Raw genomic sequence first — 48219 nt, 5'->3', positions numbered from 1 at the left:
CAACATGCACACGACACGCGAGTCAGCCTGAACGACTCTGTACCCACGAACGGGCGACACCAGATCATCCAGAAACGGACTTAACGTCCTCTGAGGCCTCCCAAGGCCGCAGCCGTCTCTCCCGAAAGACTGAGGTGATTCCCGCCACCTCGCGCCGGCGTGCGGGAATGAGCGAGCTGACGGCCAGCAGGCCAGCAGGCTGACGCCGATGCTGATAGCTCCTGCGGCGATGCCGGCGCGGGGCCCCGTGCCGAGCTGGGCGGCGAGGCGCCCGTTGACCTCGGACTGGGCAGCAAGGAGCCCTCCGGCGAGCATCATCAGCGGCACGGACAGCACGCGGACCGCCCTGCCTGGCGCTGGGCGCCGCGCGGCGACGACGGTGCGAGCAGCGGTGTTCACCGCGGCTGCTGCTCGGCGATCACGGCCCAGTCGTCCGTTGCGCGGCCGTCGGCGATCGCCTGGTCGAACACGCCTGTGAGCAGTTCACCAAACGGCAGGGAGACCGCTTGACCGGCTGCTGCCTCCAGGGCGAGGTGGAGGTCCTTGCGCCCGAGTGCTGCGGTGAACCCGGCCGGCTGGTATCTCCGCTGCGCGATCATCGATCCATATCCGGAGTAGACGGGTCCGGGAAAAAGCGTCGAAGCCAGCAGTTCGACGAACTGACCCGGGTCGGCGCCAGCCGCGTCGGCGACGCTGACCGCCTCCCCGAGCGACTGGATCGCGCAGGCAATCAGGTAATTGCCCAGGACCTTGGCAGTGTTGGCCTGCTCGGGCCGCTCGCCCAGGCGCCAGGTGCGCGATCCAATCGCGTCGAAGAACGGCTGAACCCGGTCGATGAGCCCGGGCTCTCCCGCGGCGAGGATGTTCAGTGCACCGGCCTCCGCGACGCTGACCCGGCCGAACACCGGGGCGGCGACATAGCCGATCCCGTGCTCAGCGTGCGCCTCTGCGGCCCGGCGGCACAGCCCGACGCTCACCGTAGCCACGTTGACGTGGACCGCTCCAGGTCGAGCCTGGCCCAGGACCCCGGAGTCCAGGAAGGTCTCCGTGAAGGCGGTGTCGTCGGACAGGACCGAGAACACCACCGGGCACCGGAGGGCCTCCGCAACGGATGCGACGTGGAGGGCGCCGGCCTGCGCGAGTTCTTCCACAGGCCCCTCTGATCGGTTCCACACCACAGTCTCATGGCCTGCCCGCACCAGATTGCGCGCGATCGCCCGCCCCATCCCGCCCAGACCAATGACCGCAACCTCGCCCATCGCACAACCTCCACAATACGAACCGTCTAAGACGGTTCACATTGTGGCGCGAGTCGACGCCTGTGTCGAACTGGCTAAGATGGTTCAGGTAGGTCCATGGTGATACCTGCGGAAGGGGGGTGACCGTGGAGGCCCGTCGACTGTTCCGACTGGACAACGAAGTGCTGGCGTTCCGCTTCACCGCCACGATGAGCGACCGGGCCGGCGCGGCGCCCCAGGAGCGGCTCTCCAACCCCGGCCGGCTTGAGCTCTGGTTGCATGCCGCGGGGCTCGGCGTGCCTGACGTCTCGCCCGCCGAGCTCCAGGATGCGCTAACCCTGAGAGAAGCGATCTACCGTGCGGGGCTGGCCGTCGCCGCCACCCAACGCCCCGATCCGGGTGACGCGGCGATCCTGAACGGGGCCGCGGCCGCAGGACAGCCAAGGCCCGGCCTTGAGAACGGGCTCGCAGTCTGGCACTTCGGCAAGGAAGCGCCGGTAGCGGACGCACTCGGAGTGCTTGCCGCCGACGCCATCCAAATACTCGGAGGCCCCGACCGCAGCCGGATCAAAGCCTGCGAAGGCCCCGGCTGCGCCGGCCTCTTCCTCGACACCAGTCGCGGCACAAACCGCCGCTGGTGCTCAATGAACACCTGCGGCAACAGGGTCAAGAAAGCCCGGCTCGCCGACAAATAGCGACTGCAGGGAACCGGCCCCCGTAGGTCTCCGATACCGGCTCGCGCTCATGTCAGAGGCGGGTCGCCAGCAGCGGACGCAGCCAGCACCCTGTCAACAACCTCATGACCCGCAACAACTAGGTCTTCCTGTGGGTGCAGGAACACTGGCAGCTCGCTCGCTGGACACCGACCCGGACACCGGCCTGGCCACCCCGTTACCCCCGCACGCTAGCACCGGTGCGCACTGCCTAGTGCCGCATCAGGCAACGTTCGCCCTCTCGACGGGCGTGACTCCGTCTCGTGTGGAGCAGTAAGTCATGCGCGATGATGCGCCGCGGCCCAGGATCGCTATGTGAACAGGCGGACGTCGCCGTCGCCTGATTCCCGCCCAGACGTGGCAGCCCCATGCCGCGTCCCCGCGATCTGGAAGGACCCAAATGCCGATCGTCCTCATCTCCCCCGAGTTCACACAGGAGCAGTACGAGGAGACCAACCGCAAGTTGACGGGGGGCAAGAATCGGATGGAATCTCCAGCCGACTGGCCCGTAGAAGGTTTGCTCGCACACATCGCGGGACAGGGCGAGAGCACCTTCCGCGTCGTCGACGTCTGGGAGTCCGAGGAGGCCCTCAACCGCTTCGCCGAGATCCTCATTCCGATCCTCCGTGAGGCCGGTGTCGAGGGCGACCCGGAGGTGTATCCGGCACTCACATATGTGTCCGCCTAGGTGATCAGCCGCCTCGGGGCAGTGCTGTGCCCGTCCCAGCGGCGCGGATGCCGCCGACGGGGAGCCTTTTCACGCGATCGAACAGCGTCAGGTCAGCCAGTGCCGCAACAGGAAAGAGCGCGGCGGCGGAGTACTGCCTGGTCATCTGGGAGCCGCAGTCCCGGGAGCCTGTCATGAACCACCGGGTGCTGCGCTGGCTCAGGCCACGTTCGCGCGGGTGACGACCGCGCGGAGGCGTTCGTCGGCAGCGTGCTTGTTCCGCCAGATGATGTAGCGGCGGATCATGCTGCCCTGAGCCTTGTGACTGGGGTGGTCGGTGCCGTCGAGGGCGAAGTAGCGCAGGGCGGTGAACTGGGCCTCGATCCGGTTGAGCCAGGAGCTGTTGGTCGGGGTGTAGGCGATCTCCACGTTGTTCGCCGCCGCCCACGCCCCGACCCGCTGACACTGCTTCGTCGTCAGGTGCGGCGAGTTGTCACAGACGATCGCGATGCGAACACCGGCCGGGTGCAGCGAGCGCAGGTAGCGGCAGAACTCCAGGAACTTGGAGCGGTTCTTGGTCTTCTTGACGTGCCCGTAGAGCTGGTCCTTGGCGAGGTCGTAGGCGGCGAACAGGTGCCGGACCCCGTGCGGGCGGGTGTAGGTCGCCCGCCCGCACGGGGTCTGGGCCCGCGATCGGGGTCCTTGTGCCGTCCGCCGCGCTCCGCCCACTGCTTCCCGGGGTGGGGCTGGAGGTTGAGCGGCCCGAACTCGTCCATGCAGTAGACGACTTCGGGCTCGCCCTCCTCGGGTATCACCTCGCCGTCGGCGATGGCGTAGAGGTGCTCGACCCTCGCCTTCTTCGTGGCGTAGTCGGGGTCGCGCGAGGTCTTCCAGGTCTTCCCGCGTTGAAACGAGACGCCCTCCTCTCGGAGCAGGACCCGAAGGCCCTCGTGGCTGATGTCGTCGACCACCCCCTCGGCGACCAGGAAGTCGGCCAGCTTGGCCAGGCTCCAGGTCGAGAACGGCAGCCGTGCTCGGCCGGCCTGGACTTGGCGATCTTCTTGATCTCCCGGCGCTCGGGCAGCGTGAACGTCCTCGGGCGGCCGCCCCCGTACTTCGGGTAGAGCGAGTCGAAGCCGTCCGCGTTGAAATTGTGGATCACATCCCGGACCCGGTCCGCGCTGGTGAACGTCACCTCCGCGATCTTCGCCACCGGCATGCCCTGGGTGGACAGCAACACCATCTGGGCCCGCCTCCAGGTCACCACCGACCCGGTGCCCCGGCGGACGATCCGCAGCAGCCGTCGACCCTCGTCGTCATCGATCTCCCGGACCTGCACGCGTTCAGCCACGTGATCATTCTGACCCTTCGGAGCCACCCTCCGCAGCAACCGGCCGGATCGTCACAAGAGGGCGAACGTTGCCTGATGCGGCACTAGTGCTGGATTCCTCAAAGGCGGTACACAAATCGCCGTCGGCATTGGCGGGTTGGTGGGGGCGGTCTGCCCCAGATCCAGGGCTTGGCACGTGCGTTGAGCTGGGTGGTTGCGAGGCGGGTGGCCTGATCAATCTCGTCGGGGCCGGCGAAGGACTGGCCGGCGAGGGCGGCCTTGCGGAAGATGCGCCACCAGCCTTCCTGGAGGTTGAGCCAGCAGGCGCCGACGGGGATGAAGACATGTCGTATCCGGGGATGGTCCTCGAGCCAGGTGCGGGTGGACAGGCTGTTGTGGGAGGACAGGTTGTCGGTGACGACAACGATCTCGCCGGTGGGGTTGGCGTCCTCGAGTACTTGTAGGAACTGTTGGTAGAAGACGCTGTTGCGGGAGGAGGCGGTCATGGTGACCTGTTGTCCGTGGCTGACGCGCAGGCCGCCGTAGACCCAGGTCTTCTCCGGTCCGCGGCCGTAGTCCAGCTCGTTCTTGATGCGGTGTCCGTCCGGCGACCAGCCCGGCGCCGGCGGGAAGGTGCGCGGGATCACCGGCCCCAGTTCGTCGACGCAGACGACCGTCGCGTCGGCGGGCGGGCAGGTGTACAGGCCGACGACCCGCGTCCTTTTCCCTCGAAGTCCGGGTCCTTGGAGCGGATCCAGGACCTGGTGCGACGCCACCGAACTCCCTCGGCCAGCAGGATCCTGCGGACCTGCGAGCGCCCGATCTCGATGCCGGCGGCTCGTGCCTGCTCGGCCAGTGCGTCCAGGGTCCACTCCGGCGGCCCCGCCGGGTCCTCCGCTTCCAGATCGCCACCCACCTGGACCGTGAGGCGGCCCGGCGGGGGCTGCTTGACCAGGGCGATGACCCGCGAGCGCTCGGCCTCGGTGATCCGACACTTGCGGCCCTGCCCGCCCAGATCCTCCAGGCCCTCCGTGCCGTCCCGGTTGAAGCGGTGCAGCCAGCACCGCACGGTCTTCTGACTACACGCCAGCTCGGATGCGATCGCGGGCACCCTCGACCCCGCCCAGCTCAGCTCGACCATCCGAGCCCGCTGTACCAGATCCGCCGGTGCCTTCCGCGCCCTCGCCAATCGGCGAACCATAGCTTCCTCGCCCGAATCACGGCTCTGCCGCGCCCGCAGCACCACCCCGAACCACCCACCCCTGACCGACCGAACCGTCCCTCCACCAGCACATATACCCATCCAAAGAGGAATCCAGCACTAGTAGTGCTTTGTTAGGTGGCGCGGAGTGACAGGCCGCAGTCTCGAAGCTCACGCCCGCCGCAGTGTCCGTTCCGGACGGCAGCGATGAAAATTGGGGAGGCAGGCATCCGGCCGCCTGGGTACGGTCGCCGGATGGAAACCGGTGCTGCGGGTGGTGGGATGGAGTCGGTGGCGTTCGAGGCCTGGCGGGAGGACGAGCGGTGCCCTGGGCGCCAGCGGGTCGGCGCTACGTCACGCTGAATGAACTCCTGGTGCGGTTGGGGAGTTTCGGGCTGGGGCTGACCTGGCGGGTGCGGTTCTACGAGGACGAGGACTGGCTTGCCGAGATCACGAAGCTCTCCGAGGCCGGGGTGGGGATGCTGGAGCTGCTGGCCCTGCTGCCTTCGGATCTGCAGGCGATCAATGCGGACTTTGCGGGCTACGTGGGGACAGAACGGGTGCTGATACTACGAGAGTTCGACAGTTCATCGTGGCAGCTGCTGACCTCTGACCCCTGGGTGCCCGGTGAGATCCGTCGGCACTTTCCGGACACGGCTCCCCTCGCCATGGAGTTCTGGGAGGAGAACCCCTGGTGGGAGGAGCCGCTGCCCGAGGGCTGGGGTGAGCAGGTCGGGCGCCGGGTCGTCGGCTGGGCCCGGGGCACGGCTGCGTCGTTGCCGTCCGAGTCCACCTGAATGCCGGGAACGAGCGGAGGGCCCGCCTGTCCCGTGCGCGTGTTCCGCGCGTAGTGCTTGTCACGTGGTGCGCGGGGGCTGGCCGGGAGTGGTTCTCGGCGGTTCTCTGCGAGCATGACTCCGGATGAACTGGGCGTGTTACGCGATGAGTTGGAGGCGTTCGCGGGAGAGATCTTCGCCCCGCTGCAGCGCGCGGACCAGCAGGACAAGGGCGTTAGCTACCTGCGTGGTCTGCTGTTGGACGGCCGGCGCAAGTCGATGCAGCCGATGGCCGAGCGGCTTGGCATCGACCATCAGCGCCTGCAGCAGTTCATCTCCTCCTCGACCTGGCCCGTCGAGGAGGTCAGAGCGCGCCTGGCGGACCGGGCGGTGCGGGCGCTGGCACCGGACGCGTGGGTCGTGGACGACACCGGCTTCCCGAAGGACGGCACCGGCTCGCCCGGTGTCGCCCGCCAGTACTCCGGAACTCTCGGAAAGGTGGGGAACTGCCAGGTCGGGGTCAGCGTCCACGCGGTCACTGACGCCGCATCATGTCCGTTGAACTGGCGCCTGTTCCTGCCCGCTTCCTGGGATCCGGAGCATTCCGACGATCCCACCGAGGCCGCGTGCACTGCGCGTCGCAGGGCCCGGTGCCGCATCCCTGAGGGCGAGGGCCACCGGCCGAAGTGGCGGCTGGCCGTGGAGATGATCGACGAGCTCGCCACCTGGGATCTGACCCCGCCGACCGTGGTCGCGGACGCCGGCTACGGGGACAACGCGCACTTCCGTGCCGCCCTGGACGAACGACAACTGCCCTGGGTCGTTCAGGTCAAGGGCCTGGCGACCGCGCACCCACTGGAGGTGGTCACCCACCAGCCGCCCTACGGCGGACTCGGCCCCAGGCCCAAGCCCCGCTACCGCCAACACGCCCCGTCTCGCTGGCCGAGCACGTGAGGGCCGCAGGTCGGGAGGCGGCCCGGACGGTGACGTGGCGACGCGGCTCACGCGATCAGCTGACCTCTGCCTTCGTTGCCCTGCGCGTGCGCCTGGCCGGCCGCCGCCCGCGGCTGGAGCGGAGCCGTCGGAGAAAGCCGGGAGCGAGCGTCGAAGATCGCTGGGTATAGTGCAGGCGCTTTGCCCAGATGACCCCGTCGCCGAGGAGGCCGTCCCATGGAACCCGTCACGCTGATCACCGGTGGCTCGACCGGAATCGGCGCCGCCACCGCCCGCGCCCTGCTCAAGCAGGGCCACCGCGTGGCCGTCACCGGACGCGACGCGGGCAAGCTGGCCGCCTTCGCCACCACCGCGGGGGCGGGCGAGCGGCTGCTGACGATCACCGGCGACGCCAGCGAAGCGGATGACGTCGCCGCCGCCGTCCGCCACGTGCTGGACACCTGGGGCCAGCTGGACAACGTCATAGCCAACGCTGGTTTCTCCCTGCCCGGCAACCTGGAGACCCACGCCCCTGAGGACATGCGCGCCATGATCCTCACCAACGTCCTGGGCCCCGCCCTGCTGATCCAGGAGACCCTGCCCCACCTGAAGACCTCCAAGGGCCGAATCGTGATCATCGGCTCGGTCGCGGGCGTCCGCCACACCCCCGGCAACCTCTACTCCGTCACCAAGTGGGCCGCCCACGCCCTCGCCGAGAACACCCGCCTCCTGGTCGGCCAGGACGGAGTCGGCGTCACCGTTGTCGCCCCGGGCATCGTGGACACCCCCTTCTGGCATGCCCGCGGCGGCACCCCCGAGGCAGCCGCCACGATGACCGCCGAGCAGATCGCGGACACCATTGTGTTCGCCATCAACCAGCCCGCGGGCGTCGACATCAACCACATCACGGTGCGGCCAACGGGGCAGGTTGGCTGAGGTAGAGCTCCCAAGGGTCGTACGGGGAGGCCCCTTTGGCTCCGCCAAGCATGGTGTGGCGCGGGCCGGGGGCGACTTCGGATCTGGGCCGCCACCCCGCGGCGTTCCTAAGCACCGTTACCGCCGTTGCCTTGATCATCTGGCTTTGGGCTTGAGGTCATCTCACAACGCAAGGGGACGGTAGGCCAGAGCCTGATCGACCACCTCACCGAGTGGCAGTCCGAGCACAACCGCGAGCACAAGCAAGTCCGAGCCCGCGTGGAGCACGTCTTCGCCCGGATGAAGACCTGGAAGGTCCTGCGCGACTGCCGCCTCAAGGGCGACGGCGTTCACCACGCCATGCTCGGCATTGCCCGCCTGTACAACCTGCTCCAGGCTGCATAAGCCAACGTACTGGCGGTCGACCGACCGCTCCTCGAACCGCTCAAAGATCAATTACGGGACAGCCCTTAGGGCTTGCAGAGGAACAACGTGTTGCTTTCTGCTCTGCGGCTCGTTGGTCTGGTATGGGTGTATCGGAGGGGGCGAGGTCTCAACTCGCGGCCAAGTTAGGGGTGTTGCTGCCGCATCTGGACGAGAGGCAGCGGCGTCTGGCGATGGGAGCGGAGGCCCGGGCGCTGGGGCACGGTGGGATTCGGGCCGTCGCCCGGGCGGCGGGCGTCAGCGAGGTGACCGTGTCGAGAGGTGTGGCCGAGTTGGAGTCGGGCCATGATCCGCTGGGCCGGGTGCGCCGCGCCGGCGGGGGCCGCAGGCGGCTGGCCGACCTGAACCCTGCCCTGCGGCCGGCGCTGTTGGCCCTGGTGGAGCCGGATGTGCGTGGTGATCCGATGTCGCCGTTGCGGTGGACGACGAAGTCCACCCGCCGCCTGGCCGCCGAACTCACCCGGCAGGGCCACCGGGTCTCGGCCGATACGGTCGCCGACCTGCTCCGCGAGGAAGGCTTCAGCCTACAGGCGAACGCCAAGACGCTGGAAGGAAAGCAGCATCCCGACCGGGACGCGCAGTTCCGCTACCTCGGCGAGCAGGTCCGCGAGCACCGGGACGCGGGTCAGCCGGTGATCAGTGTGGACACCAAGAAGAAGGAACTCGTCGGCGAGTTCAAGAACAGCGGCCGCGAGTGGCAGCCCGCCGGTGAGCCGGTGCGGGTGAGCATCCACGACTTCGCCGATCCGGAGCTGGGCAAGGCCGTGCCGTACGGGATCTACGACCTCGCGGCGAACGCCGGCTGGGTGAACGTCGGCTGCGATCACGACACCGCCGCCTTCGCCGTGACCTCGATCCGCCGATGGTGGCACGGCCTGGGCAGGACCACCTACCCGCGGGCGACGAGGCTGCTGATCACCGCGGATGCCGGGGGCTCCAACGGCTACCGGACCCGGGCGTGGAAGATCGAGCTGGCCGCGCTTGCTGCCGAGACCGGGCTGACGATCACCGTCTGCCACCTGCCGCCGAGCACCTCCAAGTGGAACAAGATCGAGCACCGGCTGTTCTCCCACATCACCATGAACTGGCGCGGCCGCCCGTTGACCAGCCACGAAGTCATCGTGCAGACCATCGCCGCGACCACCAACCGCAGCGGACTGCGCGTCCACGCCGCACTCGACACAGGCCTCTACCCGACCGGCGTCCGGATCGGCGACGCTGACATGGCCGCCCTGCCGCTGACCCGGCACACATTCCACGGTGACTGGAACTACGTCCTGCACCCCGCCCTGGCCGATACATCCCCGACCGACGAGCACGCACCATCCGATACCCGCGCGTCGGCGGACTCCTGGGATCAGGACACTCTGTCCGATCCCGCCCTGACCGGCATGTCCCAGCAGCAACTACGCGCGGTTACAGCGGATTTGGCCGCCATGCACGAAACGCAACCCGGCGCCGGCATGGGCCGTCCACCTCGGCTTCCCTTCGACGAACAGGTCCTGGCCACCGTGCTCCACCTGTGGCTCGGCCTGCCCGCAGAACCCCTCGCCGTACTGCTCGACAGCAGCAGAAGCGCGGTGCACCGCACCTTCCACAAGATCAGGCAGCTGCTTGACCAGCTCGGGACCACCATCCCGCCTGCAGCGTCCCCGCCTTCAGCCTTGGCCGCCCTCCATGCTCGCGTCCTCGCACAGAGCAACCAGCCCAACTCGAAGATCAAACCCGCGTGTTAATCATCTGCAAGCCCTTAGCCTGCGTCCCCGACACGGCCCACGCCGACCGGTGGTCAAGGTCCGGTGACCCATCTCGGTGAGTTTGGCCCGTTCTCGGCGAACTTCGACCGCGGGTGCGGCGGCCGCAGCAACGTCCACCCCGTACTGCGGGGGCGCGGCCCAGGGCGGCGTCCCAGCCTCACGCCCCCACCCGGCCAGACGTCCCCACCAACAACGCCGCTGAACCCGCTTCTGCTGATCCAAGGCTCAGCCGGCGGGTGAGCGGCAGGCGGCGGGTCCAGGCAGATCGGCGCCGCGCGTACCCGGGCCGGGCGGTGTCGTGTGCCCTCAGCCGAAGTTCTGGATCACCACGCTGCATGCCAGGCCACACATCACGCTCACGGCGGATGCGACGAAGCGCCATGGAGCCCAGCGCATCCGGGGCGGCAGGACCCAGGCAGCGGCGATGAGCACCAACTGTGCGCCCATCAGGCCGTAGGCAGCGTCGTACTGCAGGCCCCAGTCCCGCCCACAGGCACCCCGTGGCATGCACTGGTCGACCGCGACCGCGCGCACCAGTACGACGTACCAGTAGAGGATCTGGCAGAGCGGCAGCAGAACCGTCCCGACGAGCGGAAACTTCCACGCGTCGCGGTCGTGCGGTGACGATGCGGATCCGGCCGGGATGTTGTCCATGGACCGATTCCACCGCACCAAACGGGACCACACATGAGCGCGACTACTCAGTCGGGACGGATTAGGTGCCCAGTCTTCTCTGGCCACCCAGCGCGGCGGCGGCCATGGCTCCGGCCTGGGGCGTGGCTGGAGGCGGGCCCTGCGGCCTGCCCCTTTTCCAAGCGGGCGGTGATCAGTCTTCCGAGGCCCCGGAAGAACCCAGCCGGCCCGCCTCACCCGGGTTCCGTCACCACCCGGCAATCACACAACCCCGGAAAGACCACCCACCAACCGAACACCCACAACCAAGGCCACACACAGCGGGGCGGCTTGTGGTGACCCTCGGGTTCCGTCACGGTGGGACGGTGACGGATCATCACGGGCAGACGGCCGCCGTGCGCCGGCCCCGCCTTCGCCCAGATCAACCCGGGTCGGCCCGCCTCCACCAATAGGCCGCAGGCGCCCGGGGCCGGGCAGGGCGCTGTGGTCTTCTTCATCGTCTTGGTGCCACCCTGGCCAAGGCTGGCTGTGGACAGCCGAACGGGCTGCGCGCCGAGCCGGAGGTCACCGGCTGGGCCGCGCAACGGAGGGCGGTGGGCCGCGGAGCCCGAGCGATCCGCCAGAACCGGCTCCGGCGCACACTGGGACCGGCAGGCGAGGCATGCTCTGCGCTCTGTGACCTCCCCACCTACATCGTCGGCCCGGCCGTGAGATCAGGTGCCCGGGGTGCGGGCGCGGAGCTGGTGGCGGAGGTCGTCGAGGCGGCCCGCGCCGCGGCTGCTGCGGTTCTTGATGCCGCGGCGGATCTCGTCGAGGACCGGCGTGCCGCGTTCGTCGCCGCGCAGGGCCAGGGCGATGGCGGCTTCGAGACGGGCGTCGAAATGGGGGTCGGTGAGGTGGGCGGCCAGCACGGCGCGCAGGGCGGGGGTGTCGAGCAGGACGCGGGTGCCGAGGGGGGAGTAGGTGAGGCTGTAGAGCGCGCTGGTCCGGGTGGCGGGGGCGGGGTCGTCGGCCAGGCGTAGGAGGGCGGCGAGGGCGTCAGGGTGGCCGGCCAGGAGGCTGGGGAACGCCAGGGCGACGCACTGGCGGACGCCCGGGTCGGGGTGGTCGGCGTGGGCCAGGACGGCCGGAAGCTCCTCGCGGGAGCAGTAGCGGGTAAAGGCCGCGATGACGGTGCGCAGGGCGTACGGGTCCTGCTCGGTATCCAGGCGGGGCCGGAGGAACTCGGCGGCCTCCCGTTCGAACGGCGGCGCGTCGTTGCCGTTGTCGGGATTGACGCCGAAGCCGAGGAAGTTGATCGCGTCGAGCGCGAAGCGCCGACGGTCGAGCGAGCCGGCCTCCCCGGCGCCCTCGGCCACCGCGCGGGCCCAGTCGAACCTCTCCTGGCTCTCCGGCTCGGCGATCCGGGACAGCGACGCGAACCAGTCGTCGTGCTCGGGGTCGGCATGGACCAGGGCGCGGGCCATCAGCTCGTCCGGCGTGGCGTGGACGCCGAGCGTCGCCTCCAGATGGGTGATGACCGCCCGGTGGGCCGGGGGCGGCACGGTCCCGGCGCCGACCCCGGACTCCAGGGCCGCACGTGCCACCCGCAGCGCGCGGCGGTGCGGACTGGCGGCGCGCAGCGGGTCGCGGTCCGGGGACAACAGCGCGTTCAGGACCCAATAGGCGCCGTTCTCGGCGGCCCAGGTGACCGGGTCGACACCGCCGGCCCAGGGGCGGGTCGGGTCGACGTCCCACACGACCAGGCGGTCGACGACTTCGTCGCGCCCGGCGTACGCGGCGGCGGCCAGCAGGGTGATGCCGTCGTCGCCGGTGAGTTCGTCGTTCGCCACGTCCTCCAGGAACTCGAAGACCGTGGTGTCGTCGCCGCGCTCGATGGCGGCCAGCAGGGGAGGCAGATCCACCGGCCGATTATGCCCGCCGCCCGAACGCCGGGGCGAACGGTTTCCGCCCGGGTGTGGCTCTCCAACACGACGAGCCGCCGGGCGAGGGCTCGGCGGCGAGCAGCTCGACCAGCTCGCCGCGCTCGGTCTCGACTGGCGCTGACCTCCCTGATGGCCTGGTCGTCGCGTCTCGGACGCGGCGGTGGCGACCTTGTATGGGGCGCTCGGCCTACCACCCGACCGGACGGTCGACAGTCCTGTCGGAGGCGACCAGACGCCCGGCCCAAGCGCCCGCCCGGCGGGGCGCAGGCCCCGACCCGGCCAACAGCCCGTACGCGACGTCCCCTGGACAGAGCCAGGCCAACCAGGGTGATCCTCGGACGGGCAGGGGGGATGATCGTGGAGCTCTGAGGCGGTTCCTCGGAGGGTTGTCCCCGCCTGCGGTCGGCGGTTTGATGCCCGTGTCAACTCCCGCCAGTGGGGCGGGTGATGAACGGGGGAGGTAGTACATGCCGGATGTTACTGGCGGGCTCGCGAAGATGGCTGTCACGAGCGTCGTTGTGGCGAGCGCCGCGTTCGGCCTCGCGACGCCGTCGCACGCCGCCGAGTCTGAGGCGCCGGTGTCCGCCGCCTACGGAGACCACGAACCCGCCGACACCGCCACGCCTGTGCACCCGGTGGCGAACAGGCAGAACCAAGGACACTAGCGAGAAGCAACGAAGGCTCCCCCCGGCCGTGCCGGGGCCGGGGCCGGGGCCGGGGCCGGGGCCGGGGGGAGCCTCTCGCGAAGTCCGGATAGTGCCAATCAAGCCCGTGTGCAGCGAGTTGGTCGAACACCGACGGTATGTCGCCGAACGTGAGAGGCGGCGAGGATTTCGTCAGCCGCAGGGTGCCAGGGGGTCGGGCCGGAGAAGTACAACCCTCCGTTGGAGTGTTGCTCGTAGACCCACGGACGCATCCGACGCCCGTGGCGGTCGGGGGCCCCGGTGTGACCGGCGCTGCGCCGCCGTCGGCAATCGACTGGTCGGCCGACGGCGAGGACCAGGCCCGGGCGTGTGCCCGGCCGCGGTGCCACCCGGTGCCGAAGGCCCCACCGGCCGCTTCAGCCCCGAATGTCGGCGTCTGTGGTCCGGGTCTGGGATTCGGGGAAGAGGCTGATCGGTTTGGTGGGTGGGCTGTAGGCGGCGAGGACTGCGGCGGTCACTTGGTCACCGCAGTCAGCCAGGCGCCGGCGGAGGGCCTTGGCCCGCCGCAGGTATCCGGCGTGTTCGAGGTCGAGCATCACCAGGAACATCGCGTCCGGGTCTCCGCTGTCGGCCGCTTTGTGAAGCAGTTCGCGGCGCTCGTCCGCGTCACCTTCGCCGGCGATCGCGGCGAAGGCGACAGCAGCGAGCGGCTCGCCCGCTCGCGCGGCGGCGCTGAGCACGTTCTTGGCCTCTTGGATCTGCCCCAGTTCCTTGAGCGCGAGACCGAGGTGGAGGGCTGCGCCGGTGGCGCCCATGTTCGCGGCGTGGCGCAGGTGTGGTGCGGCGTCGTGCCAGCGCTGCTCGGCCGCCAGGTGGCGTCCCAGGTAGGAGTGGGCGATGGGAAGGCCGGATGCAAGGGCTTGTCTGTAGGCGTGCTCGGCCTGGATCGGCTGGTCACTGTCGGCATGGAGGTTGCCGAGGTTGATCCAGGCGCGGACGTCTCCGTGCTCGATCAGCTGCTGGTAGGTCTGCACGGCTTCCTCGGTGCGGCGAAGGCGTTTGAGGAGGTTGGCGAGGTCCAGCTGCGCGTCGTGGTCACCGAGGTCGGTGGCCTCTCGAAGTGCCGCTTCGGCGGCGCGGGTTTTCCCGGTGTCGGCGAGGAGTCGGCCCAGGTTCGCCAGGGCGTCCCTGTCCCCTGCGGAGATGGCCTGTTTGTAGGCACGGATGGCCTGCTGGGTCTTTCCACGCTCGGCAAGCAGCACACCCAGGTTGAACCAGGCGTTGCGGGCACCGGCCCGGGCGGCGCGCCGGTAGACGCGTTCGGCTTCATCGAGGTGGCCACGCTCGGCCAGGAGTTGCGCCAGGTCGGCGAGGCTGTCTGTGTCTCCGAGCGCATGGGCTTCACGGCACGCCGTCTCGGCTTCGTCCAGGCGATGGAGCTCGCTCAGAGCCACGGCGGTGATCCGCCGCGCGAAGGCATCCGCGGGATCAGCCTGTTCGTGCAGGAACTGGAGGGCTTCCTCGCAGCGGTCATCTTGGATCAGGGTTGCGGCCTCGTGCCACAGCACTGCGGCGAGGCCGGCCTCGCGCAGACTCCGCCACAATCCGGTCGCGATCGACGGCTGTTCGCGCTGCGCGTTGGAGGCCACGGCCCAGGCTGTTTTCACGTCCGGCGCGCTGCCGAGCGCTTCGAACCACACGAATGGGTGGACGGATTCCGATGGCTGTGCCGGGACGTCACCAAGAAGGCCGGCGAAGGGGCGTCGTGCCCCGCCCGCGGTAGGCTGAAGCAGGCTCGTCATTCCGATCCGGGTGCCGTCTGCCCAGGCGAAAGCCTCCCCCAGGGGTTCGGGGCGCAGCAGGTCGCCGCCGGCGTCGGCGAGGTAGTAGCGGTGTGCCCGGGTGAGCAGGGCGGCCGGCAACGGGCCGCTCAGGCCTGCGCGGGTCAGGTCGACGGCGCCGCGGACCAGGGCGGCTCCCCGGGGGTTTCCGCCAATGCGCCATGCCGCTTGCCACGTTGCCCATAAGGCGGGACCTGCGGTGAGGAACTCGCTGACTCCTCGGCGGGTGCACTGGTCGGAGGCGAACCGGACGCGCGGATCCGGGGCGGTCCGGGCGCGCTGCATCTCGGCCGGGCTCCAGGCCCGGTTGAGGAAGACGGTCGAGGCCTGGTCCACGACCGAGGCGGAGAGCGCAGCAACGGAGTTCCCGCCCGCTCCGGGGTGGGGGGCGGGCGGTGGTGGGAGGTGCCGGAGGTGGACGGTGGCGAGGATCGGGATGCGGCAGCGCCGCAGTTCGGCGATGTCGAAGCCCTCCAGCCGGTCGTGGTGTTCGAGGCCGTCCAACCACAGCAGGCAAGGTTTGGGGCAGTGCATCACGGCCGTTATCGCCATCTGCAGGCCGTCGTTGGGAACCTGGCACACGAGGTGGTCGGGCAGGGCCTGGCGGGCGGCCTCGAGGGCGAGGCGGGACTTCCCGCACGCGGTGTCGCCGGCGACCAGCACCATGCCGCCCTGCACCCCTGCCCGTGCCAGCAGATCGGCGAGGTGCTGATCGAGGTCGCGTGGCACGTAGGCGGGCAGGGTGTCGCCGCCGTGCGTCCAGCTGGGGTGCACGCCTGCGGCCAGGGCGTCGAGTTCCGCCACGGTGGGCCACGACCGCCAGGCCGCCGCCACGGGGCGGTGTCCCCCGGCGGTACCGACTCCCAGGTGCTGGCTGTTCCCCGCCGGCAGGTGGTTCCGCTTCCAGCGCTCGAGTTCCTCCACCGGGTAGGCGTCGGCTCCTGCCCCGTCGATGACCTTGTGGTGTGGCGTGCAGAGCAGGAGCAGGTTCTCGGGGCCGTTCAGCTGCTCACGGGTCCAGGAAGGATCGTGGCGCTTGCCTCCCGGTCGCTCCGCGCGGATGTGCGCGATCTCCGCGTCAAGGACCGACTTCCCGTCCACCCACATGGTCAAGGGACGGCCACAGCCCGGCCAGTGGCACCCTGCCCCGGTCACCTCCAGAAGAACACCTCCGGTGAACCTCTGGCTCCACCTCGCCACCCGGCAACCCCCCACTCCCCCGCACGGACCGCGCCACCGACGCTACTTGGCCGCACACGGCCACGGGCCTGACCCGGCCCGTTCGACCGATCGGCCTTCGCCTGTGCCCGTGGCCGACCGACATCACACCAGGCAGTGAGCACCCGCTGACCGGTTCTGAACGCCGGCTGGCTGCGCAGTATCGCCGTTCCCGGGCCAGCAGCAGATCCTCTCCGCCGACCATGCTTCAGGCCGGCCGATTTGCCGTTCGTGACGGCTCGGCGAGGCGCACGCTCCCGCCAGGGGCCGCGCACCGAAGAATGCTCGCTGACCAGTGTGATGCGTCCGAAGTTCTGAGGTTTTAGTTAGCTCTGTTTTCTGGTTCGGGGGTAATCCTTGCGAGGTAGTCGGCGAGGGAGTTCAGGATCTCGTCGGCGGTCTTGGTCCAGGCGAAGGGCCGGGGGTTCGCGTTCCACGTCTCGATCCAGTCGCGGATGTCGTTCTCGAGGGCCTGGACGGAGGTGTGGATGCCTCGGCGGATGAGCTTGTCGGTCAGGAGTCCGAACCAGCGCTCGACCTGGTTGATCCAGGAGGGGCCGGTCGGGGTGAAGTGGGCGTGGAACGGCCCAGCGGTGAACTGCCCCGGCTGCAGGCCGGATGACATAGTGGCGTCATGAGCCGCCGCCGAACCCGTCCAGCTAGGGAGCACGCCCAGAACCGCCCGGACCCGAGTCACGGCTGTGCTGATCCGGTGAGCTGCAATCGCCCATTCTGCGTCCCGTCGTCGTCGGCCAGCATCCGCCTCACCGCGGCTGAGAGCGCACGGGTGGTCGTGCATGAGCTGCCCGGCGAGCCGATTTCCGCATCGGCGCTATTCGACCGGCTCAACGCCCAGATCAGCCGCGAGCACCTGGTGGATATCGCGGGCACTGACCCGTTCGGGGCGCATCAGCACTTTCCCCTCCTCGTGCGCATTCGGGTATCCGGGCGAGTACCGCAGCAGCTGGATTTCGACCCCGGCGAGGCACTGCGGCTGTCGCGGCACGCCAGCGGTCCAGACGTCCACCATCTCGCCCGGGCCTGGTGCTGCACGCTGCTGGTGATCACGACCAGCGACCACACCGACGATCTGAACGACATAGCCCCACAGTTGGTCGAAAGCTGCCTTGCGCTTGGTGGGGACATACCGCAGTTGGCCGAGCGGCTGCTGGCTTGGCGGGCGGTCACCGAGGAACCGAACACCGTCGGTCGACCAGGCCAGGATCACGGCTGCGCCGACCCGGTGGCCCTGCTGGCGCTGATACTGCTACGCGCGGCCAGCGATTCCGCCGACCCCCGCCTCGGCGACCTGGTCCGGACACTGGCCGACATGTTCACGGTGCCGGAGCGGCTGCCCTCCGGGCACCCGCTGCGGCCGATGAAGCCGGTCTTCTACCGACGCTGGCGGCACCTCATCGACACCAACCTCGCCCCGCTAGCCACGACCGGGTCCGACCTGGATCGGTTGATCACAGCCCTGCGCTGAGCCGACCGCAAACACTGGGTGCCGCATCAGGAAGCCTTTGCCCCGCGGTGACATAACACGCCGTTCAGGCGCTGGTCCGGACGGCGCCGGGCCACCAGGCTGTCCGGGTGGCAGAACGAGTACGTGTCCGCGAGATCGACGACGAGGGGCAGCGCCTGTTGCGGATCATCCGCAGGGGCACGGGGTCGGTGGCGACCTGGCGGCGGGCCCAGATGGTGCTGCTGTCCGTGCAGGGGATGCCCGTGGCGAAGATCGCCGAGGTGATGTTCACCAGTGCGGACCATGTCCGGGACGTGATCCACAACTTCAACGCGGACGGCTTCGAGGCTCTCTACCCGAAGTACAGGGGCGGCCGGCCGAGAACCTTCACCCTCCCCGAACGCCGGGAGATCAAGAAGATCGCCAAGTCGAAGCCGGCCGAGCACGGCCTGCCGTTCTCGACCTGGAGCCTGGCCAAGCTGGCCGACTTCCTGGTCGCCGAGGGGGTGGTTGACGACATCAGCCACGAGGGCCTGCGGGTTCTGTCTGCTCCGCGAGGAGGGCGTCTCCTTTCAACGCATAAAGACCTGGAAGACCTCCCGCGACCCCGACTACCGCTGTTCTGCTGCTGACCGCGGTATCCGATCGGTGCCGGTGGTCTGCGCGGCTGCTGTCGGCGGTGGCGCCGGAGGGACACACTGGCTTGCGGCCCCGGACGCCGCACCAGGAGTCCGGGCCTGGCCGGGCAATGCTCCGGCCAGGCCCTGGACGCACATGCGCGAGTGGCGGTCGCGGAGGTGGTGGCCGCCTGGCGTCGCGTCAGACCTGGAAGCTCGGTCCCAGGACGGTATCGGCGCCGGGAGCGGACGGGTGCTGGAACAGCTCCTTGGCACGGACCTCGACGGAGTACATCAGCGAGACTGCCTCCTTAAGGTGCTCGGGGTGCCCGTTGAAGACCCGGTCCAGGGCCCCGAGGAGATCACCGTACGTCCGGTCGCACAGCTCGGATGCGAGCCGGCCGGGAGAGTCCTGCGGAATCGCGGACGTATCGGGGTCGTCCATCACCGGGTACACGCCGTCCGGGTCGAAGGGGATCTCCTCGCCCTCGAACACCCATGCACCGTCCTTCTGGATCAGGCGTCTGCCTCTGACGACCTGCTGGAACCGGTAGTAGTGGGAGGGCTGACCCTGATACTCGGGGTTGCCGATGGTGCCTTCGCCCTGATGGATGATCTCGTAGATCGCGGAGTGGGCGGTGGCAACGTCGTACACCCTGTGGAGGTTCCCCGGCGCCTCGCCGGGCCAGTTCAGCACCTGGGGCCTGTCCTTCCCTGTGAAGATGCCGTCCCCCATCTCGCTGATCTTTCTGGCCACCTGTGTGTAGAGCCACCCGATGGTGAACTCCTCGAACTCCGCCTCCTGGAAGAAGGTCCTCAGCGGGGAGAACAGATGGGTGTCCAGATCCTGCGCCGAAATGGCCTGGCCCATCTTGACAGTGTTGTTCTGGGGCAACTCGTAGTGGTAGGACGTGACCTCACCCAGCTCGTTGAGCTCGATCCGCTCGGGGACGACTGGCTCTGGATAGGGCGTCCTCGCCTTGGTGAGAGGTCGCTCGGGCCTCTCGATCCCCATGAACACGTCGCGGATCTGCTGGATCGAACACCGGCGCAGCGAGACGACGAGGTCGGGCAGTACCCCGGCGGGCAAGTGGTTCGGGTACGTCGGCACGAATCCCGGCCGACCGATCCGGGGCTTCCCGTCCAACGCGGTCAGGATGTTGGCCACCAGGGTCATGTGCAGCATCTCCTGCATCACCACGCCCCGGATGATCTCGGCCACCTCGCGGTTACTGCCGGGCTTGAGGGAGAACAGCGCGTACAGGTACGGCGGAATGGTGGAGTGCTCAAGCTCCAGGGCGAGCTGGAGTGCGTGGCGCAGGTCATCGACGTTCCGGAGCGCCAGAAAGGGGGGCCGCTCCTGGCGCAGCCACCTCACGATCGCATCCCGCTTGCCCGGCGACAGGTCGCGGGTGACCGGCATGTGGCTCGGTGAATCCATGGGCTCGGTGAGGACGTGCTGCAGGCGGTGCTTGTACTTGACGACGTCGTGGTAGTTCGCCAGGTCGAGTACATCCCGCATCACCGGGTACAGGTTGGCGTACTGCTGGAGGATCGGCTTGACGTCGGGGATCCAGGCGATGTCGGCCGGCTCCTTGTACTCGTCCCAGACCAGTACGTTGAGCTGGTCTTCCGTGTGCATCACGGTCCCGCTGCCGCTCGAGTACTCCGGGCCGTAATCGACGCTGTAGACCTGTCCGTCGATGTAACCGCGCGGGTTGCCCGGGTCGGTCGCCGCCAGTCGGACCGTGGCCTGCCCTCGCTGATCGGTGGTTACGGGCTGGATCGGCTGGAGCCCGCCTGGCTCGCCCATCGGGATCGGCGGTGCGACCAGCGAATTGTCGTCGGAATGCCGCTTGGCGTTTTCCATGGCGGCATTGCCAAAAACGATCTTGACATTGGCGGCCGGCTCACCGAACCGGGTGGCGTGGACGGTGGTGGTCGAGCCCTCCCCCGCCTGCACCGGCGGGTAGACATGGAAGACGACGTCGTCGGCGCGGGCGAAACTGGCGTCGCTGTTCTCCTCCAGCAGCACGGTGCCGTCGAGAGTCCGCAGAGCGAGCCGACGGTCCGAGAACGCCGCCTTGTCCTGCCCGAGTTGGATGGTGGCGATGCCCGCGCGCTCGGTGAGGAACCTGCCGTCGAGGGGGCCGAGCTGAGCCAGCACATCCGGCTCGCCGCCGCCCTTCGGCAGGGCCACCACCTGAAGGAGGCCGATGCTGTCGAGGGGAGGGCCGCCGGGGGTACTGGTGGGGACGCTGTTGCCCAGATCGATGTGCAGCCGGTCCTGCCCGTCGATGCGACACGGCGCGTCCATGAGGGGTCCGCCCCCGGCTGGGCTGCGCAGTCGGCGCGCCGCGGTGAAGTGCCGGGGCTCTCCGGACGCGGTCGGCCCGATGGAGCCCACGATGCGGCCCGTGCCGAACCGCGGCGAGTCCCAGTCGGGTTCGTAGCCGTCGAGCATGAACTTGATGGACAACTCGTCATCGGCCGTGCTCTCCAACAGTTCCTTCAGGAACGGCGACGACCCCGTGTCCGTCTGGTCAGGGCTGAGCCTGATGACGGACTGGTAGGCGGCGGAGTACCCGTCCAGGCCTGTGGCCTGGGGGTAGCGCGCCCACAGGTCGACGAACGAGGCGTGGCGGAAGTCCCCGTGCAGAACCTGCCGTTGCCCGCTGTCGAACAGCCGAAGCCGCAGGCCCCAGATCTGGGAAACGCCCTGCTGCACTGGGTCCAGGTCCTGGATCTTTGCGCTGACGCGATCGCCGTCGTCCATCAGGGAGCCGCCGACGACGGGCTCGATCGCATCGGACGTCACCAGGCGGCCATCCGCCCCCACGACGCTGGTCACCCTGCAGTCGCGCAGGCGGAACGAGGCGCTTCCCCGTGGATTCCACCAGCCGTCCTCTGTGGACCGGCTGCGTCTGTGAAAACGAGGTTGGAACGTGTCGTTGTTGAAGTGCGTTTGGTCGTTGTTGACGGTGGAAGGGTCGAAAACGAACCTTCCTGAGAAGTGTAGGCGCGGGAACTGAAGATAACTCAACGGAAACTCCGTTCGGACGCGGGAGGCTTACCGGACACGTATCCGGTGTTGGCCAGGATGGGCGGTGCGGAGACTCGGCGGTGGCAGGCGCCCCGTTCATGCCTCGCCTGGCGGTCAAGGAATCAAGTCGAACGGGTGAGGCTTTCGTGGAAGTCCCCGACATCCTGGGGAACGGCTGGCAAAGCGCCAGAAACGCTCGTGGAACCGTGCGTGGCGTCGTCGCTCTGGAGGCCACCGCAGCGGCCATGCTCGCCACGGCGACCGTGACCAGCTCGCTGCTCGGCGTCACCGTGGCAGTCTGGATGGTGCTGTGCGCTGGGGTCGTGGCCTTCCGATGATCCTCAGGAAACGGCCTCGTTCAGAGAAGTGACCGGCCCGAACGATATGGCCCCTTTCCCTGTCGCCTCACGCCACGCTCCGGGCCACGGATATGCGTGGCGGAGGTCGACTTGCCGGTGCTGCGGGCTCTGCGTTCGGGGGTGCCGGTCGGTGCCGGCCCGGTGGGACCCGGCGGAGGACGCCGGGATGCCACTGCCGTTCGTCGGCCGTGCGGCGGGGGTGGTCCCGGGGAACGGTGGTGGCCTGGCGACGTCAGCGCCAGTGCCGCGTCACCTGGGCGAGAGACCGCGACCACACGCCGTCGGCCCCGCACCTGCGGCGTTCTCCGGCGACCTGAGTCAGCCGGTCATCCTCGTCACCCATGGAGTGGTCTTCTACGAATTTCGGCATCGGTCCGGGGTCCCTCACAAGGACATCGTGCCGAGCTGGCGGGCTATGCGGACGAACGACCGGACCATCGGGCTGTCGTTGTCCGAACGCCAGACCAGCCCCCACCGCAGGACGGGCATGTCACGAACGGACAGGTACGTGACGTCGGGGCGGACGTAGAAGCGGGTGACCTGATTGCCCAGGAGGTGGATGACCTCCCCGTCGGCCACGAGCGTGTACAGCTGGTCCAGCGTCGTGACCAGGAACTTCCGTTCGATGGCACGACCGCTGGCCGCGGAGAACGGGACGAAGGCGTCCTCGAAGTACTCGGGCTGGAGTCCGTCCGGCCCCGCCACGCCGTGGTCCGCGAACGCTTCCAGGGTCACGGACGAGCGCCCGGCCAGCCTGTGGTCGGAGGCCACCAGTGCGACCCTGGGCTCCACGAAGAGCACCGGCCCCACGGTCAGATCGGGTTCTTCCACCGGAAGCCATGACAGCAGCAGGTCGATCTCTCCGTTGCGTAGCGGCGCGAACGGGTCGATGTAGCCGTTGTGGTTCAGTCGCAGTCCCCACTGCGGATGCTGCGAACGGAAGGCGTCCCAGAAGGGCCGCAGTTCGTGGCCGTTGGTGACCATGAGGCCGATCCGCAGGATATCCGTCTGGCCCCGGGCGGTGAGCCGCGCCCGGTCCACGCTCGCCTTCAGGCTTTGGAACACCGGCCGCAAATCCCCGAGCAACTGCTCACCCACCGGCGTCAGCCGTACCCGCCGGCTGGTCCGCTCGAATAGTTTCGCCCCGATCGACCGTTCCTGCTTCTTGATCGCCTGACTGATCCGTGCCGACGAAACGTGCAGCCGTTCCGCTGTCCTTCCGAAATGCAGCTCCTCCGACAAGGTCAGGAAGATCTCGATGTCGCGCAGCTCCACGCGCCCCCACGCCCCCTCTCGTTCGTTACCCCTGCTTGACCGACGTTGCATGATCAGCCGTCGATCATCATCTTGTCCAACCCGGATGCCCAGCGGATGAACGTCGTCACTACCAAGGTGTCGCTGACCGTGGAGGACCTGACCCTCACGGATCTCGCGTCCGAGTACGAACGGCTGCGCCGCGAGGGGGCCCTCGTCAAGCCCACGATCTGCTTCACGAGCCTGAATGCCTCGTGCATGGAGACGGTGTCCTCATCCGGGTACGGGAGCGGCATCCTCGGGTGCCCCGCCCGCACAAGGAGCCGCTGGAGACCGTGGAGGTGGGTCCGGGCGGTGAGGAGTAGGTGGTGGTGTCGCACTTCGCGCTGGGCACCTGGTTGAACACCCAGAAGAGCCGGCGGGCGAAGCTGTCGCCGGGCCAGCGTTCGGCTACCACGCCACGGACCCGTGGTCCGTGGCGACGCCCGCCGCGCTGCTGGCGCCCGAAGGCACGGACCGCGCGCCGCTGCCCTACACCCGCCAGGCGCTCTCGGTCCTGATCGAAGCCGCCCACCGCTGGCCCCACCTGACCACACGTCACCTCGAACCGCTCCTGCGGGCCCGGCCCTCCCTGGCCCTGGCGGCCGGCAGCGCCGCGCTGGCCCGGCTGGCCGACCTGGCGACCCTCGACCTCGCCGTCCTGGACCGCGTCGAGGCCCTCCTGCCCCCGGGCCGGCACACCGATCTCGACGTCGGCATCGCCGCCGTCACCGCGCGGCTGGCGCGCCACCGCCTGGCCGCCACCAGCGACCCCGCCCGACGGGCCCGGATCCACAACGGCCTCGCGGTCCGCCTGTCCCGGGCTGGCCTTCGCGAGGAGGCCCTGACAGCGGGTCAGGAGGCCGTACGAGCCTGGCGCAGCCTCGTCCCGACCCACCCGGAACACCGGTCCGACCTCGCCGGCTCGCTGGCCGATCTCGGCATCTGGCTGTCGGACGTGGGGCGGCGGGAGGAGGCTCTCGCCATCGCGGAGGAGGGGGTGCGGATGCACCGCCTGCTGGCGGCCGAGGACCCGGTGGCCCACGAACCCGATCTCGCGCACGTCCTCTCCCAGCTCGGCATCCGGCTGTGGGCGATCGGGCGGCGGGAGGAGGCCGTGGCGGCCGCCGAGAAGGGAGTGGAGATCCAGCGGCGGCTCGCGGACCAGGACCCGGCCGCCTACGGCGCCGCGCTCGCCGACTCGCTGACCAACCTCGGCAACCGGCTGGGAGGGTGGGGGCGTTGGGAGGAAGCCCTGGCTGCGCGGAGCAGCGCGGCCGTGGTCCACCGCAGGCTGGCCCAGGAGGACCCGGCCTCCCACGCACCGGACCTCGCCGACTCGCTGGCCGGCCTCGGTATCGGCCTGTCGCAGGTGGGGCGCCGGGAGGAGGCCCTGACCGTCACCGAGGAGGTGCTCGGCATCTTCCGCCGGCTGGCGGCGGCCAACCCGGCCGCCCACGAAGCCGGCCTCGCCCGCACGCTGTCCAACCTCGGCGTCCTGCTGTCCGACCTGGGCCGGATGGAGGAGGCCCTCCTCCCCGCCGAGGAGGCCGTGGACACCTACCGCCGGCTGGCGGCGGCCGACCCGGCCGTCCACGTGGCCGACCTGGCCCGCTCTCTCGTCAACCTCGGGGCCCGGCTGTCGGACGTGGGCCGGAGGGAAGAGGCCCTCACGGTCGAGGAGGAGGCCGTGCGGACCTACCGCCGGCTGGCGGCGGCCAACCCCGCGCTCCACGAACCCGAGTTCGCCGGCGCGCTGTCCAACCTGGGGAACCAACTGGCCGAGCTGGGGCGAGGGGAGGAAGCGGTGGCCGTCGCCGGCGAAGCGGTGGAGATCCGGCGCCGGCTGGCCGCGCACAACGCGGCCGCCCACGAAGCCGGCCTCGCCCGCTCCCTCGTCAACCTCGGAGCCTGGCTGTCGGAGACCGGACGGCGGGAGGAAGCCCTCACCGCCGTCGAGGAGGGAGTGGCGATCCGGCGGAGGCTTGCGGAGGCCAACCCTGCGCTCCACCGGCCCGAGCTCGCCCACGCACTGTCCAACCTCGGGTCCATGCTGGCGGACAGCGGACGGACGGAGGAGGCCCTCGCCATCGCCCGGGAGGGCCTGGCGATCCGGCGTGGGCTGGTAGCCGGCAACCCCGCTCTCCACGAACCCGAACTCGCCAACGCACTCACCAACCTCGGCACCGGTCTGGCGCGGGCCTGGCAGTGGGACGAGGCACTGGCCGTCACCGCGGAGGCGGTGGAGATCCGGCGCCGGCTGACGGCGGCCAACCCGGCCGCCCACGCACCGGACCTGGCCCGCTCGCTCTCCAACCTCGGAGTCCTGCTCTCGGACCTGGGCCGGACGGAGGAGGCCCTCGCGGCCGCGAAGGAGGGCGTGGTGCTCCGGCTCGGGCTGGCCAAGGACAACCCCACCGCCCACGAACCCGGCTTCGCCAACTCACTGTCCAACCTCGGGGACCTGCTGGTGGAGGCGGGCCGCCCCGAGGATGCGCTCGGCCCCACCGCGGAGGCGGTGGAGATCCGGCGTCGCCTGGCGGCGGCCGCCCCGGCCGCCCACACACCGGACCTGGCCCGCTCACTCTCCAACCTCAGGACCGGGCTGGCGCGGCTCGGCCGCACGCAGGACGCGCTCACCGTCGGCCGGGAGGCCGCAGAGGTCTGGCGCCGGCTGGCGGCGGACGACCCGGCCGACGACGACCCCCTCGTCACCCTGCTCGACACCCTCACCACGGACCTGGCGGGGGCAGCGCGCTGGGAGGAGGCGGCCGATACCGCCCGGGAGGCGGTGGAGGTCCGGCGCCGGATCGCCACCCGCGGCCGGGCCGGCTACCAAGCCGGGCTCGCCACCTCCCTGACCAACCTCGGGGGGGTCCTGGCGGGTGCGGGCCAATGGGCGGAGGCCATCGCCGTCACCGGGGAGGCGGTGGAGCACCGCCGCAGCAATGGTGGCGCTGTACCCGCACGTCCACGAGCCCGAGCTGGCGCTCGCGCTGACCGCCTGGGCGTGGATCCGCCTGGTGGCCCGTCAGGACCTGTCCGGGGCGCTTCACTCGACGGGCGAAGCGGTGGAGCTCTACCGCACCCTGATGGCAAGCGCGCCCGAGCGGTTCCTCTCCCCGCTCCGCGACGTGCTGGACCTTCAGGCGGAGCTGCTCACCGGCCTGGGCAGAACCCAGGACGCGGCAGCCGTCCGGGCCTGGCTCGCCGCGAACGAGCCCGGTTCGCAGGCGCCGTAGCAACCGGCCGCCGGCGGGCTGGCACCGCTGCGGGGTCCTGCCCGCGCGCTGGTCTGCGCGGAAGGTGCTCGCGGAGGAGCGGCACTGGCGGGCGGAGGCGGGCGACCGGGCGGGGCGCGGTTGGCCGCATACGGCGCAGCCGCATCAGCAGGCCCACCGCGGCGTCCCGGTCGCCGATGTTCGCAGCCGTGACCGCGACGACCAGGAGCAGGCCGAGGGTGTCGGTCACCATGTGCCGCCTGCGGCCCGGCACCTTCTTCCCGCCGTCGAAGCCGCGTGAGGCGGCCGGCACCGAGGCCGCGGCCTTCACTGACTGCGCGTCGATGATCCCCGCCGTGGGCTCGGCCTCGCGGCCCTCGCGCTCACGGACCGTCCCGCGCAGCCGGTCGTGGAACTCGGCGATCAGCCCGTGCTCGCGCCAGCGGCGGAAAAAGGCGTAGACCCGGCCCCAATCGGGGAAGTCCGCGGGCATCGCCCGCTACGAGATCCCGCCCGCGACCAGGTAGCGGATCGCGTCCAGCAACTGCCGATGACAGTAGCCCTCGGGCCGTCCACCCCGCCCCTGGAACCAGGCAGGCACCGGCGGCAACGGCCGGACGGCCGCCCACTCCGCGTCCGTCATGTCCGACGGATACCGGCGCACCCGGTCCGGATGGTCGGCCGCGTTGCCGTACACATGCACGAGGCAATCGCACGACACGGCGGGCGAGTTGAAGTCAACGTGCCCGGGCACGTACAACAAAGACAAGCAGGGCCTCCGGGAACCACTCGGAATGGGATCGCACCCCCGGGCTACCAGGAGGCCCTGCTTCCACGCGCGGAAACCGCCGCAGTCACCCGATCGAGACTCCCGTTCGACCGACAGCCTTCGAGATCGGTACGGGTAACAACCACTTACGTGTCGGGATGCTGCGGCAGGGCGAGCCAGTCCGACCAGGAGATCTCACGGCCGAGGAAGCGCGGCTGCTCGAACGGCCAGTCGGCGGCGATCCACTGCGGCACCAGCGCGTCGAGGGCCTGCTCGACCTTGCTGCCCACCAGCTCGTCCACCACCCACCAGGAGATCTCGCCGTCCGCGCCGGCCCTCTCCGGCGGGTCGATGTAGACACAGCCGAGCAGAACGGTCTCCGCCGCGTCGAACAGCGCGTAGTTGAAGGACTGGTGCGCGGCGATCTCCTTCTCGTGCCGCAAAAGGTCGGCCTGGTCGGCCTCGTAGGTCATGGTGTCCGCGGGCCAGCCCCAGGCCGGGCCGAAAATGGTCCATAGCCGCTCGCGCGAACCCATCACAGCCGGATAGTCGAGCGGGGTGTCCACCTCCCGGATCGGCCGCAGGTGATGACCACCGCCCGGCAGCGGTACCAGGACGGGGTGGACGAAGTCATCGGGAAGCCAGCTCATGGCACCCGACCGTAGCAGCGCGCGGCCGTCCGCTCCCCTGGTTTTTCCCCGCATACCGCCAGGCCCAGCTCTCATGCCGGGCAAGGCCCGCGATCACCCGATCGAGACTCCCGTTCGATCGACAGACTCCATGATCGGTATGGCAACGGCTTCTCAACTTGATCTTTAACCTCGCGCGGCGAGGTGGGCTTGGAGTGTGGGTTCGCGTTTGACGGTCTTGCCGAGTTGATCAAGTGATGCGTGGGCGGCGCTTCGTCGCGGGATGGCCTGGTGTGCAGCTCAATGCCACGTCAGTCGTGCGGCTAGGGTTGCCGCATGGCTCAGGGGTGGGTGGATTCTGGTAGGCCGGTCGCGAGGCCGGACCAGGTGTCGTTGGGGGTCTTGGTCGCGGCGGTGCCGCGATTCAAGGTCGACGAGGCCGCGGCGGTGTGCGGGGTGGCTGAGCAACGTCGGGGTGGCAAGCTTCCTCCGCACGTGACCGCCTATCTGACGATGGCGATGTGCCTGTTCTCTGACGACGGCGCCGAGGAGGTCGCGCAGAAGGTCACCGGGTCGCTGTCGGCGTTCGGCGTGTGGGACGCCGCGTGGGAGCCGCCGACATCGTCGGGGATCACGCAGGCTCGCGAGCGGCTGGGCCGCGACGTGCTGCGGGAGACGTTCTACCGGGTGGCTGAACCGGTTGCCACCATCGAGACCCGGGGTGCGTGGCTTCGCGGATGGCGGCTGATGGCCATCGACGGGTTCGAACTCGACATCCCGGACTCAGGCGAGAACGCGGCCGAGTTCGGCTACGCCGGCAACGACCAGTCCCGTTCCGCTTTTCCCAAGGCCCGGGTCGTGGCCGTCGTCGAGTGCGGATCGCACGCCTTCATCGATGCCGAGGTCGGGCCGTGGAACCGGAGCGAGAAGACGATGGCGGCCTCGCTGCTGCCCTCGATCTCAACCGATTGGCTGCTGCTGGCCGATCGGGGCTTCTACAGCTTCGCCGCGTTCAGTGCCGCCGCCCAGACCGGGGCGGCGCTGTGCTGGCGGGCGCCGACTCAGCTGTCCCTGCCGGTCCTGGAGGTCTTGTCCGACGGTACGTACCTGTCGGCCCTGGTTGATCCCGGCCTGCGCGGCCGGCAGCGGGAGGAGCTACTGCGGGTGGCGAAATCCGGTGCGAAGCCGGATCCGGCCGCAGCCCACGTCGTCAGGGTCGTCGAGTATGACGTCCCTGACCGCGACGGCGGGGAACTGGTCTGCCTGATCACCACCGTCAAGGATCCGGAGGCCGCAAGCGCCGCCGAACTGGCGGCGGCCTACCACGAGAGGTGGGAGGAGGCCGCGAACGGCCAACTGAAGACGGTCCTACGCGGCCCGGGGAAGGTGCTGCGGTCCAAGAGCCCGGACCTGGTCCACCAGGAGATCTGGGCCTACCTGCTCGTCCACTACGCGATCAACTCCCTGATCTGCCAGGCCGCGACCGGCGCCGACATCGACCCGGACCGGATCAGCTTCCTCAGGACCCTCAACATCGTCCGCCGCACCACCACCGGGACGGCGGCCTTTCCCCCCTGAGCGCTGGGAAGCGATCACGACGGATGTCCTCGCCACGCTTGCCGCGCGCCGAAACCGCAACCCAGCGCGCCGCCACCGCTCCTACCCACGCGTCGTCAAGCGCACCCGCCACAACTCCTACCGGGTGAAGAGGACGTCAGATGCAGGCACCCGCCACGCGGGGCCGCCGAGCCTGAAGTTCGCGTCACTCGGGACAGCCCCGTCCACCACATCAAGATCAACTTAAGCTTCGTGGCATTGGGTCCAGGCCCTGCTGTTCGCGCTCTCCTGCGTACCGGTCACCGGGCTGGCCGTGGAACTGCTCGGACGGATACGCGGGTTGGCCGTCGGGTCTGCCTACGGACTGTCCTGGGGACTCTGGCAGGCGAGCACGTTCGACTTCCACGAGGTGGCGCTGGCCGTTCCGTTGGTCGCAGGCGCGGTGGCGGCGCTGGCCCGCGGCCGGTACCGGGCAGCGGCCGGCTGGGCGCTGCCGCTGCTGCTGGTGAAGGAGGACCAGGGGCTGATCGTGGCCGGGATCGGCCTGTACATCTGGTGGCGCGGCCGGCGCCGGCTGGGCGCGGCGACAGTACTGGCGGCAGTCGCGGCGACGCTGCTGGCGGAGCTGGTGGTGATCCCGGCCATGAACCCCGACGGGGTGTACGCCTACGGCGCGAACGGCGCCTGGCACGGCAATCCGGTGGCCCGGCTGCTGCTGCCCGCGGTCAAGTGGCACACTGTCGCCGCGCTGCTCACGTCGACCGTCTTCGTGGCGCTGCGCTCGCCGCTGAGCCTGCTGCTGGTGCTGCCACTGGCGGGCCGGTTCTGGACGCCGAACCCCACGTACTGGGACACCGGGTACCACTACAACGCGGTGCTGATGCCGGTGCTCTTCGTGGCCCTGACGGACGGCCTGCACCGACTGGCGGGCGGGCGCAACCGCGTTGCAGGCGGGCAGGATCGGACGCCCGGCGCCGCGCGGGTGCTGCGGTACGCGGCCCGGGGTGTGCCCACGACGGCCCTGGCCCTCGCCCTGGCCGTCGCACCGGTGCCGTCCCTCTCCGGGCCGGGGCCAAACGTGCGGACCGCCCGGCAGGTGCTCGCGGTGATCCCGGACGGCACGACGGTGGCCGCCGCCAACCAACTCGCCGCCCAGCTCACCGGCCGGTGCACGGTCTCGCTGTTCCCCTACCTCAGCACGCCGGACGCCGACGCGTCGGCCGGGCCCTCGGCCCGGCGCCCGCAGGCCCGGTGGGTGGCGGTGACGGACCGGCCGGGCGACTTCCCGGTGCCCGAGCCCGAGCAGCTGGCCGCGCAGGCCGCACTGCCGGCGGCCGGCTACGAGGTGGCGGCGGCCGGCGGCGGGGTCACGGTCTACCGGTGGACCGGGCACCCCGCGGGATGACGCGGCGACCGAAGCACACACCCCCGCCAGCGGACGCCGCCCGATCGACGAAGCGGGCCGCCGCCGGCCGGACGCTCTACCGGCACGTCATCGCCCCGGCCCGCAGTGAGGAGATGACGCTGCCCCACGTGCGCCGCAGCTCGCCCGTCACAGCAGCCGGCTCCGTCCGCCAGGCACCCCCGAGGCCCGGGCTCGACTCCGCTCTGCCGATCGCCTGGGTGACCACTGACGCGGCCTCTGGGCAGGAGTGGCGCTTCCGGCACGCGTTGGAGGAAGCCAGCGTTGGCTATGTGCGGGCTTTGCCCTATTTCGCGGACACTTGGGCCCTATGCCACCAGTCCCAGCCAATCCATGTGCGATGACTGCTGCTCGAACTCGACGGGGCTGAGGCAGCCGAGTGCGGAGTGGCGCTGCAGGCGGTTGTACCAGGCCAGCCATGAGAACGTCTCGCTGCGGGCCTGGGCCCGGGTCAGCCATCGCGAACCATGAAGGAGTTCTCGCTTGAGCGTGGCGAAGAACGACTCCGCCATGGCGTTGTCATCGCTCGATCCTACTCGGCCCATCGAGCGGCGTATCCCGTGCTCACGGCAAGCGTCGGCGAACGCGGCCGACGTGTATTGGGCCGCGGTCCGAGTGGAACACCACACCGCGCACGTCCCCGCCCCGGACACCGACCGCCGAACGGACCGCGTCGACCACCAGGCCGGAGCGCATGTGCTCCGGCCTGGGACCAGCCGACCACCCGGCGGGAGTGCATGTCGATCACCGTAGCCAGGTACATCCCCGACCCGCCGACCGGCAGGTGCGTGATGTCACCGCACCAGCGCAGGTGTGCCAGGCGAGGCGGTCGGCGGGTACGGGAACCGGGTGCCGGCGCGGCGATGAGTTTTCCGGCCCCGGCAGGTCTACATCTCGACCGGGACGACCAACTCATCGGGAGTACGGATATGGGCCTCATCCACATCGAGCTGTTCGCGACCCTCGACCTCGTCGGGCAGGCGCCCGGCGGCCCCGACGAGGACCCGGTGGGGTTCCCGTTCGGCGGCTGGCAGGCGCCCCTGCTGAACGCGGTCACCGGGGCCCAGATCCTCGCCGCGTACGAGGGCACGGACGCCCTCCTGCTCGGCCGGCGGACGTACGACATCTTCGCCGCGTACTGGCCGCACCAGAAGGACAGCGAGATCGCCGAGCTGTTCGACCGCGTCCCGAAGTACGTGGCCTCCCGCGGCAGGCCCGACCTCCCGTGGGCCGGATCCACGCAGCTCGGCCCGGACCTGGCCGGCGCGGTGCGCGAGATCCGTGACCGGCACGAGCAGGTGAAGGTCGTCGGGAGTCTGGACCTGGTGCAGACCCTCCTGCGGGAGAAGCTGTTCGACCGGCTCGACCTCTGGGTGCACCCCATCGTGCTCGGCATCGGGAAGAAGGTGTTCGACGGTGGCGCGGTGCCCACGAACGTCACGCTCCTCGAACCGCCGGTGGCCGGCCCGCAGAGCACCGTGTACCTGCGCTACGGGCTCGCCGACGGCATCCCCGGGACGGGCGACATGAGCGCGCCCGACCGCGGCCTCGGGAACGACGACTTCCGGTGATCCGATGACCACTGTCAACGCCAATGAGACCGCCTTGGGCATCGAGTCGTTCGGTGACCACGACGCACCACTCGTCCTGCTCGCGGGCGGGCCGACGATGCTCTCCTGGCCCGATACGCTCTGCGAGCGCCTCGCCGCTGGCGGGCGCCGTGTGGTGCGCTACGACCTGCGTGACAGCGGGGAGTCCACGACGACGGATCCCCAGGCACCCGCCTACACCCTGCGCGACCTCGCCGCCGACGCCGCGGCCCTGGCCGACGCGCTCGGCGGGGCGCCCGCGCACCTCGCAGGGATCGGCGTCGGCGGGATGGTCGCCCAGGTGGCCGTGCTCGACCATCCGAGCACGTTCTGCGCGCTCACCCTGGTCGGCACCCGCGCGGTCGCCCCCGGCCCTCCCGACGACGACCTCCCCGGCCATGATCAGGCGACGATGAGCCGGCTGTTCGCGCGTCCGATGCCCGATTGGACCGACCGGAAGGCGGTCGCGGAGTTCGCCGCCACCGGCGCGGCAATCCTCGGCGACGACCCCGCCGCCGCGCGCGCCGTCGCCGCGCGCATCTGGGACCGCACGCCCGGCACCGCACCCCCGGTCCAGATGGCCAACCAGCTGGGCATGGCGTTCTCCAGGCTCGACTGCACACCCCGCTGGCGCGAGCGCCTGCCCGGAATCGAGGTCCCCACGCTCGTCGTCCACGGCCGCCGCAACCGGTTCTTCCCCGTCGGCAACGGCGAGGCGATCGCGCGCGAGATCCCCGGGGCACGGCCGCTCGTCCTCGACGAGGCCGCCACCGCGATCCCCGACGCGGCGGTCGGCGAGGTCACCGAAGCGATGCTCATACTCCGATAGAGGACGACGGGTGCCACACGGGCCGGCCTCCGCACCGGTCGGCGCGGTGGGGCGCCCCGGTGCGGAACGGCGCAGCACCGAAGCCGATCTGGACGATCGGGCGCCGGGTCGAAGCGGCGGGGTTTGGAAGCCGAGGATCAGCCGCCCGACGCCACTGCGGCCGGGCCGCACCAAGCGGCCTCCGTGAGGAGCCGGAGCTATGCCGCGTGCGGACGCAGCGCCACTTCCCAGGCACGGAACTTCAGCCGGAGCGTGGAGGCCAGGACCTCGAACACCGGCGGCAGGTCGGCCCCGTACTCGTAGTACGTGATCGTGTCGATCCCGTCCGGCTCGTCCTCGGGGAGACCGTGCCACCCGTCCGAGCTCACCGCGCTCTGGTGCACGACCAGCTCGCCGACATCGTGGAACTCCAGCGCGAAGCGTCCACGGCGTGGGTGTCCGAACTCCAGCCGCAATGTCGACTTCGGATGGCCCGCCAGGGCGACTCCCTGCAGTCCGAAGTCGTTGTGGAGGTCGAGGAAGCCGCCGCCCGGGAGATCGACGTCGGAGTAGTCGCCCGGGGCGTCCCACGCCTTCAGGCCGTCGAATCGCGCCTTCACTTCTTCCCCGTTCTTCGGGATTCTTGCCGTTCGGTGCCTTGGAGTGAGGCTAGCTCGTGATCTTGTGCGCCTGTAGTCCGGGTCCCGGGCGAGGGCGGGCAGGGCGTCGAGGAGGGCGGTCTGTTGGGGGGTGAGCCTGCCGTCGGTGCGGGCCTTGTCCTGCTTGCGCAGCCACGCACCCGGCCGGAAGGGCGGGCCTTCCGCCGCCAGGCGGCGGATGCGGCGGCCGCCGATGCCGATGCTGCGGGTACGGCCCGCGATGCGGGGTCGACGATCAAGGTGGAGGGGATGCCGGCGTGCGTGGCGAAGCAGGTCGCGAGACCGGTCAGGAATCGAGAAGCCCCGGCCGCCGCGCAGCCCCTAGCGTGATGGTCATGGCAACCACCGCTTCCACCGCAGCCAACACGTCCCTCGCGTCCGTCACCCTTGAGGTGGCCGACCCCGAGGCCGCTCGCCGCTTCTACAGCGACTTCGGCGTGGACACCTACATACGCCTGCGGCCGTCCGAGGCGCACTCCACCGGATTCCGCGGCTTCACCCTGGCGCTCACGGTGTCCGGGCCGGCCACCGTCGACAGCTTCTTCGGCGCCGCCGTGGACGCCGGCGCCACGGTGCTGAAGCCCGCCGCGAAGTCGCTGTGGGGCTACAGCGGCGTCGTCCAGGCCCCGGACGGGACGATCTGGAAGATCGCGACCTCGGCGAAGATGGACACCAGCCCCGCCACCCGCGAGATCGACGAGGTCGTCCTGCTGATCGGCGTCGAGGACGTGAAGGCCACCAAGCAGTTCTACGTCGGCCGGGGCCTGACCGTGGCCAAGAGCTTCGGTGGCAAGTACGCCGAGTTCGCCCCAGGTCAGTCCAGCCCCGTCAAGCTGGCGCTGTACAAGCGCCGTGCCCTTGCCAAGGACCTCGGCGTCCCCGCCGACGGCACGGGCTCGCACCGCATCGTCCTCGGCAGCACCACCGACGCCTTCACCGACCCGGACGGGTTCGCCTGGGAGACTGCCGCGTCGCTCGCCCCCATGCCGTCCTGACTCCCGGCCGCCACTCCCGCCCCGCTTGACCCTCCTGTCATGCCGATTGACCGGCGAACACGCGCCGATGTGACAGCCGGGCCCTGGCCCGAATGTCCGGCACGCATACATCCACAGTGCAAGGAGCAAGGCATGAAAGCGCACGTCAGCTCGATCCTCCTCGGTGTCCGGGACATGGACCGGGCCAAGCAGTTCTACACCGAGGGGCTCGGCTGGAAGATCAAGAACGACTACGGCATCTCGGTGTTCTTCGACTCGGACGGCGCCTCGCCGGTCGGCTTCTACGATCGCAAGGGTCTGGCCGACCAGGTGGGCACGGACCCGGAAGGCAGCGGCTTCAGCGGGCTGGTTCTGACCTACGTCGTCCGCAGTGAGGCACGGGTCGAGGAGATCATGGCGGAGGCCCAGAAGGCCGGCGCCACGATCCTCAAGCCCGCCGGTGCTCTGCCGTGGGGCGGGTACGGCGGCACCTTCGCCGACCCGGATGGCCATATCTGGAGTCTCGGCTACAGCGCCCCGGGAACCGACCAGCCCTACGCCGAGTAGCCGCGATCTCTTGCCTCACAGCCGTCCAGGACACGGCGATGGTCCCGGTGTGGGAAGTGGGAGCGGCTATCGGAGCCGGGCGGGCCGGATCCGCGGTGAGCCGGCAGAACGACAGGAGAAAGATCATGAAGTTTTGGGCCCACGTCGAGCCACCCGAGCCCATGCGGGGCCTGGAGGTTCCGCCCGAGGTGGTAGCAGCGCTCGGCGGGGGCGCGCGGCCGCCAGTGACAATCACGGTCAACGGGCATTCCTGGAAGAGCCGGGTCGCCATCATGCGAGGCCGCCACCTGCTCGGCCTCAGCAACGCCAACCGGCAGGCCGCGGGTGTCGCGATCGGCGAGGAGGTCGAGGTCGAGGTCGAACTGGAGCTCGACACCGAGCCGCGCGTCGTCGTCGAGCCCCCAGACTTCGCCCGAGCCCTGGACGACGATCCGGTCGCCCGCGCCGCCTACGACAACCTTGCCTATAGCCGCAAGCACGAGCATGTGCGCGCCGTCGAGAGCGCGAAGAGGCCCGACACGCGCCGACGGCGCATCGAGAAGGCCATCGCCACCCTGCGGGGCTGACCCCCGAAAGCAGAGACTCCGGCGGCACCGCAATCGCCGTGCGGAGGCCTGACCCTGCCCAATTCCTCCTGAAGCGACAAGTATGTCGAAGCGACTCATGACCGGTCTTGTACTGGAGCAATAGTCAAGACCTGTGGATCGGGGCGCCTCAGCGGTAGCGAGGGACTCCGCCGAGGTCGGGAAGCTCATCCTCGAAGTCGCAGGCGGCAACGGCGTCGTAGCCACGCTGCCAGACAGCATGGACAAGTTCGGGCTGCTCAACCTCCAGCCTCATCCCGGTCGACAGTGGGCGGAGCGCGGCGGTACGCACAAGGACCCCGCGCGGAACCCCGGCCCCGCAGGCGCGCGACCTACACCCGCCCGCACGGGGTCCGGCACCTGGTCGCCGCCTACGACCTCGCCAAGGACAAGCTCTACGGCCGCATCAAGAAGACCAATAACCGCTCGAAGTTCCTGGAGTTCTGCCGCTACCTACGAACTCTCTACCCGGCGGATGTCCGGATCGCGATCATCGTCGACGACTACTCGCCGCACCTGACCACCAAGAGGTGCCGCCGGGTCGCGGACTGGGCCGAGGCGAACAACGTCGAGATCGCCTACACCCCCACCAACAGCTCATGGCTCAACCGGATCGAGGCCCAGTTCACCGCCCTGCGTCACTTCGCCCTCGATAGCACCGACCACCCCAGCCACAAGGCCCAGGGCAGCATGATCCGCCGCTACATCGTCTGGCGGAACAAGCACACCGCCGACCTACGGCTCCGCAAGGTCGTGGCCAGGGCCGACGTCGCCTGACCCACGGCTATCCGAACGACCCGTCCTCACGGGCGGCAAAGCAGTCGCAGCCGTCGTGCTCGAAACGCACCCGCCCGTCGAACGGCGCCCGGGAGTTGGTGCAGGCTCCGTAGTCCCGCCCGAGTTCGCCGCTGAGCGCGACCCAGAACCGGCAGCCGCCACACTGGGAGTCGTACCAGTGGTCCTGATAGTCCGGCTCTCCGGTGGATCGGTTCAACGATGCCATCCAACGCGCATGGCACTCATCATTCTGACCTCGATCGTCACCGGTCCACGGCCCACCAGACATCAGCACCGCCCCCATCGGCCCACGAGGAGAGGCACCCACTCAGCCCCCTCCCGATCACCAACGATCCTCTCACCAATTACGGGGCGAACGTGGCCTGATGCGGCACCAGTGTCCTGCGTCCGAAGTTCTGAGGTTTAGTTGATACCTTCTTTTCATGGCACATAGAGGCCCCGCTGCTGTGGAGATCGTGCTCTCTGAGGACGAGCGTGTCGAGCTTGCCCGCCTTGCTGGGATGCCGGAGCGTCGTCTGGCTGAACGGGCCCGGATCGTCCTGGCGTGTGCTGACGGGATGTCGAATGCTGGTGCTGCTGGGGCTGTTGGCGTGGGCATCAAGACAGTTCGCAAGTGGCGTGGGAAGTTTGCCTCCGAGCGTCTGGCCGGGCTCAAGGACGAGGGCCCCATCGGTCGGCCGAAGTCCGAGCTGGTGCTCAGTGAGAGCGAGCGCGCACAACTGGAGCGCTGGGCGAGGCGGGCCAAGACAGCCCAGTACCTCGCTCAGCGGGCCAGGATCGTGCTGCGATGCGCCGAGGGCGTGACGAACAGGCAGGTAGCCGCCGAGCTGGGAGTGGACCAGTCCACCGTGGACCGCTGGCGGGCCCGCTTCGTGGCCGATCGCCTCGACGGTCTCCAGGACGAACCGCGGCCCGGCCGGCCGCCCTCGATCCTGCTCGACCAGGTCGAAGACGTGATCGTCGCGACGCTGGAGTCCGGGCCGGGCAAGGACACCCACTGGTCACGGTCATCGATGGCCCAGCGCACCGGCCTGTCGAAGTCGACCATCGGCCGGATCTGGAAGAGGTTCGACCTCAAGCCGCACCTGCAGGACTCCTTCAAACTCTTCACTGACCCGCAGTTCGTCGACAAGGTCGTCGACGTGGTCGGGCTCTATCACAATCCGCCCGAGCGGGCCGTCGTGCTCTGCGTTGACGAGAAAAGTCAGATCCAGGCCCTGGACCGGTCCCAGCCAGTGCTGCCGATGATGCCCGGCATGCCCGAACGCCGCACCCACGACTACCTGCGGCACGGCATCACCAGCCTGTTCGCCGCGTTCAACATCGCCGACGGCACCGTCATCAGCGAACTCCACCGACGCCACCGCGCCATCGAGTTCAAGAAGTTCCTGATCAAGATGGACAAAGCCGTGCCCAGCAACCTCGACGTACACCTGGTCTGCGACAACAACGTCACCCACAAGACCCCCGACGTCCAGCAGTGGCTCGCCCGGCACCCCCGCTTCCACGTCCACTTCACCCCGACCGGCTCCTCCCGGATCAACCAGGTCGAGCGCTGGTTCGGACTCCTGACCGACAAGCTCATCCGCCGAGGCATCCACACCTCCGTCCAGGCCCTCGAGAACGACATCCGCGACTGGATCGAGACGTGGAACGCGAACCCCCGGCCCTTCGCCTGGACCAAGACCGCCGACGAGATCCTGAACTCCCTCGCCGACTACCTCGCAAGGATTACCCCCGGACCAGAAAACAGAGCTAACTAAACCTCAGAACTTCGGACGCAGGACACTAGACGAAGTACAAGCTCTCCATGTCCCTAACCACATCCTCGGAGTGCCGCACACGGAACGCCGTCGTCTCCATCTCCTCCCACCCCCACGGATCCGAATGCCCGAGTGCCAAGCCCCCCAGGCCCGCCCAGTAGACCTCGTTCGCGGGCTCGTCCAGGTCGACGCCGGCGTTGTCCACCATCCACCCCCTGAGATCCAGGGACGCGATCACCGCACGCGGATCGCCCGAGATGACGAACGGCTCATCATCCGGCCATCCCGATGCGTGGAACATCGCTCCGTCCGGCAACCACACGATGTTCTCAATGTGCTCCATCCCCCCGTGGTAGGAGACCCGTCCCACGATCCGCGCATCCGGGAACCGCTCCCGCAACTCCTTCGCCGCCGACCGGAGCGGCTCGTCGTTGCCGTCGGTCGCTAACGCGGGAGTCACGATGCTCAACATGCCACCCCACGCGGCAGCGTGCACGATGTCCAGATCAGACCGTGCTGCCAATGGGAGCGGGGTCTGCGCGGAGCGCGGCCCGAGGTCCTCCAGGACGGCCTCGATGCCCTCGAACGACTCGACGAACGCGCGTGCGCGCTCAGGGTCGTTGGGGGGCAGGTTACGGGCGTCGACGTTGAATGGCGCCTCGAACGCTGTCAGGTGGCACAGACTCATCGAGCCGCGCACGATCCGGTCCGGCGCAGAGGTCCAGTAGGTGTTCTCGTTCATGCGGGCCACCGTAACGGCCGGCGATGGCAGAAACGCCGCCGCCCAGCCCCTCGGCAGATGTGCGCCCCGTGCGCTACCAGGTCCGCCGCTGGACCTCCTGGCGCCGACACATCACCGTGGCCATTGCTCGCGGCTGGCCTTCCTCACCACCGTCGCCGCCATCGCGAAACCCAACCCGGGCACTACCGACCCGATCGACCTGAGCATCCCAGAGATACGCCACCTCATCGGCACACTCTTCAGAGGGCATTTGATGTGAACGGATTGCCCTTTATGAGGCAGTTCGCCCGGTGGTAGGCCTGCGCGGTGGCCGGGTGCCGTTCGATCTCGACGACAGCGGCCCAGTGGGCGACGAACGAGCGGATCGGCTGGACACTGCCGGTGGTGATGGCCTCGGCCATCGCCCTGGTCTGCCCGTCGATCATCTCTGGGAGGCGGTCCGCGGCGACCACGGCCAAGGCGGCCTTCAACGCGGCCGGGTTCTGCTCGGGCCAGGGAATGAGCTCGACTCCGTCGTGCACGGGCTGACTCATGGAAGCACTCCCCTCCTCGGGTGCCAGGGCTACTCGGAATCAGCCGGGCGGTCGGCACCGTCACCCGGCACCACGGACGGGTGCCCACTCCGGCTTCCTGGCCGTGCGCAGCGGGATGTCGTGGCCGCAGGCGAGGGGCGGCTGGGGATTCCCGTCGTCGTCGACCGGACGGTCCAGGCCGCGCTGAAGCTGGTATTCGAGGCCCAGGCGGCGAGCTCGGCGCCTGGGCGCCGAGAACCAGCAGCTCATGCCGTACGTCCTCCTTGTTAACATTCGGGGTCGAATGATCGCGGAGCCGGGCGATAGACCGGGTCCGGAGCCAACGGGGGGAAACGTGGCGGATCCTGATGCGGCCTTGGAGCTCAAGGTCAATCCTGCCGAACTGGACGGTTGCGGACAGAGCGCGCAGCACATCGGGGGCCTGATACCGGGCGAGACAGCGAAGGTCACCGAGCCGTGCAGCCATGCCGCCGGTACCCTGCAGGGCTGGCTCACGGCCGCCGCGGTGCGCGACTGCGGCGCGAACTGGAAGACGCTGCTGGACAGGCTCGGCGGCGACATGGGCGATGTCGGCTCCAGGCTCGCCACCTCGGCCGGGTACTACCGGCAGGTCGAGAAGGACATCCACGGGCACCTCAAGAGCCAGGGGGGCGGGGCGGTGGCCCCGGACGAACCCGACCCCTTCGGCACCGTGCTGGCCCCGACCGGTGGGAAGGCCCAGTAGCCGATGGACATCAAGACGCTCTACGACGCCAACATCAACAACATCACCATCGCGAAGAACGCCTTCGACAAGCTCCACTCGGCCTTCGGCCAGCACATCGAGTCCTGGCAGCATGACGTCGTCGACCGGCTTAACCACTCGCAATGGACCGGTACCGCGTCCGACCATGCCCATGCCCGGATCCAGTTCCTGGGAACCGAACTCCAGTCGGCGAGGCAGGAACTGGGCTTCGTCAGTAAGGCGCTCGCCAAGGCGGCCGAGCAGTTCGCGCTGGCCCAGGCCCACCTGGTCTACGCCCTCGACGATGCCAAGAACGCGAAGCTCAACGTGGCCCCCGACGGCACCATCACCTGGGACAAGGAGCCGACGTCCCCGAAGTACGCGGGCGCCGGCGCCGAGACGACGGCCATCGCCATCAGCAACCGCATCACCGCCGCGCTGAACGAAGCCGACCACGCGGACCAGGAGATCAGCGCGCGGCTGAACCACTTCGCGGCCAACGCTGGCAACGGCATGGGCCTGGATGCCGCCATGGTGGCGAAGGACCAGGCCGCCGAGACCGCCCGCGAGCAGATACCTGCCAAGGGCACCGACCCGGCCAGCGTCAAGAGGTGGTGGGACGGCCTCACCGAGACCGAGCAGCAGAAGTTCATCCACGACAACCCCGACCAGGTCGGCAACCTCGACGGAGTCCCCGCGGCCGTCCGCGACCAGGCGAACCGCCTGAACCTCACCCGGGCCCAGGCGGACCTCCAGAAGCAGCTCAGCGACCTCGAAAAGTCCGAGCCCCTCTCGGTGGCGGGAACCCCGTACGGGGCGACCGAGAGTCCGGACCACATCGTCTGGAAGGCCCAGCGTGACGCCTTGCAGGACAAGCTGAAGGGTCTCAATGCGCTCCAGGACCGCCTGGACCTGCCCGTCACCGAAAAGGACCCGAAACCGTTCCTGCTCGGGCTCGACGCCGCGGCGCCGGGAGGCCGCGCGATCCTCGCGCTGAACGACCCGGACACCGCCGACCACGTGGCCACCTTCGTCCCCGGCACCGAGTCCCGCCTCGGCGGCGTCGGCGGCACGATGGACAAGGCGAAGGAGATGTACCGCAGCGCCATGCAGGCGAGCCCCGGCGGCAAGGTCTCCACGATCGCCTACGTGAACTACACGGCACCGCAGTCGGCCAGGCCCGGTTTCCCGCAGGCGGTCCCGGACGCGGCCTACGAGGGATACGCCAAGGACGCGGAGCAGAACCTCTACAACTTCCAGACAGGCCTGCGCGCCACCCACCAGGGGTCGCCGTCCCACAACACGATCATCGGACACAGCTACGGCAGCACGGTCGTCGGCTACGCCATGCGCGACAAGGGACTGCCCGTGGACAGCGTGGTCTTCGCCGGAAGCCCCGGCGTCGGCGTCGACAAGGCGGCCGACCTCAACATCGACCTCGCGAAGGGGACGAAGATGGACCCATCCAGGGTGTACGCGGTGCTCGGCGGCGGCGACTCGATCACAGACTGGACCCCTGACCCCTTCTCCCCCGACAACTACAACCCCTTCAGCGACGACTACCACGTGCGCTTCGGGCGCGACCCGATGAACCCGGCCTTCGGCGCGCAGCACCTGCCATCCCAGAACACCGACCACGACCACTACTGGAACGCGAAGACGCCGTCCTGGAAGGCGTTCGGCCAGGTCATCGCCGGAAAGCCGGTCTCATGAGCCGATCCTCGCAGCCCGTGCCACACGGGCGGACCGCCGATGGCGGACGGTCCGCGCGCGCCGCCCTGCTGTGCTTGCTGCCCACCGCCCTCCTCGCCCTCTCCGCCTGCGGGAGCGACACCCCGTCGATGAACCTCGGCCAGGCCGAGGAGAAGGTCAAGGCGTACGCCTCCGGCGCGCTCGCCGTGCTCCCCGACAAGGGCACCGTGCAGGTCGCCGAGCCACTGGTGGACAAGGACGAGTGCGAGGCCGGGCCGATCGGCTCTCCCTCGAAGTACATGCCGTACATCACGTACGACCTGCGCGGGATTCCCGGGCCGAAGGTGCACGGCGTCTTCGAGGCGGTACGGCAGCGGCTGAAGCAGGACGGCTTCTCCGTCGAGCACAGCGACGACCAGCGACTGGACCTGTCCAACGATGCGAACAAGTTCACCGCCTCGGTCGTGGTGGGCCAGCCCGACACGGCGCCGGACACCTTGTACCTGACCGTCATCGCCCCCTGCGTCGAACGCGGCGCCGGCCCGGGGGCTTCCGCGAGCAGCTGACCGCGCTCGGTGAGAGGCACACAGCGCCTCGTACTCGGCATCGCCCAGACCGGCCGGCTCCGACCTTCTCGGGAAGTCCACGCTGGTCCCCCTACTCCGGCCGATGAGGACATCCTGCTCCGATTCGGACCGGCCGCCATCGAGGCCGCCACCCGGAAAAGCATCGAGGCCGCCGCCTTCCTGCCGCTGCACCTGGAGGAACAGTCCCAGTGACGACCGCCCATGCCGCTTCCCCGGCTCTCGCCGGTCGGCACCCGTTCCACGGTCTGCCGGTGATCGAGACCGCCGGCCTGCAGCGCGAGCCCGGCAGTCCCCGTCCCGTCTTCGACCGGGACGTCTGCAACGGCCGGGCGGCACCCGTCGGCCAAAGCGTTGTGCCTGAAACTCGCCAGCACCCCGAACGCCGACAAGCCCCTGATGGGGATGTGCGACTCGGCCCGCTGCCCACAAGCCACTCACCACCCACGACACCGGCAGGTCTGGGCCGACCACGCCGAGAACACCCGAGCCGTCTTCCTTGGCAACCCCAGACTCTCCAAACCCGAACAGGCCCGACCAGAGCCGAGTTCGACCGCGCCACCCGCATCGTTGCCGAGATCGACGCCGCCGAACTCACCGAGGAGGAGCCCGTCCATGACGCATGAACACCAGACCCAAACCGAGGCCAGGATGCGGGCCGCGATGCAACAACTCCTCGTCGGCCCCGTCCCCGAAGGCCTGAAGTGCGACGTCAAGAGCCTATGCATGCTCGCCGAGGTGCCCAGGGCGACGCTCTACCGCACCTATCCCCAACTGAAGGCCGAGTTCGACCGCCAGCGGACTGCCGCCCAGCAGGCCGGCCGGCAGTCGGACTCACGCCTGGCGCAGATCGAACGGCTCAAGACAGAAGTTGCGACACTTCGCGAACGTCTCGGCAGGAAGAACGCCGAGCTCGACGCCTTGAAGGAGTTCCAGACCACGGCGCTGTCTCGCCTGGCCGCTCAGCACGGCGAGATCACCGCGCTACGGCAGCAGCTCGAAGCCGCCTCGATGGCATCCATTCGAACGCTTCCACGCCGGTAGTTCCCCACTGCGGTGATACGGTCGCCGGTCGTGACAGAGCTGCTTCCAGAGTTCCCATATCACCCTGACCCGATCGTCACTGGCGCCATCGTCCAGTCCGACGTGGAGTGCATCTGCTGCGGTCGGGCCCACGGCTACATCTACACCGGCCCTGTCTATGCGGTGGAGAGCCTCCGGAATCGCCTATGTCCCTGGTGCATTGCTGACGGGAGCGCAGGTGACCGCTTCGAGGCCCGGTTCACAGACGTGGTCGACGACGTTCCGCTGGACCGGCTGATCGCGATCACGCTACGCACGCCCGGATTCAGCGGGTGGCAGCAGGAACGCTGGCTGATCCACTGTGGAGACGGCGCTGCCTTCCTCGGGACCGCCGGGGCCGCCGAGCTTATGGCCCACCCCGAAGCGTGGGCATCACTTCGGCAAGAACTCGACAGCGGCCCCTGGTCCTCGTCACAGGCCGAGCAATACCTCAAGGCGCTGACCAAGAACGGCCAGCCCACCGCCTACCTCTTCCAGTGCCGGGTCTGCGGCACCCACCTCGCCTACGCGGACGCCACGTAGCTCCCCGTCGGCGTAAGCGTGACCGTGCGCACCCATGTGATCTCGTCTGAGCCAGCAGGCCAGCGGCTGGTCGCAGGATTCCCGTCATCGAGGCGGCCCCTCGGGGTGAGCCACTATCGTGCTGCCGTGACTGGCTATGTGCAGCGTCCGCTGCTGTTTCTCGATGTCGACGGACCCCTCATCCCGTTCGGCGCGGCGCCCCAGGAGTATCCGACCTATCCGACAGGTCTTCAATCGCCTGATCCCGACGCGAATCCGCTCCTGGCCAGGATCAATCCCGAGCACGGGCCCCGGCTGGCGGCGCTCCAGTACGACGTAGTCTGGGCCACGACATGGATGGGTGACGCGAACGAGTGCATCGCCCCCCGTCTCGGCCTGCCGCAGCTGGCCGTGGTGATCTGGCCGGAGCCATCCGACATCGATGACCACGACGAGCGCAACGGACTGCACTGGAAGACCCGCGCCCTCGTCGAATGGGCGGAGGGACGCCCATTCGCCTGGGTCGACGACGAGATCACTGACACTGATCGGGCCTGGGTTGCCGCCCATCACCGGGGACTCGCCCTACTCCATCGTGTCGATCCCCGTCTTGGCCTGACTGATGGCGACTATGCAGCTCTCGACTCGTGGCTGCGACAGCTGTTCTGACACTCAGCGCGGCTGTTCACTCAGCACGATCCCCCTCGCTGATTCGCTCTAAAGTTCTGCGGTGTCCATCGCGCCCTCCGCTTGCGGCCCGTCACGCCCCACGCAGGAAGGACTCGGCTTGGCGGCGGAGTTTCGCCGGCGCCGCGGGCCAGGCAGAGCTTCTCATCACCTCGCGCAGCTTGATCTCCTTCACCTCACGGGGCGCGTCCCTCCGCAAGCCGATGCCTGACCACATCTGACTCAAGTCGTCGTACGGGAGGTCCCACGCAGGACCGAGCGTGGATTCCGGCGCGCTGACCGGCTCCGCGGGCACGACGTGGACCTCGTCGGCACTGGCAGCGGGAGTGATCTCGACCAATGCGAGACCAAACCGTTCGACGGTGCCTCGGAACAGGACCCGGTAGTCCTCGACAGTGGCAGTCGAGGGTGGTTTCCCGTCGAAGAGGAGGCTGAACACCCAACCAGACGTGCCGGTACGGGCGAGGTCCAGGATGAGGCGGGTGGCAGTGTCACTCGCCAGAGCTCGGTGAGCGACACTCTTGGTCGCCCCGGGCCCCTCCGTACGAGGGGTCCGCTCAAGCTGGAGTACGCCGAGCAGTTCCTGAAATTGGTGCGAAGTCAGGTCTCCGTGGGAAAGCACTCGAAGTGCGGGCCAGAGCATGGTGAAGGCTCCTTCATCGGTCAGGCGACCAGAAGAATGGTGTGGCAGCAGACAGCTGCGCCAGGACTTACGCTTGCGGTCCCAGGTGGATCGGATTGCTCCAGGCCCGTCGCCCAGCCGCGTCCTCGACAGTGACTCGGCAGTACCCGCCCGCGAACATCGCTACAGGCAGCGAGCAGTCCGTGAGGTCTGTGCCTCCGAGAACCTGTTTGCCTGGCTTGCTCCCGGTGATCAGCACCTTGCGTACCGGCGAAGATTTCACCGAGATCTGGTCGTTGCTCAGCTGGATGTCGTGCAGTTCGGGCCCGGTGCTCGAGTAGTAGTGGCCTGCTTTGAGTGCGGCGAGGAGCGCCTCCGGGCAGAGCGACTCCGAGCGGACTTGGACCCAGGCTGCACAGGCTGGTGGATCCTGGGGCTGGAAGTGCGAGTCGTCTGCAGCGTAGGCACTCAGTTTGTGACCGCGGTTGAGCATCACGTCGGTCAGGTGCCAGCTGTCGCCCCGGTCCTCGTAGGCGGACAGCGCGTTGTAGACCTCGACCGCGTGTGCCGCATCCAGGCTCTCGGCGTCGGAGAGGGTGAGGAGCGATGCGGCAGGGTGGGCCATCCCGATGAACGCGCCAGCGGTTCGTGCGCGGCGCGCTAGCCGCGGGCCGGTCTCGCCGGGCCCGGGAGGAGGGAATCCGAGTGGCAACCCCACGGCGAGGATGTGCCACTCCGAAGAAAACTCAGTGCTTGGGCCGTGCAGCTCCGCGCCAAGCAGTGTGGTGAACCCGGGGGTTCGTAGCGGTCGGGTGTCTGTCAGCGGGAACCCGTGCTTGGCGCGGAAGTGGTCGGTGATTGCTAGGAAGTCGTAGCCAGCTTCGCGGTAGTGGGCCACGGTCTTCTCGGGTGACAGGGCGCCATCGGACTGGTTGGAATGTGCGTGCAGATTACCGCGCCAAAAGCGGCCCGGCTGGTTGAAGGGTGGTTCGGTCACGCTATCCCCTCGTGGGCGTGGTCGGGGCGTCCGCCCCGTCGGCCTGTCCTGTCGCCAAACGTACTGGTCCCCCCTTGTCAACCCGGCGACTGCGTGGGCGAACGCAGCACCACCGTAGCGATAGGGGCGGGGCGGGCTCCGACAACGGGTTGGCCGCAGCAAGACCGTTACGACAGCACGGAGGACTGAGGTGATGTGCACCAGGATGATGCGAAATTGCGACGAACCCGCCCACCGAGGGCGTAGGAATCCGCCAGGTACGGCACCGGGACGCCCGGTGCCGATGCACTGAGGTACATGCCGAGCAGTACTCCGACCAGGATGAGGGCGAGGACCGCGAACAGGATGGTGCCGGTCCCGCGACGGCGCCCGGAGTGCTGGGGGTGCCTCCGGCGGGCGGGGTAGTACGTGCCCGGCCGAACGGGGCGATGAGGCCGGTCAGACAATGTCCGGGGCATCGACGACCTCACTGCGGACAATCCGGGTACAGGTAATCGCCGTAGGGCAGAGGGCAACCGGAGCACCTCCCGGTGCCGGCCGGCCAAGGCCTTCCGCACCCCCACGAGATCGGAGTCCAAGCGCCACACACTGGCAGACGCGCCAGCACCCCATCAGCCACCGCTAGCTCGGCTCCCGGGGCTGGTTTCGTCCTCGGCACCGGCGCCCAGTTCACCCCGCAGCTCGGCCACGACCGCCACCAGCACACGGATCAATTCCTCCGCCTCCGCGGCACCCGCCTCGGCCTGCCGCTGCGCCTGCCGGGCCGGGTCCAGCACCTGCCGCGCGACCGACCGCCCCGCCGCGGGCGCCTGGTGCCCCGGGGCCGCCCGGCTGGCCTGTTCGTGCAGGTGGGCAGCACGTGCCGGCAGCACCGCCTGGGCCCGCGGGTTCGCCACGTGGCACCTCCCGCACGAACCGGGCCAAGGCCTCCGCCTGCTCGTCTCCCCCTTGAACCGTCCCTGCGGACGTCCAACACCCACCCCGCGCCCCCTGCCTTGTCCGCGGCCAAACCGGATTGTCCGCCACCCACCTGGGTGTTGCCGACTTCTGGTGGATGGACAATCCGACATGCCGCACGGTGGGACCTCCACCGGTTCTTCGGAAAAATTGGCGGGTCCGTAAAACCCGCGAAAGCGTTCCGGGACCGAACCCAGGACGAGACCTTCCGGTCCCTCCATCATCGAAGGGAATTCCGTGCGATTTCACGGTCGGACGGCTTCTGCTGCCGTCGTCATCAGCGGCGCACTTCTCGGTGCGCTTGGTTCCGCAGCGCCCGCACAGGCGGGCGGCGCGTGGAACGAATGGGGACTGGGCAGCTATCACGCTGGCCTCGACGGCACCGCCGGGAGCAGCAACGTGACACTCGGCGGATTTGCCTGTGGCGGTTGGAGCGCCACGCTGTTCTACGTGCAACTCGTCCGGTCCGATGGAACGAAGATCCGGTCCACGAAGAGCTGGGCGGCTGACGGTACCTACCAGTACCAGACCTTCTACGGGGCGACCTCGCCCGGCACCACGTACTACGTCCGCTGGTACGGGCAGGACAGCAACGAGAACAACGGCTTCCCCGCCAAGTGCTCCGGCGCAGGGTTCGACTCCTGAACCGGCTGGTACCGGGGGGGGGGGGGGGGAGGGGGGGCGGGGGGGGGGGGGGGGGGGGGGGGGGGGGGGGGGGGGGGGAGGGGGGGGGGGGGGGGGGTG

General features: G+C 69.3%; 42 protein-coding genes and 9 pseudogenes. 29 read left to right on the top strand and 22 right to left on the bottom strand.

What is annotated here, in order from left to right; genetic code table 11:
- Window positions 1-395: 395 nt before the first annotated feature.
- Window positions 396-1259, bottom strand: a complete 864-nt coding sequence (locus ACZ6NC_RS23850; RefSeq protein ID WP_465735802.1) for an NAD(P)-dependent oxidoreductase — start codon at window positions 1257-1259, stop codon at window positions 396-398.
- Between the two features lie 119 nt (window positions 1260-1378).
- On the opposite strand from ACZ6NC_RS23850, the gene ACZ6NC_RS23845 reads away from it, so the two are divergent.
- Together ACZ6NC_RS23845 and ACZ6NC_RS23840 are read left to right on the top strand one after the other, a co-directional pair.
- On the top strand, window positions 1379-1933 hold the full coding sequence (locus ACZ6NC_RS23845) for a CGNR zinc finger domain-containing protein (RefSeq protein WP_465735801.1): 555 nt from the start codon (window positions 1379-1381) through the stop codon (window positions 1931-1933).
- A 418-nt stretch (window positions 1934-2351) separates the two neighbouring features.
- Window positions 2352-2639, top strand: coding sequence for a hypothetical protein (locus tag ACZ6NC_RS23840; RefSeq protein WP_067010458.1), 288 nt, complete (start codon window positions 2352-2354; stop codon window positions 2637-2639).
- Window positions 2640-2837: 198 nt separating this feature from the next.
- Here ACZ6NC_RS23840 and ACZ6NC_RS23835 read toward each other — a convergent pair.
- From ACZ6NC_RS23835 to ACZ6NC_RS23825, 3 genes and pseudogenes are all read right to left on the bottom strand, one after another.
- Window positions 2838-3969, bottom strand: a pseudogene (locus ACZ6NC_RS23835) (IS630 family transposase).
- A gap of 98 nt (window positions 3970-4067) precedes the next feature.
- On the bottom strand, window positions 4068-4652 hold the full coding sequence (locus tag ACZ6NC_RS23830) for an IS630 family transposase (RefSeq protein WP_465735810.1): 585 nt from the start codon (window positions 4650-4652) through the stop codon (window positions 4068-4070).
- A complete protein-coding gene (locus ACZ6NC_RS23825) occupies window positions 4592-5149 on the bottom strand; it encodes a helix-turn-helix domain-containing protein (protein WP_465735800.1) in 558 nt (185 codons plus the stop codon). Before ACZ6NC_RS23825 ends, ACZ6NC_RS23830 begins: the two co-directional genes overlap by 61 nt.
- A 323-nt stretch (window positions 5150-5472) precedes the next feature.
- Here ACZ6NC_RS23825 and ACZ6NC_RS23820 point away from each other — a divergent pair, with 323 nt between their 5' ends.
- The 5 genes and pseudogenes from ACZ6NC_RS23820 to ACZ6NC_RS23800 all read left to right on the top strand — a co-directional run bounded on the left by ACZ6NC_RS23820 (window position 5473) and on the right by ACZ6NC_RS23800 (window position 9953).
- Window positions 5473-5946 carry a hypothetical protein gene (locus ACZ6NC_RS23820; protein ID WP_465735799.1) on the top strand — a complete coding sequence of 158 codons (474 nt, stop codon included), beginning with the start codon at window positions 5473-5475 and terminating at the stop codon, window positions 5944-5946.
- A gap of 114 nt (window positions 5947-6060) precedes the next feature.
- Window positions 6061-6995: pseudogene (locus ACZ6NC_RS23815) on the top strand (IS701 family transposase); the annotation flags it as partial.
- A 100-nt stretch (window positions 6996-7095) separates the two neighbouring features.
- The gene (locus ACZ6NC_RS23810; protein WP_465735798.1) at window positions 7096-7794 is read left to right on the top strand and encodes an SDR family oxidoreductase; all 699 of its coding nucleotides are present in this window, start codon (window positions 7096-7098) and stop codon (window positions 7792-7794) included.
- A gap of 141 nt (window positions 7795-7935) precedes the next feature.
- A pseudogene (locus ACZ6NC_RS23805) lies at window positions 7936-8178 on the top strand (transposase); the annotation flags it as partial.
- Window positions 8179-8300: 122 nt separating this feature from the next.
- Entirely contained in the window at window positions 8301-9953 is a 1653-nt protein-coding gene (locus tag ACZ6NC_RS23800; RefSeq protein WP_465735797.1) for an ISAzo13 family transposase, read from the top strand.
- Window positions 9954-10280: 327 nt separating this feature from the next.
- Here the strand turns inward: ACZ6NC_RS23800 and ACZ6NC_RS23795 are convergent, their stop codons facing one another.
- From ACZ6NC_RS23795 to ACZ6NC_RS23780, 4 genes and pseudogenes are all read right to left on the bottom strand, one after another.
- Window positions 10281-10628, bottom strand: coding sequence for a hypothetical protein (locus ACZ6NC_RS23795; RefSeq protein ID WP_465735796.1), 348 nt, complete (start codon window positions 10626-10628; stop codon window positions 10281-10283).
- Window positions 10629-11320: 692 nt separating this feature from the next.
- On the bottom strand, window positions 11321-12511 hold the full coding sequence (locus tag ACZ6NC_RS23790; protein ID WP_465735795.1) for a HEAT repeat domain-containing protein: 1191 nt from the start codon (window positions 12509-12511) through the stop codon (window positions 11321-11323).
- 1081 nt (window positions 12512-13592) lie between these two features.
- A complete protein-coding gene (locus ACZ6NC_RS23785; protein WP_465735794.1) occupies window positions 13593-16124 on the bottom strand; it encodes a tetratricopeptide repeat protein in 2532 nt (843 codons plus the stop codon).
- A 433-nt stretch (window positions 16125-16557) separates the two neighbouring features.
- Window positions 16558-16818: pseudogene (locus tag ACZ6NC_RS23780) on the bottom strand (IS630 family transposase); the annotation flags it as partial.
- Window positions 16819-16947: 129 nt separating this feature from the next.
- On the opposite strand from ACZ6NC_RS23780, the gene ACZ6NC_RS23775 reads away from it, so the two are divergent.
- Both ACZ6NC_RS23775 and ACZ6NC_RS23770 read left to right on the top strand, forming a co-directional pair.
- A complete protein-coding gene (locus ACZ6NC_RS23775; RefSeq protein WP_465735793.1) occupies window positions 16948-17721 on the top strand; it encodes a hypothetical protein in 774 nt (257 codons plus the stop codon).
- A gap of 107 nt (window positions 17722-17828) precedes the next feature.
- Window positions 17829-18330: pseudogene (locus ACZ6NC_RS23770) on the top strand (helix-turn-helix domain-containing protein); the annotation flags it as partial.
- A gap of 189 nt (window positions 18331-18519) precedes the next feature.
- Here the strand turns inward: ACZ6NC_RS23770 and ACZ6NC_RS23765 are convergent.
- Window positions 18520-21168, bottom strand: coding sequence for a ferritin-like domain-containing protein (locus tag ACZ6NC_RS23765; protein WP_465735792.1), 2649 nt, complete (start codon window positions 21166-21168; stop codon window positions 18520-18522).
- A gap of 338 nt (window positions 21169-21506) precedes the next feature.
- Between ACZ6NC_RS23765 and ACZ6NC_RS23760 the strand changes: the two genes are divergently transcribed.
- Complete coding sequence (locus tag ACZ6NC_RS23760; protein ID WP_465735791.1) at window positions 21507-21698, top strand: hypothetical protein; 192 nt, start codon at window positions 21507-21509, stop codon at window positions 21696-21698.
- 405 nt (window positions 21699-22103) lie between these two features.
- Here ACZ6NC_RS23760 and ACZ6NC_RS23755 read toward each other — a convergent pair whose 3' ends face one another.
- Complete coding sequence (locus tag ACZ6NC_RS23755) at window positions 22104-22994, bottom strand: LysR family transcriptional regulator (protein WP_465735790.1); 891 nt, start codon at window positions 22992-22994, stop codon at window positions 22104-22106.
- A 454-nt stretch (window positions 22995-23448) separates the two neighbouring features.
- Between ACZ6NC_RS23755 and ACZ6NC_RS23750 the strand changes: the two are divergent.
- Window positions 23449-25539, top strand: a pseudogene (locus tag ACZ6NC_RS23750) (tetratricopeptide repeat protein); the annotation flags it as partial.
- 632 nt (window positions 25540-26171) lie between these two features.
- On the opposite strand, the gene ACZ6NC_RS23745 reads toward ACZ6NC_RS23750, so the two are convergent.
- From ACZ6NC_RS23745 to ACZ6NC_RS23735, 3 genes are all read right to left on the bottom strand, one after another.
- Window positions 26172-26726, bottom strand: a complete 555-nt coding sequence (locus ACZ6NC_RS23745; protein ID WP_465735809.1) for a transposase — start codon at window positions 26724-26726, stop codon at window positions 26172-26174.
- A 6-nt stretch (window positions 26727-26732) separates the two neighbouring features.
- A complete protein-coding gene (locus ACZ6NC_RS23740) occupies window positions 26733-26876 on the bottom strand; it encodes a transposase (RefSeq protein ID WP_465735789.1) in 144 nt (47 codons plus the stop codon).
- Window positions 26877-27148: 272 nt separating this feature from the next.
- Window positions 27149-27652, bottom strand: a complete 504-nt coding sequence (locus ACZ6NC_RS23735) for a GNAT family N-acetyltransferase (protein ID WP_283461651.1) — start codon at window positions 27650-27652, stop codon at window positions 27149-27151.
- Between the two features lie 315 nt (window positions 27653-27967).
- On the opposite strand from ACZ6NC_RS23735, the gene ACZ6NC_RS23730 reads away from it, so the two are divergent.
- Window positions 27968-29209: an IS4 family transposase gene (locus ACZ6NC_RS23730; RefSeq protein ID WP_465735788.1), complete on the top strand. Its 1242-nt coding sequence runs from the start codon at window positions 27968-27970 to the stop codon at window positions 29207-29209.
- A 250-nt stretch (window positions 29210-29459) separates the two neighbouring features.
- A complete protein-coding gene (locus ACZ6NC_RS23725; RefSeq protein ID WP_465735808.1) occupies window positions 29460-30593 on the top strand; it encodes a DUF2079 domain-containing protein in 1134 nt (377 codons plus the stop codon).
- Between the two features lie 326 nt (window positions 30594-30919).
- Here ACZ6NC_RS23725 and ACZ6NC_RS23720 read toward each other — a convergent pair.
- A pseudogene (locus ACZ6NC_RS23720) lies at window positions 30920-31419 on the bottom strand (IS3 family transposase); the annotation flags it as partial.
- Between the two features lie 121 nt (window positions 31420-31540).
- On the opposite strand from ACZ6NC_RS23720, the gene ACZ6NC_RS23715 reads away from it, so the two are divergent.
- A complete protein-coding gene (locus ACZ6NC_RS23715; protein WP_465735787.1) occupies window positions 31541-32182 on the top strand; it encodes a dihydrofolate reductase family protein in 642 nt (213 codons plus the stop codon).
- A gap of 4 nt (window positions 32183-32186) precedes the next feature.
- Window positions 32187-33029: an alpha/beta fold hydrolase gene (locus ACZ6NC_RS23710; RefSeq protein WP_465735786.1), complete on the top strand. Its 843-nt coding sequence runs from the start codon at window positions 32187-32189 to the stop codon at window positions 33027-33029.
- 197 nt (window positions 33030-33226) lie between these two features.
- On the opposite strand, the gene ACZ6NC_RS23705 is transcribed toward ACZ6NC_RS23710, so the two are convergent.
- Complete coding sequence (locus tag ACZ6NC_RS23705; RefSeq protein ID WP_465735785.1) at window positions 33227-33628, bottom strand: hypothetical protein; 402 nt, start codon at window positions 33626-33628, stop codon at window positions 33227-33229.
- Between the two features lie 285 nt (window positions 33629-33913).
- Between ACZ6NC_RS23705 and ACZ6NC_RS23700 the strand changes: the two are divergent.
- The 5 genes and pseudogenes from ACZ6NC_RS23700 to ACZ6NC_RS23680 form a co-directional block, all read left to right on the top strand.
- Window positions 33914-33997, top strand: a pseudogene (locus tag ACZ6NC_RS23700) (AraC family transcriptional regulator); the annotation flags it as partial.
- Complete coding sequence (locus tag ACZ6NC_RS23695) at window positions 33997-34662, top strand: glyoxalase (RefSeq protein ID WP_465735784.1); 666 nt, start codon at window positions 33997-33999, stop codon at window positions 34660-34662. The pseudogene ACZ6NC_RS23700 and the gene ACZ6NC_RS23695, both read left to right, overlap by 1 nt.
- Before the next feature lie 132 nt (window positions 34663-34794).
- A complete protein-coding gene (locus tag ACZ6NC_RS23690) occupies window positions 34795-35208 on the top strand; it encodes a VOC family protein (RefSeq protein WP_465735783.1) in 414 nt (137 codons plus the stop codon).
- A gap of 95 nt (window positions 35209-35303) precedes the next feature.
- Complete coding sequence (locus ACZ6NC_RS23685; protein WP_465735782.1) at window positions 35304-35774, top strand: YdeI/OmpD-associated family protein; 471 nt, start codon at window positions 35304-35306, stop codon at window positions 35772-35774.
- Between the two features lie 238 nt (window positions 35775-36012).
- Window positions 36013-36569, top strand: a pseudogene (locus ACZ6NC_RS23680) (transposase); the annotation flags it as partial.
- Window positions 36570-36576: 7 nt separating this feature from the next.
- On the opposite strand, the gene ACZ6NC_RS23675 reads toward ACZ6NC_RS23680, so the two are convergent.
- Window positions 36577-36858, bottom strand: a complete 282-nt coding sequence (locus ACZ6NC_RS23675) for a DUF3027 domain-containing protein (protein ID WP_465735807.1) — start codon at window positions 36856-36858, stop codon at window positions 36577-36579.
- A 178-nt stretch (window positions 36859-37036) separates the two neighbouring features.
- Here ACZ6NC_RS23675 and ACZ6NC_RS23670 point away from each other — a divergent pair, with 178 nt between their 5' ends.
- Window positions 37037-38353: an IS630 family transposase gene (locus ACZ6NC_RS23670; RefSeq protein ID WP_465735781.1), complete on the top strand. Its 1317-nt coding sequence runs from the start codon at window positions 37037-37039 to the stop codon at window positions 38351-38353.
- Window positions 38354-38378: 25 nt separating this feature from the next.
- Here ACZ6NC_RS23670 and ACZ6NC_RS23665 read toward each other — a convergent pair whose 3' ends face one another.
- The 3 genes from ACZ6NC_RS23665 to ACZ6NC_RS23655 form a co-directional block, all read right to left on the bottom strand.
- Window positions 38379-39095: a DUF6333 family protein gene (locus ACZ6NC_RS23665; RefSeq protein ID WP_465735780.1), complete on the bottom strand. Its 717-nt coding sequence runs from the start codon at window positions 39093-39095 to the stop codon at window positions 38379-38381.
- A gap of 239 nt (window positions 39096-39334) precedes the next feature.
- Entirely contained in the window at window positions 39335-39628 is a 294-nt protein-coding gene (locus ACZ6NC_RS23660; protein ID WP_465735779.1) for a hypothetical protein, read from the bottom strand.
- A 60-nt stretch (window positions 39629-39688) separates the two neighbouring features.
- On the bottom strand, window positions 39689-39877 hold the full coding sequence (locus ACZ6NC_RS23655; protein WP_465735778.1) for a hypothetical protein: 189 nt from the start codon (window positions 39875-39877) through the stop codon (window positions 39689-39691).
- A gap of 85 nt (window positions 39878-39962) precedes the next feature.
- Between ACZ6NC_RS23655 and ACZ6NC_RS23650 the strand changes: the two genes are divergently transcribed.
- The 7 genes from ACZ6NC_RS23650 (at window position 39963) to ACZ6NC_RS23620 (ending at window position 44881) form a co-directional block, all read left to right on the top strand.
- Window positions 39963-40352, top strand: a complete 390-nt coding sequence (locus tag ACZ6NC_RS23650; RefSeq protein WP_465735777.1) for a hypothetical protein — start codon at window positions 39963-39965, stop codon at window positions 40350-40352.
- A gap of 3 nt (window positions 40353-40355) precedes the next feature.
- The gene (locus tag ACZ6NC_RS23645) at window positions 40356-42065 is read left to right on the top strand and encodes an alpha/beta hydrolase (RefSeq protein WP_465735776.1); all 1710 of its coding nucleotides are present in this window, start codon (window positions 40356-40358) and stop codon (window positions 42063-42065) included.
- A 74-nt stretch (window positions 42066-42139) separates the two neighbouring features.
- Complete coding sequence (locus tag ACZ6NC_RS23640; RefSeq protein ID WP_465735775.1) at window positions 42140-42610, top strand: hypothetical protein; 471 nt, start codon at window positions 42140-42142, stop codon at window positions 42608-42610.
- A gap of 9 nt (window positions 42611-42619) precedes the next feature.
- On the top strand, window positions 42620-42823 hold the full coding sequence (locus ACZ6NC_RS23635) for a hypothetical protein (RefSeq protein WP_465735774.1): 204 nt from the start codon (window positions 42620-42622) through the stop codon (window positions 42821-42823).
- A gap of 420 nt (window positions 42824-43243) precedes the next feature.
- Window positions 43244-43672, top strand: a complete 429-nt coding sequence (locus ACZ6NC_RS23630) for a hypothetical protein (RefSeq protein WP_465735773.1) — start codon at window positions 43244-43246, stop codon at window positions 43670-43672.
- 30 nt (window positions 43673-43702) lie between these two features.
- The gene (locus ACZ6NC_RS23625; protein ID WP_465735772.1) at window positions 43703-44233 is read left to right on the top strand and encodes a CbrC family protein; all 531 of its coding nucleotides are present in this window, start codon (window positions 43703-43705) and stop codon (window positions 44231-44233) included.
- A 126-nt stretch (window positions 44234-44359) separates the two neighbouring features.
- Window positions 44360-44881: an HAD domain-containing protein gene (locus ACZ6NC_RS23620; protein ID WP_465735771.1), complete on the top strand. Its 522-nt coding sequence runs from the start codon at window positions 44360-44362 to the stop codon at window positions 44879-44881.
- Window positions 44882-44972: 91 nt separating this feature from the next.
- On the opposite strand, the gene ACZ6NC_RS23615 is transcribed toward ACZ6NC_RS23620, so the two are convergent.
- The 3 genes from ACZ6NC_RS23615 to ACZ6NC_RS23605 all read right to left on the bottom strand — a co-directional run bounded on the left by ACZ6NC_RS23615 (window position 44973) and on the right by ACZ6NC_RS23605 (window position 47414).
- Complete coding sequence (locus ACZ6NC_RS23615) at window positions 44973-45542, bottom strand: hypothetical protein (RefSeq protein WP_465735770.1); 570 nt, start codon at window positions 45540-45542, stop codon at window positions 44973-44975.
- A 67-nt stretch (window positions 45543-45609) separates the two neighbouring features.
- On the bottom strand, window positions 45610-46518 hold the full coding sequence (locus ACZ6NC_RS23610; protein WP_465735769.1) for a CehA/McbA family metallohydrolase: 909 nt from the start codon (window positions 46516-46518) through the stop codon (window positions 45610-45612).
- Between the two features lie 611 nt (window positions 46519-47129).
- Complete coding sequence (locus ACZ6NC_RS23605) at window positions 47130-47414, bottom strand: hypothetical protein (RefSeq protein ID WP_465735768.1); 285 nt, start codon at window positions 47412-47414, stop codon at window positions 47130-47132.
- Between the two features lie 460 nt (window positions 47415-47874).
- Here ACZ6NC_RS23605 and ACZ6NC_RS23600 point away from each other — a divergent pair, with 460 nt between their 5' ends.
- Window positions 47875-48120: a hypothetical protein gene (locus tag ACZ6NC_RS23600; RefSeq protein WP_465735767.1), complete on the top strand. Its 246-nt coding sequence runs from the start codon at window positions 47875-47877 to the stop codon at window positions 48118-48120.
- Window positions 48121-48219: the final 99 nt, after the last annotated feature.

This window comes from Kitasatospora sp. NPDC041988 (assembly GCF_055588525.1).
The sequence above is the reverse complement of the archived record's forward strand: the minus strand, read 5'-3'. Positions and strand labels throughout refer to the sequence as shown.

Coding starts and splice junctions, on each gene's coding strand:
- ACZ6NC_RS23730 (WP_465735788.1), top strand. CDS start 27,968: ATGGCTCAGGGGTGGGTGGATTCTGGTAGGCCGGTCGCGAGGCCGGAC.
- ACZ6NC_RS23690 (WP_465735783.1), top strand. CDS start 34,795: ATGAAAGCGCACGTCAGCTCGATCCTCCTCGGTGTCCGGGACATGGAC.
- ACZ6NC_RS23735 (WP_283461651.1), bottom strand. CDS start 27,652: ATGAGCTGGCTTCCCGATGACTTCGTCCACCCCGTCCTGGTACCGCTG.
- ACZ6NC_RS23800 (WP_465735797.1), top strand. CDS start 8,301: ATGGGTGTATCGGAGGGGGCGAGGTCTCAACTCGCGGCCAAGTTAGGG.
- ACZ6NC_RS23715 (WP_465735787.1), top strand. CDS start 31,541: ATGGGCCTCATCCACATCGAGCTGTTCGCGACCCTCGACCTCGTCGGG.
- ACZ6NC_RS23745 (WP_465735809.1), bottom strand. CDS start 26,726: ATGCCCGCGGACTTCCCCGATTGGGGCCGGGTCTACGCCTTTTTCCGC.
- ACZ6NC_RS23675 (WP_465735807.1), bottom strand. CDS start 36,858: ATGTCTGGTGGGCCGTGGACCGGTGACGATCGAGGTCAGAATGATGAG.
- ACZ6NC_RS23795 (WP_465735796.1), bottom strand. CDS start 10,628: ATGGACAACATCCCGGCCGGATCCGCATCGTCACCGCACGACCGCGAC.
- ACZ6NC_RS23740 (WP_465735789.1), bottom strand. CDS start 26,876: ATGACGGACGCGGAGTGGGCGGCCGTCCGGCCGTTGCCGCCGGTGCCT.
- ACZ6NC_RS23785 (WP_465735794.1), bottom strand. CDS start 16,124: ATGTGGGTGGACGGGAAGTCGGTCCTTGACGCGGAGATCGCGCACATC.
- ACZ6NC_RS23630 (WP_465735773.1), top strand. CDS start 43,244: ATGACGCATGAACACCAGACCCAAACCGAGGCCAGGATGCGGGCCGCG.
- ACZ6NC_RS23695 (WP_465735784.1), top strand. CDS start 33,997: ATGGTCATGGCAACCACCGCTTCCACCGCAGCCAACACGTCCCTCGCG.
- ACZ6NC_RS23825 (WP_465735800.1), bottom strand. CDS start 5,149: ATGGTTCGCCGATTGGCGAGGGCGCGGAAGGCACCGGCGGATCTGGTA.
- ACZ6NC_RS23850 (WP_465735802.1), bottom strand. CDS start 1,259: ATGGGCGAGGTTGCGGTCATTGGTCTGGGCGGGATGGGGCGGGCGATC.
- ACZ6NC_RS23660 (WP_465735779.1), bottom strand. CDS start 39,628: ATGAGTCAGCCCGTGCACGACGGAGTCGAGCTCATTCCCTGGCCCGAG.
- ACZ6NC_RS23665 (WP_465735780.1), bottom strand. CDS start 39,095: ATGAACGAGAACACCTACTGGACCTCTGCGCCGGACCGGATCGTGCGC.
- ACZ6NC_RS23615 (WP_465735770.1), bottom strand. CDS start 45,542: ATGCTCTGGCCCGCACTTCGAGTGCTTTCCCACGGAGACCTGACTTCG.
- ACZ6NC_RS23810 (WP_465735798.1), top strand. CDS start 7,096: ATGGAACCCGTCACGCTGATCACCGGTGGCTCGACCGGAATCGGCGCC.
- ACZ6NC_RS23655 (WP_465735778.1), bottom strand. CDS start 39,877: ATGAGCTGCTGGTTCTCGGCGCCCAGGCGCCGAGCTCGCCGCCTGGGC.
- ACZ6NC_RS23840 (WP_067010458.1), top strand. CDS start 2,352: ATGCCGATCGTCCTCATCTCCCCCGAGTTCACACAGGAGCAGTACGAG.
- ACZ6NC_RS23710 (WP_465735786.1), top strand. CDS start 32,187: ATGACCACTGTCAACGCCAATGAGACCGCCTTGGGCATCGAGTCGTTC.
- ACZ6NC_RS23645 (WP_465735776.1), top strand. CDS start 40,356: ATGGACATCAAGACGCTCTACGACGCCAACATCAACAACATCACCATC.